The following is a 54,697-nucleotide window of genomic DNA, read 5'->3' as shown; positions in this document are numbered from 1 at the left end:
TTGGGGCTTTCCAGACCCTTTTGCACGTCGGCCACATTGATCTGGTGATAGTGCAGGGCGTGCAGGGTGGCGCCGGTGGGCGAGGGCACCCAGGCGGTGTTGGCACCGGCCTTGGGCTGGGCAATCTTCTGCTCCAGCATGGCCTTCATCAGGTCGGGCATGGCCCACATGCCCTTGCCGATCTGGGCGCGGCCGCGCAGGCCCATGTTCAGGCCGACCAGCACATTGTTCTTTTCATAGGCGGGCAGCCAGGCGCAGGTCTTCATGTCGGCCTTGCGGACCATGGGGCCGGCATACATGGCAGTGTGCATTTCATCGCCGGTGCGGTCCAGGAAGCCGGTGTTGATGAAGGCAACGCGTGCGGGTGCAGCAGCGATAGCGGCCTTCAGGTTGACAGAAGTGCGACGCTCTTCGTCCATGATGCCGAGCTTGACGGTGTTCTCGGGCAGGCCCAGAACCTTTTCAACGCGGCCGAACAGTTCGTTCGCGAAGGCGGCTTCGGCGGGGCCGTGCATCTTGGGCTTGACGATGTAGACGCTGCCTGTGCGGCTATTGCGGATGCCGTTGGCGCCGCCCTTCAGGTCGTGAATGGCGATGGCGGTAGTCACCAGCGCGTCCATGATGCCTTCGGGGATTTCCTTCTGCTCGGGGCCCCACAGCACGGCGGGGTTGGTCATCAGATGGCCCACGTTGCGCACGAACATCAGCGAGCGGCCGTGCAGCTTCACGGGCTTGCCGTCGGCGCCGGTGTATTCGCGGTCGGGGTTCAGACCACGGGTCACGATCTTGCCGCCCTTTTCAAAGGACTCGGTCAGCGTGCCCTTCAGAATGCCCAGCCAGTTGGCATAGCCGTTGACCTTGTCTTCGGCATCCACAGCGGCCACGGAGTCTTCCAGATCCAGAATGGTGGACAGAGCGGCCTCGACCACCACATCGGCCACGCCGGCGGCGTCAGTGCTGCCGATGGGGGTGGACTTGTTGATGATGATGTCGATGTGGATGCCGTTGTTCTTGAGCAGCACCGATTTGGGAGCCGCAGCATCGCCCTGGTAGCCGATGAACTTGGCTTCGTCCTTCAGGCTGGTCTTGCTGCCGTCCTTCAGGGACACGACCAGCTTGCCGCCTTCGACGGCGTAGCCGGTGGAGTCCTTGTGCGAGCCCGAGGCCAGGGGCACGGCCTGATCGAGGAAGTTGCGTGCGAATGCGATGACCTTGGCGCCGCGCACGGGGTTGTAGCCCTTGCCCTTCTCGGCGCCGCCTTCTTCGCTGATGGCGTCCGTGCCATACAGCGCGTCGTACAGCGAGCCCCAGCGGGCGTTGGCGGCGTTCAGCGCGTAGCGGGCGTTCAGAATGGGCACCACCAGCTGGGGGCCGGCCTGAATGGCCAGTTCGGCGTCGACGTTTTCGGTCGTGGCCTTGGCGTCCTTGGGAGACTCCACCAGATAGCCGATGCTGGTCAGAAACTGGCGGTAGGCCGCCATGTCGGCGATGGGGCCGGGGTTGGCCTTGTGCCAGGTATCGAGCTGCGTCTGCAGGCGATCGCGCTCGGCCAGCAGGGCTGCGTTCTTGGGCGCCAGATCGGCCACGATGGCGTCGAAGCCCTTCCAGTAGGTGTCCTGGTCCACGCCCGTGCCAGGCAGCACTTGCGTGTTCACAAAGTTGTACAGCTCGGTGGCGACTTGCAGGCCGTGGACTTGGGTGCGATCAGTCATTGGAAACCTCTGGTTGTGATGTCTCGGGATTCAGGAGTCGTTGCCCATCACGGGCAGCATGTGGGGAGACTGTATTTGAATTTTTTGAGTACATAAATAGCCTAAATAGTTCAGAACTCATGATGTTTTTATATGGAGTTCCTGGAATTTATGCGTTTTACGTACCAAAGGCGCCAGAGTTCGTCAGTTCTGACCGGTATGCGCGGCGGCTGCGGCGGTGACGGGCTCCGCAATGGATGGCAGAGCCTGAAGGAGGCGGCGCGAGGTTTCTCCCGAAGCAATAGCTTCAATCGCTTGCCAGGCCTGAGCTTGCGGCAGATTGGACGGTGTTTTCACGTGTCTAATCTTTGTTCCTGAAGTAAGTGCATGCAATCAAATGACAAGGCTTTGTCTGTCATAAGTCGATATCCGTGCTCAGAAATGATTTGTTAATCTTGAAACAAATTGAGCATCTTCCGATATCGATCAGCCAATCTTTACCAAGGAGCTCCTGATGGCGAATCTGAACGAAAGCCTGCAAGATCTGATGACCCTGGATGGCGCCATGTGCGCGGCAGTGGTGGATTACAACAGCGGCATGCTGTTGGGCAGCATAGGTTCCGGCGTGGACCTGGAGCTGGCTGCCGCCGGCAATACCGAAGTGGTGCGCGCCAAGATGAAGACCATGAAGTCCCTGGGTCTGAATGACAGCATCGAAGACATTCTGATCACCCTAGGTAAGCAGTATCACATCCTGCGCCCTGCCGAGAAGATCAACGGCATCTTCATCTACTACGTGCTGGACAACGGCCGTGCCAACCTGGCCCTGGCCAGGCGCAAGGTCTCGGATGTGGAGTCCAAGTTCGTCATGTGATTCAGCCGGTCTGAAGACGCGCAACGGGCCTGGAGGCCCGTTCTTGTTTTTCGCGCCGAATTGATCAGGCCGCGATCAAGGGGGCGCGGAACTGGTAGCCCACTTTCTGCTGGGACTGCAGCGGCACGGCCACGGGCGTCGCCTTTTCGATGCGGCGGCGCAGGCGGTAGATGGTGGCGTGCAGGTTGTTGTCGGACTCGGCTGCACTGGTATGGGTCAGCAGGCTGCGGATATGGTCGCGGCTGACGGTTTCGCCCTGGGCCTGCAAAAAGCACTCCATCAGCATCAGGTCGGTGGCGCCCAGCTCCACGCTCTGGCCATCGGGGGCGGTCAGCAGACTGCGGCGGCTGTCCAGCTTCCAGGCCGTGGCCGTCCGGGCCGTGGTCATGATGCGCCGGTGCACGGCGCGAACGGCCAGTTCCACCTGCTCGAAGGTCACGGGCTTGGTCAGATACATATCTGCACCGGCGTTGATGACTTCGGCAAACACTTCGGGCCCCAGGCGCCCCGAGACAATCAGCACGCCGGCCTGGCTGCGCTTGCGGATGATGCGCAGCAGCTCGGTGCCAGCCACCCCGGGCAGCATCAGGTCCAGCACATAGAAATCAAAGCGATAGGGTGCGTCGTCGGTCAGCAGGTCGCTGCTGTCGCTGTATGCCGTGACCTCCACGCCCTGGCCGCGCAGATGCTGGGCCAGAAATTCGCAGTACTCGGTGTCGTCGTCGACCAGGGCAAGAGTGGCAGGCAGCATGGGCGGCGGACCTCATTCGGCAAGACCTTGGGGAATGACCAGGCGCATGATCGTGCCATGCGGGCTGTGCGGCAGAGCTTGTACTGTACCTTGGTGCAACTGCAAGACCGAGCGCACGATGAACAGGCCCAGGCCGGCGCCCGGGCGGCCGTGGCTGTGGTTGCCGCGCGAGCCTTTTTCGAACAGACGCGGGAGCAGCTCCTCGGAAATGCCGGGGCCCTGGTCCACGACTTCCAGAATCAGTGCCAGCGGTTCGTCGGACTCGGAGATGCGCAGCTGCACCGGGGTATCTGCGGGCGCATAGGCCAGGGCGTTGTTGAGCAAATTGCGAAGCGTCAGCCGCATCAGCGCCGGATGCAGCTGTACGGTGCGTGCCGTGGTCAGCCATTGCACATCGATGCGCGGGCGCAGGTCGGCCGCAATATCGTGCAGCACCAGCTTGATCAAGGTCGGCAGATCGGTTTCGCTGGAGGCGCCGGCCTTGCCGCCCGCGGCCAAAATAGTGCCGGCGGTCAGGGTGTTGTCCAGTGTGCCTATCACCTGCTGCAGCACATGCTCGGCGCGCAGCAAGGCCCTGGCGGCGGGCGCGGCATCGGCCAGATGCAGATCTTCGATGGCCTTGAGCGTGGCCTGCATGGCAGCCGAGGCATTGTTCAGCGGCTGGCGGATCTCATGGGAGAGCAGCTGCAGCATCTCGTTGTGTTCGCTCAGCATGGCCGTGCGCCAGTCCAGCAGGGTACGCAACCTGCCGAGCTCGCCCGCGTCCTGGCGGCTGCTGCGCAGTTGCTCGTGCAAGGCCTGCAACTGCTCGCGCTGGCGTGCAATGACTTCGCCACACGCATATTCGCGTCCTATGTCGCTGAGCTGCATCAGCACCTCGTGCCGGCCCTGGGCATCGGCTGCGCCGGGCGTGAGCTGTATGCGGCGGTGGTGCTGCGAACCGGAGTCACCGGGCCGTATGTCGTCATATTCCTGGTGCAAGCCCCGGGCGGCGGCCGTAAAGCGCGGGCCGTGGACTTGCCAGATCTGGGCAGGCAGCAGACCCTGCAGCGGCTGGCCGATGGGGCTGGCGTCCTCGGGCACATCCAGCCATTGGCACCAGGCGGGAGTGGCCATGAGCAGCAGCCCTTCGGCATTCCAGAGTGCACAGCCCTGGCCGGAGCGGCCCAGCAGACCGACCAGATGGGCGGCAGAAACGGGTGAAAAGCTCATGACGGCGGGCGGCAGCGGATTTGTAAATGTGTTTTGCAAATCATAGGTTTAACGCCTGGCTCTGCCCAACAGCTCATGGCGCTGGCGAATAAGCGATATTCCTGCCTCAGGGAAAACGGTAAATTTTGATATAAACATATATAAACATCAAAGATTCACCGACAACTTGTGACTTCTAAGTAAGATATATCGCAATGAAGTCGCATGCGGGACAGGCATGCAGCGCTGATTGATGACTTTTATAGTGATAGCAGTCAGCGCTCTTGTTTAAAGAACTTTCGATAAAAACATTTGAGAAATCAAGACTGCTTGTGCGGTATGTGCTCTTGTATTAGTAGTGCACGCTACCGCAGCAGGAGACAACACGGACCAGACAGGAGCAGCGGTCATGGACAAACTCAAGGCATTTGAGTCTTTTGTATCGGTAGCGACCAGGGGCAGCTTGACGGCTGCAGCCAAGGCCGAAGGTGTGGCGCCCGCCATCATGGGGCGCCGTCTGGACGCTCTGGAAGAGCATCTGGGCGTCAAGCTCATGGTGCGCACCACGCGCCGCATCTCGCTGACCCACGAAGGCAGCGCTTTCCTGGAAGATTGCCAGCGCCTGCTCTCCGATGTGTGCAATGCCGAGGCCAGCGTGTCGGCCGGCGGTGTCAAGGCCACGGGCCATCTGCGCATCACGGCGCCTGCCGGTTTCGGGCGCCGCCATGTGGCGCCGCTGGTGCCACGTTTTCGCGACCTGCACCCCGATGTCACCATCTCGCTGAACCTCAGCGACCGCGTGGTCGATCTGGCGGGCGAGGGCTTCGATTGCGCGGTGCGCGTGGGAGATCTGCCGGACTCGGCCCTGGTCAGCGTGCGCATTGCCGACAACCGCCGCCTGTGCGTGGCCACGCCCGGCTATCTGGAGCGCCGTGGCACGCCCAAGCATCCCAGCGAACTGACCCAGCATGACTGTCTGACGCTGTCGTCCGACGCCTCGCAGACGCGGGGCTGGGCCTTCCGTATCCCGCATCCCGAAAGCGGCACCAGCGAGGTCGTGCACTTCAAGCCGGGCGGCCCGCTGGACTGCTCCGACGGTCAGGTGCTGCACGACTGGTGCCTGGGCGGCTGGGGCATTGCCTGGCGCAGCACCTGGGAGGTGGAGGCCGAGATCGCCGCCGGCCGCCTCGTGCCCGTGCTGGAAGAGTTTGCCGCGCCGCCCAACGGCATCTTCGTGGTCTTCCCCCAGCGCAAGCACATGCCGCTGCGCGTGCGCATGTGGATCGACTACCTCAAGCACCACTACAACCAGCCGGACTTCTTTCGTCTCGGCGTGGATATCTGAGCGGGCCTGAAACGGTAGACAATGGACCGGTCGCCGTGGCCTGATACAGGCCGCTGAACCCGTCCTTTTTTCTACTGTGAAGCCATGACCTTTGAAGCTGTTCTTGCCAGCGCCCATCTGCTGGCGATCCTGACCCTGGTGGTGTTTCTGACCAGCCAGGCCGCCCTGTGCCGTGTGGAATGGATGAATGCCGCCGTGGTGCAGCGCCTGGCCAGGCTGGACATGATCTACGGCATTGCCGCCATCGTCCTGCTGTTGACCGGCATCGCGCGCCTGGTCTGGGGCGTCAAGGGCATGGGGGCCTATACGGCCTCGCCGCTGTTCCACCTCAAGATGACGCTGTTCGTCATCGCCTTTTTGCTCTCGCTCAAGCCCACGCTGACCTTCCGCCGCTGGAAGAAGGCGCTGGATGCAAGCGGTCAGCTGCCGCCGCCCGAGGAAATCAAGCAGACCCGCAAATGGGTGATGTGGCAGGGCCATGTGGTGCCGGTGATCGCCGTAGTTGCCATCTTCTGGGCGCGCGGCATGTAATCTGCGCCAGACCCCGCAAAAGACAAAGGCCGCTGCAAAGCGGCCTTTTTCACGTCTGCGGCATTCAGAACGTGCCGCGCAGCGTCAGCATCACAGCCAGATCCTGGTGGTTGATGTCGCGCTCGCAGGTGTTGCGGTTGAAGGTGTAGCCGGCAAACAGGCTCCACCCGCGGCTGAGCTCGCCGCTGAACGTGGGCATGGCCTGCATTCGGGGTTCAAGCGAGAATGACTTCCATTTGCGCAATGACTGGGTGTGGCCGGCGAAACATGCGGATACCGCCCTGCAGCCTGTGAACCGGCCCAGGAACAAGGGTGTGGCGCCAGCGATTCGGCAGGACTTGAATCCGGCACGTAAAATCCCGCGATGCTCTCCGTCAAACAGGAATTGCTCGCAGCCCTGGCTGCTGAGCTCGAAACACTCTCGCCCGGCGCCGGCGCACGCGCTGCGTTTGAAAACCCCAAAGTGGCAGCCCATGGCGATTTCGCCTGCACGGCGGCCATGCAGCTGGCCAAGCCTCTGAAGGCCAACCCGCGCGCCCTGGGCGAGCAGCTCAAGACCGCGCTGGAGGCTACAGCCGCCTTCCAGCAGTGGGTGGATGCGATTGAAATCGCGGGTCCGGGCTTTCTCAACATCCGCCTCAAGCCTGCTGCCAAGCAGGAGGTGGTGCGCGAAGTGCTGGCGCAAGCCCAGAAGTTCGGCTACCAGGCCGATCGCGGTGAAAACATCCTCGTCGAGTTCGTCTCCGCCAACCCCACCGGTCCTCTGCATGTGGGCCATGGCCGCCAGGCTGCGATCGGCGACGCCATCAGCAACCTCTATTCCACCCAGGGCTGGAAGGTTCACCGCGAGTTCTATTACAACGACGCGGGCGTGCAGATCGACACCCTGACCAAGAGCACCCAGCTGCGCGCCAAGGGCTTCAAGCCCGGTGACGAATGCTGGCCCACCGACAGCGAAAACCCGCTGGCCAAGAATTTCTACAACGGCGACTACATTGCCGACATCGCCAAGGCTTTCCTGGCCAAGGAAACCATCAAGGCCGATGACCGCGAGTTCACCGCCAACGGCGATGTCGAGGATTACGACAACATCCGCCAGTTCGCCGTGGCGTATCTGCGCAACGAGCAGGACAAGGACCTGCAGGCCTTCAACCTCAAGTTCGACGAGTACTACCTCGAGTCCAGCCTCTATGAAAACGGTCATGTCGAAGCGACGGTCAACCGCCTGATCGCCAACGGCAAGACCTATGAGCAGGACGGCGCGCTGTGGCTCAGGTCCACCGACTACGGCGACGACAAAGACCGCGTGATGCGCAAGACTGACGGCGGCTACACCTACTTTGTGCCCGATGTGGCCTATCACATCCAGAAGTTCAAGCGTGGCTTCACCAAGGTGGTGAACATTCAGGGTACGGACCACCACGGCACCATTGCCCGCGTGCGTGCCGGCCTGCAGGCTGCCGATGTAGGCATCCCCGAGGGCTATCCCGACTACGTGCTGCACACCATGGTGCGCGTGGTGCGCAACGGCGAAGAGGTCAAGATCAGCAAGCGCGCCGGCTCCTACGTCACGCTGCGCGATCTGATCGAGTGGACCAGCAAGGATGCCGTGCGCTTCTTCCTGCTCTCGCGCAAGCCCGACACCGAGTACACCTTCGACGTGGATCTGGCCGTGGCCCAGAACAACGACAACCCCGTGTACTACGTGCAGTATGCCCATGCGCGCATCCAGTCCGTGCTGCGCGCCTGGCAGGAGGCCGGCGGTGCAGGTCTGGCGGCACTCAAGGATGTGGACCTATCCGCTCTGGAAGGCCCGCAGGCCCAGGCGCTGATGCTGCTGCTGGCCAAGTACCCCGAGATGCTGACTGCTGCTGCCGAAGGCAACGCACCGCACGACGTGACCTTCTACCTGCGCGATCTGGCCTCCAGCTATCACAGCTACTACGACGCAGAGCGCATCCTGGTGGACGACGAAAAGGTCAAGCTCGCACGTCTGGCCCTGGTCGCTGCCACGGCTCAGGTGTTGCACAATGGTCTGGCGGTGCTGGGTGTGAGTGCACCCGAGCGCATGTAATCCCAGTTTCCTGTCCATCGGTCGCCTTGCCAGCCTTGCCTGTCAGGGGTCGATGGATCTGAGAATGGAATAACTGAAGCAGAAAGCGTTAAGCGACTGATATGAAGAACCAGCAACGCGGTGGAACCATCCTGGGGCTTATCTTTGGCATGGTCATCGGTCTGGCTGCGGCCCTGGCCGTGGCCATCTATGTGACCAAGGTGCCGGTGCCCTTCCTCAACAAGGGTGGAAACAACACTCAGCGCGATGCGGCCGAGGCCGAGCGCAACAAGAACTGGGACCCCAACGCACCGCTGCAGAGCCGCCAGCCTGCACCGCCCCCGGTGACACCACCAGTTCCTCCAAGCGATGTGACAGTGTCGCCGCCCACACCTGCGGTACAACCTACTGCAACCGGCGGAGTCACCACGCCGCCGCCCTCTACGCCGGAGAAGCCTGCCAAGTCCGCATCGGGTGATCCGCTGGGTGATCTGGTCAAGGAGCGCTCCGCCGCCGCCGACAAGGCAGACAAGGCGCGTGCAGACAAGGAAAAGGCGGCCGCGCAGACGGCATCCTCTTCGGACTCTGCGTTCAACTACTTTGTGCAGGCCGGTGCTTTCCGCGGCCAGAGCGAAGCGGAAGCGCAGCGTGCCAAGCTGGCCATGCTGGGCTGGGAGTCGCGCATCAGCGAGCGTGAGCAGAACGGCATCACCGTTTTCCGCGTGCGCGTGGGGCCGTTCAGCAAGCGTGACGACGCCGAGCAGCTCAAGGGCAAGCTCGACGGTGCGGGCGTGGACTCGACTCTGGTGCGCGCGGCCAGATAACAAGACCCCTGAGGCGCTGCGCGCCGGGGGACTGCAGCTTAGCTGCGGGGCGGCCCTTGCTTGAGGCCTCTGGCTTGTGCCATTGGTAGTTTTGACAACGCTGAACTTTTTTGGGCCTGTTGGCTCTGATACTGCAGACCTGATACAGGAGTTTGTTTAGATGAAACGTCGCGAATTCTCTCTGGCTGCCTCGGCAGCTGCTGCCGGTGCCCTGACTCTGGGTGCCTCCTCCAGCTGGGCCCAGGGCGCTGCGCCCAAGGAAGGCAAGGACTACATCAAGCTCGGCAAGCCCGCCAGCGTGAGCGCGCCGGCCGGCAAGGTCGAGGTGGTCGAGTTCTTCTGGTACAGCTGCCCGCATTGCAATGCCTTCGAGCCCCAGTTCGAAGCCTGGGCAAAGAGCCAGCCTGCCGATGTGGTGGTGCGCCGCGTGCCCGTGGCTTTCAATGCCTCTTTCGTGCCACAGCAAAAGCTGTACTACGCCCTGGAGGGCATGAACCTGCTGCCCCAGCTGCATGCCAAGGTGTTCCGCACCATCCACGTGGATCGCAATCTGCTCAAGACCGATGACGCCATCTTTGACTGGGTCGGCAAGCAGGGCGTGGATCTGGCCAAGTTCAAGGAGGTCTACAACTCCTTCACCGTGGCCAATCAGGCGCGCAAGGCCGCTCAGCTGCAAAACGAATATGACGTGGAAGGCGTGCCCGCCATGGGTGTGGCCGGCCGCTACTACACGGACGGCACCAAGGCCGGCAATATGGAGAATGTGCTGCGCGTGGTCAATGCGCTGGTCGCCTCCAGCCGCAAGGCCTGAGATCAGGCAGCAGACGCCAGTGACGTTTGACGCCCAACAAGCCCGCCGCCGTGCGGGCTTTTTTGTGGGTGTTTTTTACGCAAGTTGCAAAAAGGGAATGACTACAATGGATGCAAGAAACGTGCCTTCCATGAAAAAAACACTCCTACCTCTTGCGCTGGCCTGCGCCCTGGCAGCAGCGACCGGCATTGTCCATGCCGAAAAAGCCGACAGCGCCAAGCCCATGAATATCGAGGCGGATGCGTTGCGTCATGACGAGCTGCAGCAGACCAGTGTCTTTACTGGCAATGTGGTGATGACCAAGGGCTCCATCGTGCTGCGCGGTGCTCAGCTCGATGTGCGGCAGGACGCCGAGGGCTATCAGTACGGTGTGATCAAGGCCGAGGCCGGCAAGCGAGCGTTCTTCCGCCAGAAGCGCGATACCGTGGCCGGTCAGCCCGAGGAGTTCATCGAGGGCGAAGGCGAAGTCATCGAGTACGACGGCAAGGCCGATATCGTCAAGTTCATCCGTCGTGGCGAGATGCGCCGCTACCGTGGCGGTCAGCTCAGCGATCAGGTCACGGGCTCCATCATCGTCTACAACAACATCACCGACGTCTATACCGTCGATGGCCAGAAGACCAGCGGCGGCCTGCCGAGCTCCTCCGTGGGACAGGGCGGCCGTGTGCGCGCCATCATGGCGCCCAAGGACGGAACGCCGGGGGCACAGCCCAAGCCTGCAACACCTGCCACGCAGCTGCGCCAGAGCATGACGCTGGGCGGCGAGAAAGCCGACGAGAAGAAATGAGCGAGCCGACTTTCTCCAGCAGCCGCAGCGGCGAGTCCGACAGCCGCCTGGAGGCCAAACATCTGGCCAGGTCCTACGGCAGCCGCAAGGTGGTCAAGGATGTGTCCCTGTCCGTGCAAAAAGGCGAGGTCGTCGGTCTGCTCGGCCCTAATGGAGCGGGCAAGACCACATCGTTCTACATGATCGTGGGCCTGGTGCGCAGCGACGGCGGCGAGATCTTCATCGACGGCCAGCCGGTGGGCGGCATGCCGATTCACCAGCGTTCGCGCCTGGGCCTGTCCTATCTGCCCCAGGAAGCCTCCATCTTTCGCAAGCTCAGCGTGGAAGACAATGTGCGCGCCGTGCTGGAGCTGCAAAAGGACGAGCAGGGCAAGGCGCTGACGCGCGACGAGATCGAAAAGCGCCTCACGGGCCTGCTGCAGGAGCTGCGCGTCGAGCATCTGCGCCAGTCGCCGGCGCTGGCGCTGTCAGGCGGTGAGCGCCGTCGCGTGGAAATTGCCCGCGCCCTGGCCACGCAACCGCGCTTCATTTTGCTTGACGAGCCTTTTGCCGGCATCGACCCGATCGCGGTGATCGAGATCCAGCGCATCATCGGCTTCCTCAAGGAGCGCGGCATCGGCGTGCTGATCACCGACCACAACGTGCGCGAGACGCTGGGCATCTGCGACCACGCCTTCATCATCAGCGACGGCCATGTGCTGGCCGAAGGCACGCCCGAGGAGATCGTGGAGAACGCCGATGTGCGCCGCGTCTATCTGGGCGAACATTTCAGGATGTGATGACCCCCACGCTCCCTCACTTTGTGCGGTCGCTGCCCCCAGAAGGGGCCCTGACCGGCTGCGCCGAGGTTTGCCTTGAGGTGGCCCGGCGGCAAACCCGTAGCACTGCGCGCGTTTGCAATGATTGTCTGGGGGCCGCGCCTCGATGAAGCCAGGTCTCTCGCTACGCGTTTCGCAGCATTTATCGCTTACGCCGCAGCTGCAGCAATCCATTCAGCTGCTGCAGCTTTCCACCCTGGAGCTGGCGCAGGAAGTCGAGCAGATGCTGGTCGACAACCCTTTTCTGGAACGTGCGGGCGATGAGGCCGAAACTGCGGGAGATGCTCCTGTAGATGTAGCTAATAGCGCCAGTGAATACAGTACTTCAGATGGTATTCATGCTGAAAGAGATGCATCGCAAGCGCAACAAGCTACTGAAACGGTAGCGGAGGCATCAAACCCCGAAACCCCTGAAACGCTGAACTGGGAGGCCGAGGGCCTGGACGGCCAGGACGGGGAATGGGGTGGCGAATCCAGCAGCGAGTGGGATACGCCCTCGGCCAGCAGCTCCACGCGCAACCGCGATGGCGATGACGAAACCGATGCCATCGATCTGGCGCGCGAGCACCAGAGCCTGACCGACTTTCTCCATCGTCAGGCGCTGAGCCTGCATCTGGGCGCGGCGGACATGGCGGCGCTGCGCTTTCTCATCGAGTCGCTCAGCGACGACGGCTATATCGAGGATTCCCTGCAGGAGCTGGCGCAGAGCCTGGCCGGCGACGACCTGGAAGAACGCGAGGAACTGGAGCAGCACTTTGTCATTGCTCTGAAGCTGCTTCAAAGCCTGGAGCCCGTGGGCGTGGGAGCGCGTGATCTGGCCGAGTGCCTGCAGCTGCAGCTGCGCGACCTGATCCGCACCGCCGAGGACGAGGGCACGACCGAGGCGCATATGAACCGGCTGCTGCTGGCGCAGGCCATCTGCGCGCAGCCCATGGACCTGCTGGCGCGGCGCGATCTGCGCAAGCTCACCAGCCTGTGCGGCGCGCGAGAGGAACAGCTGCGCGAGGCCATGGCCCTGATCGCCAGGCTGGAGCCGCGTCCGGGGCGCCGCTTTGTCGACGTGGAACGCCATATCGTGGTGCCCGATGTCATCGTGCGCCCGCTGCGGTCCGGCTCGGGCCGGGTGGACTTCTCCGTGCAGCTCAACCCCGAGGTCATGCCGCGTCTGCGCGTGCACGACATCTATGCCAGCGTGCTGCGCCGCCACAAGAACAGCGACGGCCATGCGGCGCTGCAGCAGCAGTTGCAGGAGGCGCGCTGGTTCATCAAGAACATCCAGCAGCGTTTCGACACCATCTTGCGGGTCTCCGAAGCCATTGTGGAGCGGCAGAAGAACTTCTTTGTGCATGGCGAACTGGCCATGCGCCCGCTGGTGCTGCGCGATATCGCCGACACCCTGGGTCTGCACGAGTCCACCATCAGCCGCGTGACCACGGCCAAGTACATGGCCACGCCCCAGGGCACCTTCGAGCTCAAGTATTTCTTCGGCTCGGGCCTGGGCACGGAAACCGGCGGCAGTGCTTCCAGCACGGCCGTGCGTGCGCTGATCAAGCAGTTTGTCGATGCCGAAGATGCCAAGAAGCCGCTGTCGGACGCCAAGCTGGCCGATATGCTCAAAGAGCAGGGCATCGAGTGCGCGCGCCGCACCGTCGCCAAATACCGCGAGCAGCTCAAGATACCGACGACCACGCTGCGCAAGGCGCTGTAGGGCACCGCAGAAACAAGAAAGCCGCTGATGCATCACACAGCGGCTTTCTTGTTCTGTATTTAGGGCGGGAGCCTTGATAAGGCATTCCTCAAGCAAGGGGCAGCGAGCAAGAGCCGCCCTTGCGGCGATGCTGCCGTCCCCCTTGGGGGCGCCCGGCCAGGGGAAGGCGCGTAGCGCCTCAGGGGGTTATCAAGAAACCAACCACCAGATAAACCAGACCAGCACGCCAATCATCAGGCCGAACTTGAGGATCTTGTAGAAGGTCGGATTCCAGTCGCGGAAGGCGCGGCGGTACTTGCCCGCATAGAACGAGATCTTGAACAGCTTGCTGATCATGCCGCGCGGATCGCCCTCGTTGTTGGGCGAGCTGGCGGCGGCCACCACGTTCTTGCCCAGCCAGTGATTGAGCCACTGGGCAAAGCCATTGGTCATGGGGCGCTCCACATCGCAGAACAGCACGATGCGGTTGCCTTCCGAGCGGTTCTCGGCCCAGTGCATAAAGGTCTCGTCGAAGATCACGCCTTCGCCTTCACGCCAGCTATAGGGCTGGCCGTCGACCTCGATCATGCAGCGGTCGTCGTTGGGGGCCAGCACGGCCAGGTGATAGCGCAGCGAGCCTGCATAGGGGTCGCGGTGCAGATTGAGCTTGGCGCCGGGCGGCAGCTCGGCAAACATGGCGGCCTTGACGCTGGGAATCGATTTCACCAGGGCCGTGGTCTTGGGGCACAGCTCCATGGCCGAAGGGTGGGCATCGCCGTACCACTTGAGGTAGAAGCGCTTCCAGCCGGTCTTGAAGAAGGAGTTGAAGCCTGCGTCGTCGTTGTTGGCGGCGGCCTTGATCTGCATGTTCTTTTGCAGATTGACGGCTTCCTCGCGGATCTCGCGCCAGTTGGCCTGCAGCGGCGCAAGCTCGGGGAAGGTGCTGGTGGGCAGATAGGGCGTGCGCGGCACCTTGCTGAACATCAGCATGAAGACGTTGAACGGCGCCGTGAACGTGGAGTGGTCAAACAATTGCTTGACCACCTTGTGGCGCACCTTGCCGCGCAGATGCATGTACAGCCCGCAGCCAAAGAAAAGCAGCACCAGTGCCAGAACGATTATTTTTGCCATAAGGGCCAATTTTACCGGGGGCACCCCGGCGGCCACCATGGGGGCAGGTCAAACAGAACCGGGGTAGGGGAATATCAAAAGCAATAGCTGCCGGCGCTTGACGGCCAAGCGCAGCAGCCCGCTTGTTAGATGTTCAAGGCAGAGCCAGCACGGCGCAGTTGCACAGATCCGCGCTCTCGAACGCAGTTGTGTCGCCCGCTTTGAGCCCCGGCACGGGGAATAGCCGCACCGTCAGCGGCTTGTTGAGGCGAAAAGCCATGGTGCCCGTATCGCGCATGACGGCGGCGATCTGCTCGGCGCTGCTGTCGCCCGGCACCGGCACGGTATCGAGGCCGATGCCGCAGACGCTGCTGTAGGTCAGCAGGGCGCGGATATCGAATTCGTCATTCAGACTGGCCTGGGCCAGGCCTTGGTCCTCGGTCACGGCCAGCATCAGGCCACTGAAGCCGATCTGTGTCACGCCGTTGACCGATTTGAAGACGCGGGTCAGCAGGGCCGACGCCTCCACCGTGCCGCTGGCGCCGAAACAGGGCACGCCCAGCAGTTGGTAGACATCGACCATGGAGGCGCAGGACTTGGACGGCGCGGCCGAGGTGTCCATGCCCGCGATATGCCAGCCCTCGGCCAGTTTCACGCCGTCGGCGCAGCGCTGGATGGCAGTGGCATGCTCGTTCAGGGTCTGGCTCAGGCGCTCGAATGCGAGCCTGAACCACGCCGCGTGATCGAGCTGCAGGCGCTGCTGCTGCAGCTCCTGCAGTTCAGCCACCATGAGGTCTGGCGTTTCCAGGCCCAGCACCAGGGCGCCGTGGTGCTGGCCGCGGTGGTAGCTGGCCGGGAAATAGGGAATGCCGGGCGCGCAGTTGAAGTTGACCGTGAAGTTGAAGTTGCCTTCGCCGCGCGGCGTGGTGCGCGCGATTTGCTGAATCGCCTGCACGCTATGGGCCAGCAAGCCGGTCTGCAGAAAGCCATGTTCATCCAGATCGATGTTTACGCAGGCGTTGCACAGGTCGCCATAGGCGGCAATCAGCTGCGGCAGCAGGGCCACTTCCTGCGCATTGCGCGCCTCGCCCACGGCAAAGCGGATGCGGCGTTTGCCGGTGTTGATGGCCTTGAGCGTTTCGGCAATGCGCTGCAGGCCGGCTTGGGCGCTGTCTGCGCTGGAGACATCCAGATATTCGCCAAACGGGTTGCTCACGATGCGGATGGACTGCACCTGATAGCCCCGGGCCTCGATGGCATCGGCCACGGCATCGCATTGCTGCTTGGCCTGGGTCAGGTCGGCCTGCCACTGTGCCTCATCGGCGCTCAGGTTGACAAAGGCGGTGACGGTGCGCACGCGCACCAGCGGGTTGAAGCTGATATTCATAGCAGTATCCGTAGGCGGGAGAATGGCTGGCGGCCATTTTGCCTCTGAACACGCCGATTACAGCAGGCGCGTGCCCAGCGGCACCTCCTTGTCGGGCACGCACAGGGCCACGGCTCCCGTGGCATCGTGAAAACCGGTCACAAGACATTCGCTCATCAAGGGCCCAATCTGCTTCTTCGGAAAGTTGATCACGGCCACCACCAGCCGTCCTATCAGCTCCTCGGGTTGGTAATGCTCGGTGATCTGCGCGCTGGACTTGCGCTGGCCCAGCTCGGGACCCAGGTCCACCAGCAGCTTGTAGGCGGGCTTGCGGGCCTCGGCAAATACCTCGGCCTGCAGCACGCGGCCCACGCGCAGCTCCACCTTCATAAAGTCGTTCCAGCTGATTTCTTCCATGTCGTCATTGCTCCTTGGCCTGGCATCATGCCTGGTGCCCGGCATGCATCTGTAGAGCAACGCTTGTCGTGCGCGGGCACCGGAAAAGGCCTAGCGCGTATGCTTATGCCCTGTAAAGCGCACAACAGGCTCCCGTGAGCGTCCGGCGTCTGCGCCGTTGCTGGCGCGCACTGATTTCTATGAACCAACTGCATTTGTTTCTGCCCTGCGCCGCCGGCGTCGAGGGCTTTCTGGCCGACGAGGTCCACGCCATCACCGGCGCCTGCGGGCAGGATCTGCTCGTGGGCCGGGGTGGCGTCATGCTGCGCGGCATGTGGCGCGATGCCATGCTGCTCAATCTGCACAGCCGTCTGGCCCAGCGCGTGCTGATCGAGCTGTCGCACACCATGTACCGCAGCGAGAACGATCTGTACCGCGCCGCCAGCGAGGTGGCCTGGGAGATCTGGTTCACGCCCAAGGAAACCTTCAAGATCGAAGTCACGGCCCAGCACAGCCCGCTGACCAGCCTGAACTTCGCGGCGCTCAAGGTCAAGGATGCGATCGCCGACCGTTTTCGCGCCAAGCGCAACGGCGTGCGCCCCAGCGTCGAGACCCATCACCCCGATGTGCGCGTGCACCTGCACCTGACGACCGACGGCGCCACCATCTATATCGACACCTCGGGCGAGGCGCTGTTCAAGCGCGGCTGGCGCGAAGACAAGGGCGATGCCCCGCTCAAGGAAACCCTGGCTGCGGCCATGATTGCTGCCTCGGGCTGGAACCCGCATGGCGACAATCCCCAGCCGCTGTACGACCCCTGCTGCGGCAGCGGTACCCTGGTGATCGAGGCCGCGCAGATCGCGCGCAAGATTCCAGCCGGCATTCTGCGTCGCTTTGCGTTCGAGAAGCTCGTGCCCTTTCAGCGTCATGTCTGGGAAGCCATGCTGGATGAGGCAGAGAGCCAGATCCTACCCGAATCGCCGGTGGGCATTTACGGCTCTGACATCGCCTTCCGCATGGTGGACTTTGCCCAGCGCAATGCCGAGCGCGCGGGTGTGTCCGATACCGTCAGCCTGCGCGGCGGCGATGCCTTGCAGCGCATGCCGCCCAGCGAGCAGCCCGGCATGATGCTGCTGAACCCGCCCTATGGCGAGCGTATCGCGGCTGCCGGCAGCGCAGGCCGCAATGCGGCCGAGCGCATGGGCCAGGTCGAGCGCGCAGGCCGTGAAACCGCGCAGACCGAGGACGGCGGCGAATTCTTCAACCAGCTGGCCAGCCACTGGAAGAAGAACTACAGCGGCTGGAGTGCCTGGATGCTGACGCCCGACCTCAAGCTGCCCAGCAAGATGCGCCTCAAGGAGTCGCGCCGCACGCCCATGTGGAACGGCCCTATCGAGTGCCGTCTGTTCCGCTTCGACATGGTCAAGGGCGCGGTCAAGCCACGCAAGCCCGCAGACGATGCTGCTCAGAGCGGCAAGCCGGAAGGCCGGCCTCAATGAAGATCGCTCCCCTGCGCTGGCCGGCCTGCAACGCCGGCTACGACGGCCCTTTGCCGCGTCCCATGATTCTGGACACCAATGTGGTGCTGGACATGCTGATTTTTGACGATCCGGATATTCCTGCCATCCGCGAGCTGGTTGCCCGTGGCGAGGTGCGCTGGATTGCCGACGAGGCCCAGCGCATCGAGCTGGGTCGCGTGCTGCACTACAGCCAGATTGCGCCGCGCGTCAGCTACTACGGCAAGACGCCCGAAGGCGTGATGGCCGCTTTTGATGCAGCCGTCGAATATGTGTCCGCCGCACCCAAGATTCGCTTCACCTGCACCGATCCCGACGACCAGCATTTCCTCGATCTGGCCAGCCAGCACAAGGCCTTGCTGGTTAGCAAGGACAGGGCCGTGCTCAAGCAGCGCAAGCGCGTGGCAACGCACTATGGCGCGACGGTGGGCAATGTGGTGGTGATGGAAGAGGAGCGGCTGGCCGCCTAGTGTGACGTAGCAAGGCGTGCACCCCGGTATCGACTGGCAGCGCTACTTGGAGCTGCTGTGTCAAACAGGCTCTTGCACCTGTTTTTGCCTGAGTATTGCCTCCGTTGCCTGCTCGTTGGCTCAGTCGAAAAACCGCATGTCCGCATAAGGCCGCAAGCGGCATTGCGCCAGGCGGCTTTCCAGCGAACCGACATGGGCTTCGAGCTGGTGGCCGTCCGGGTCCAGAAAGTAGAAGGAATCGCCTTCGCTGTGGTTGCTCTTCCACTCCCGGGCCCCGCATGACCTGGCATGCTCCGCAAAGTGCGCGAAGTCCTGCTGAGCAATGGTGAATGCGTAGTGGGTGTAGCCAGAGGTGCGGACCTGACTTCGCTGTTCGTCTGACGACAGGCACAGCCACAGATCGCCGAGCCCCAGATAGGCACCCGTATCCCACTGCGCGCGTAGACGAAACCCCAGCACGCGCACGTAGAAGTCCACGCTGCGCTGCAGGTGCGTGACGGCAAGCGTGAGGTGATTCAATCCGGTAAGCATGGTGGCGATGGGCATGAACAGCACAAGGCGTGGAGTGTGCCATTGCCATGCATCACTTCGTTCTGGGCAGCCACGGCACGCCGTTGATATGGCTGCCGCCATCGACAAACAGCGTATTGCCCGTGACATAGCGGCAGTCTTCGCTGGCCAGGAATAGGGCCGCGCCGCCAATGTCCTGCTCGGGATCGCCCATATGGCCCATGGGGTTCAGGCGCAGCATGTCGGCTGCGTTCTCGGGCTGGCTCGCCGCAAATCTTTGATAGGCTTCGGTGGCCGCGCCGGGACACAGGGCGTTGCAGCAGATGCCAAAGGCCGCCCATTCGCGCGCGGCAGAGCGGGTGAGCGTGCGCAGCGCTTCCTTGGCCATGTTGTAGTCCGCCGAATAGGGGTGGGCGTTGACGCCGTTGAGCGAGCACATATTGATGACCCGGCCCCAGCGTCGCTCCTTCATGCTGGGGAAGACTGCCTGCATGGCCCAGAGCGCCGATTGCGCACCTATGCGCCAGGCCCAGTCGGAATCGAGATCGCCGAGCGTTTCGACCCTGGCAAAGCCGGGCTGGCTGCCGGGGCGCCGACCCCAGGCATTGTTGACGAGGATGTCGATGTGGCCGAACTGCGCCAGGGCGGCATCGACCATGCTCTGCACGGCGACATGCTCGCTCACATCGGCCACGGCATGTCCCACCTGAACGCCAAATTCGGCGCGGATTTCTGCGGCGGCCCTGGCACAGGTTTCGGCATTGATATCGGCCAGCCACAGGCTGGCGCCTTCCGCCGCAAAGCGGCGTGCCACGCCTTTGCCAATGCCGGCACCTGCGCCCGTGATCAGGGCTACGTGGTCTTGCAGTCGGTTCATTGTTCAGCTCTTCCTCGTTCCATGGACGAGTCACTGTGCAGTGCCGCCGGCGCTGCGACATCGTCGAATCGGACGAGAAATCGGCCCAAGATTGTGGCGGCCGAACCACCCATGGCTGGCCCGGATTTGCCCATGCGGATTAGGATTCATGCCGCAGGGACGACCTTGCCAGGCCATGCGATGCATGGCCTGTATTCCTGCCGGGACGGCCTGGCCATTTGATCTTCAAAGAGGTTTTCTATGGCTTGGGTTTATCTGCTGGTGGCCGGCGTTCTGGAAGTGGTCTGGGCCTTCACCATGAAGCAGTCCCATGGTTTCACCAACCTCAAATACAGCGCCATCACCATCGTGGCCATGATTGCCAGCTTTGGCCTGCTGTCGGTGGCCATGCGCACGCTGCCCCTGGGCACGGCGTATACGATCTGGACCGGTATCGGCGCCGTGGGTGCATTCCTGGTGGGCGTCACGGTGCTGGGCGAGCAGCTCAGCGCCATGCGCGTGGGAGCGGCTGTCCTGATCGTCAGCGGTCTGGTGCTGATGAAGCTGTCGGCGGAATGAATGCCCGGGCTTCGTCCCGGCCAGCGCTGCAGTCCCATGTGGAGGTTGCGCCCGATCTCCTGGCGTGAATGGCGACGGGGGACGAACGCGTGGGGTGAAGCGCATGGCGCGACAATAGCGGGATGACATCCTCCACGACGCCCCTGCATCCCAGCGCAGCTTCGGCCCGCAAGGCCCAGCCCAAACTGACCACGCTGGACAAGACCCGCATTGACGACACACGTATCAAGATCGTGCGCCCGCTGCTGACCCCGGCACTGCTGGAAGAGTGGTTGCCCGTGACCGAAGAGGCGCAGCAGCTGGTCGAATCCAGCCGAGCCGCCATCTCGCGCGTGCTGCATGGCCAGGATGACCGGCTGGTGGTGGTGGTCGGGCCTTGCTCCATTCACGATCACGATCAGGCCATGGATTACGCGCGCCAGCTCAAGGTCCAGGCCGATGCGCTCAAGGACGATCTGCTGATCGTGATGCGGGTCTACTTCGAGAAGCCGCGCACTACAGTGGGCTGGAAGGGCTATATCAATGACCCGTACCGCGACGGCAGCTTTGCCGTCAACGAAGGGCTGGAGCTGGCGCGCCGCCTGCTGCTCGATGTGCTGGCGCTGGGCCTGCCCGCGGGCACGGAATTCCTGGATCTGCTGTCGCCGCAGTTCATCAGCGACCTGGTCAGCTGGGGCGCGATTGGTGCGCGCACCACGGAGAGCCAGAGCCATCGCCAGCTGGCCAGCGGTCTGAGCTGCCCTGTGGGCTTCAAGAACGGCACCGATGGCGGCGTGAAGGTGGCCAGCGATGCCATTTTGGCAGCCCAGTCCTCGCATGCGTTCATGGGCATGACCAAGATGGGCCAGAGTGCGATCTTCGAGACACGCGGCAATCAGGACTGCCACATCATCCTGCGCGGCGGCAAGGCTCCCAACTACGACGCGGCCCATGTTCAGGCCGCGTGCGAAGTGCTGGAAAAAGCGGGCCTGCACCCGCAGGTGATGATCGACTTCTCGCATGCCAACAGCAGCAAGCAACATCGTCGCCAGATCGATGTATCAGCGGATGTGGCCCAGCAGATTGCGGGGGGCGACACACGCATCACCGGCGTGATGATCGAAAGCCATATTCACGAAGGCCGCCAGGACATTGTCGAAGGGCAGGAGCTGCAATACGGTGTCTCGCTCACCGATGCCTGCATCAGCATGGAGCAGACGACGCCGGTGCTGGAGCAACTGGCAGCCGCCGTGCGCGCACGTCGCCTCAAGGCGGCCTGAGGTAGCCGGACGAGGCTGGATGAGCAAGAGGCGCTGCGGCGCCTCTTGTTCTTTGTGCTTTGTGCGTTGTGCTTTTCAGGCACCCTGCCTTGTAGATCTTGGGGCGGCCGCTAGTGCTTTCAGAGATCCAGCGTCAGCTTGAGCATGTCTTTGTGCTGCACGCCGCGCTCCCACAGCGGGGTGGTGTAGTTCTGCAAAAAGAAGTCGCGCTCGATGTCGGTGACGCGAAACCCCAGGCGTTGATAGAACAGCAACTGGTCGCCAAAGCTGCCAGTTCCCACTTCCAGCTGTTGTACGCCGCGTTCGCGCATCTCACGGATGGCGCGCTGCAGCAGGGCCGAACCTATGCCCTTGCTCTGCCAGGCCGTGGACACGGCCATATTCATCAGCTCCCATCGGTGAAGGCCGTCGCCCTCGGGGACCAGCACGCATACGCCGATCAGGGCACCGAGGCCGCTGGGCGTGAACTGGGTCGTCTGGCGCGCTCCAAAACAGGTGGAGCCGGGCAGATAGCGCTTGACGCGCTCGCGCGAGGGGTCGGCCAGCAGCAGCAGATGCCAGGGGGCTTCTGCGGGGTTCATGGTGGTGATATGCCAGGAGTCGGTCGTGCCCGGGCCGGTCAGCGTGGAGCTCATGCGCGCACTCCCTTGCGGCGGAAGGCGGGCGCTGCATATCGGCCGGGCTGGATGTCGGCATTCACTCGATGGGACGCAAGCCCGTCCATCTGCTGCAAACCACAATCTCGCGCCATTTCCACTTTCCACCTGCGGGAGTTGTGAGCCCGCCACAAATATTGTCAACAGGCCATAGCGTAGCAGTCGGAGGGCAAATTCGGTGACCTACTGGTGAAAAGTACAGCATTCTGCGGCAATTTTGATGCAGGAATCTCGCAAATATTGACCTGCACAGGCCTTGCAACTGCGTGAGCAAGTACTTCGAGTCAGTGCGCTGACGAGTCTGACGTCCTTTGCGCAGGACGGGCTTTGCAAAAACGAAGATAGTGGTTTATACTTAGCCACAAGGGTTAACCCTTAAGGCTTAACCCGCGAATGACAGTACATGAGATGCGTGCTGTCCATCGCTTGAAGTGCATCTCTTGATTTCATAGAAAGCTCATCATGCGCCAAGCTATCAACTCCCTGATCGAATTCATCCAAGAAGCTCGCGAGTTCCATCTGGACCTGGCCAACCAGTAATCACGCACTGGTTCGAGAAACAGCCGCCGCTCAAGGCGGCTTTTTTTCGTCCCGAAAGAGATGATCAGGCCGCCAGCAGGCCCTGTTTTTCTATGAAGGTCACCACCTCGTCCAGACCTTCCAGTGTCTTGAGATTGGTCATCACAAAAGGCTTGAGCCCCTTGGGCGTGGTGCGCTGCTTGATGGTGTCGCTGCGCATGATGTCCAGATTGGCGCCCACATGGGGGGCCAGGTCGGTCTTGTTGATGACGAAGAGATCGCTCTTGGTGATGCCGGGGCCGCCCTTGCGCGGAATCTTCTCGCCTGCTGCCACGTCGATCACGTAGATGGTCAGATCCGACAGCTCGGGGCTGAAGGTGGCCGCCAGGTTGTCGCCGCCCGATTCGATGAAGACGATGTCGGCATCGGGGAAGTCCTTGAGCATGCGGTCGATGGCTTCCAGGTTGATGGAGGCGTCCTCGCGAATCGCCGTGTGCGGGCAGCCGCCGGTTTCCACCCCCATGATGCGCTCGGCGGGCAGGGCACCACTGATGGTCAGCAGGCGCTGATCCTCCTTGGTGTAGATGTCGTTGGTGATGGCAACCAGGTCCCATTTGCCGCGCATGGCCTTGCAGAGCATCTCCAGAATCGTGGTCTTGCCCGAGCCCACGGGCCCGCCTATGCCCACGCGCAGCGGCGGCAGCTTCTTGGTGCGGTTGGGGATATGGTGCAGTGCGGTCGACATGGTGAGTTCTTTCGGGGGTGAGAGGGTTGCGATCAGCGGGCCTTGCCGTAGGCACGCTCCACCTTGGCAATGCGCAGCTCGAAATGCTGGTACCAGGCGGTGTGACCTTTTTCCTGGGCGATCTGGTGCTCGGCGTTGTGCTTCCATTGACGGATGGCTTCCTCGCTTTCCCAGTAAGACACGGTGATGCCGAAGCCCTGGGCATCGCGGGTGCTTTCAGCGCCCAGATAGCCTGCTTGCTGGCCGGCCAGCTCCACCATGCGGTCGGCCATCTCGCCATAGCCCCGGTCCTCCTGGGTGCGCTGGGAGGTGAAGATGGCGGCGTAGTACGGTGGCTGGGGTGTGGCGGCAAACAGTGCAGACATGGCGGACGAAGGTTCAGCTACGGAAAAGTCGAGAATACTGGTGTTCATGCTGGGCCGAGAGAATGGCCAGCATGGGCGAAAAAGCCTGTCTTGCGTTGTCCGGCAATGCCAGCGCGTATTCGACGGCGGCAGGAATCTCGGAAGTCAGTCGCGCCAGGATGCGCTGGCCGGCGCTCTGGCCCAGGGGCACGGTCTTGATGGCGGCCTGAACCATGTTCTCGGCCCAGCCAAAGGCATAGGCCAGCAGCGCATCGCGCGGCGTGGCTCCGGTGCATTGGGCCGCCAGCGAGAAGGCGATGGGGTAGCTGGCATCCTGCGCGGCCAGCCAGTGGACGCAGGCCAGAGGGACTGCTTCATCGGCGTAGCGGTTTTTCAGCCACTCGGTCAGCGAGCGGCCCATCTGCTCGGTCTGCAGGCGCAGCTCGCTGGTTTCGCGCGTGACTCTTACCCACTGGTTGAGGCTGGCGATGCGCGCCAGATCGGCGCCTTTCCAGGCCGGCATGGCCTGCGCAATCAAGGCCATGTCCCCGCGCGACTGGGTCAGATGCAGCTGCTGCACCAGCCAGCCGGCGGCCTCTGCTTCCGTTGCGACCAGCGCCGCATTGATGGCTGCTTCAAGCCCTTCCGAGTAGGAAAAGCCGCCGATGGGCAGGGCCGGCGAGGCCAGCCACATCAGCTGCAGAAAGCTCTGCGCGCCAAGAGCCAGCAGTGGCTCAGTGGGCGTGGTCATGCGAGTGTCCATGGCCGTGATGATGGTGGCTGTGGCCGTCATTGGTCACATGGCCGCCATAGGCGCCTCCTTCGGGCTCGAACGGCAGATCGGCTTCGACCACCGTCATATGCATGCTGCGCAGCATATCGGCCAGCACATGGTCGGGTTCGATCTTCAGGTGGTCGGGCTGCAGCTCGATCGGCACATGGCGGTTGCCCAGATGGTAGGCCGCGCGCATCAGGTCAAACGGCGTGCCATGCTCGGCGCAGGCCGTGATATGCAGCACTTTTTGCGGCGCGGCCAGCACGCGGATCAGGCTGCCGTCTTCGGCCACCAGTACATCGCCGCCGCGCACAGCCTGGCCGCGTGGCAAGAAGACGGCCAGCTCGCGACCCTGGCTGTCGGTGGCGGCGAAGCGGCTCTTCTGACGTACGTCCCAGTCCAGTTCCACGGACGCGGCGCGTTTGAGGATGACGGCGGAAAGGCCCTGGCCCTGGAGCAGCAGTTTGTTGGCAGTCAGCATGGTGAACTCACAATGAAATAAAAGGCCCGGACCAGATTGGCGCGCATGTTGCATGCGCTGCGCATATCAGTGATTTTGATGGACAACTCTTTTGGAAACTTCGACAGAAATGGCCGCCCCGACCTCTTTGCATGATGCGCCTGCCGACTGGCAGGGCTGTGGCGCAGCCTATGTGGCGGTGTATGGCACTTTGCGTGCCGGTGGCATCAACGATATTGCAAGGCTCCAGCCGGGCGTCGCCTGTGTCGGCAGGACCCAGCTGACCGGCATTTTGCATGACCTCGGCTGGTACCCGGGCCTGAGGCTGCAAGGCTCGCAGACCGTGCTGGCCGAGGTCTACCCCATGGACGCAGCGCTGGAGCGGGCCATGGATCGCATCGAAGGCCTGTGGCCCGAAGACCTGGGCGAATACGTCAAGCGCATTCTGACCCTGCCCGTGATGCTGACCCAGGGCGGTCAGCAGTCCATCACTGTGCTGGTGTACGAGGCCTTGCCCGCCACCGTGAGCGCTGCGCCGGAGCTTGCCGTCAGTGACTGGCTGGCCTGGTTTGAGGGCAAGGGCATGCAGCATCCGGATTCGGAGTTTCAGCTCAACACCGCTCAGAACAGAAAATAGCGCTGTGCCATGGGCAGGCTGACCGCGGGCTCGCAGGTCAGCAGATCGCCATTGGCGCGCACGGCATAGGTCTGGGCATCCACCTCCATATGTGGCGCCAGATCGTTGTGGATCATGTGCTGCTTCTTCACATTGCGTATGCCCTTCACCGCCGACAAGGTCTTTTGCAGGCCGAAGCGCTGGCCGATGCCGGCGGCAAGTCCGGCCTGGGAGACAAAGGTCAGCGAGGTCCTGGCAAGCGCTCCGCCAAAGCTCGCGAACATGGGGCGGTAATGCACGGGCTGAGGCGTGGGAATGGAGGCGTTCGGATCGCCCATGGCCGCCATGGCGATGCTGCCGCCCTTGAGTATGCAAAACGGCTTGACACCAAAGAAGGCCGGCTTCCAGATCACGATATCGGCCCACTTGCCCACCTCGATGCTGCCCACCTCGTGGCTGATGCCATGGGCAATCGCGGGATTGATGGTGTATTTGGCGATGTAGCGCTTGATGCGGAAGTTGTCGTTGCGCGCGCCGTCACCACTCAGGGCGCCGCGCTGCAGCTTCATCTTGTGCGCCGTCTGCCAGGTGCGCAGTATGACCTCGCCCACGCGGCCCATGGCCTGGCTGTCGGAGCTGAACATGCTGATCGCGCCGATGTCGTGCAGGATGTCCTCGGCAGCAATCGTTTCCTTGCGGATGCGGCTTTCGGCAAAGGCCAGGTCTTCGGCAATGCCGGCGTCCAGGTGGTGGCAGACCATGAGCATGTCCACATGCTCGTCCAGCGTGTTGATGGTGTAGGGGCGCGTGGGGTTGGTGGAGCTGGGTAGCACATTGGCCTCGCCCACCACCTTGAGGATGTCGGGCGCATGGCCGCCACCCGCGCCTTCGGTGTGGAAGGTGTGAATGGTGCGGCCCTTGAAGGCGGCCACGGTGTCCTCCACAAAGCCGGACTCGTTGAGCGTGTCGGTGTGGATGGCGACCTGGGTGTCGGTGTCTTCGGCCACATCGAGGCAGTTGCTGATCGCTGCCGGCGTGCTGCCCCAGTCCTCGTGCAGCTTGAGGCCGATGGCGCCGGCATTGATCTGCTCGTGCAGGCCGCCGGGCAGGCTGGCATTGCCCTTGCCCAGAAAACCCAGATTCATGGGGAAGGCGTCGGCGGCCTGCAGCATGCGTTCCATATGCCAGGGGCCTGGCGTGCAGGTGGTGGCGAAGGTGCCGGTGGCCGGGCCGGTGCCGCCGCCGATCATGGTGGTCACGCCGCTGGTCAGTGCTTCTTCGATCTGCTGCGGGGCAATGAAATGGATATGGGTGTCGATGCCGCCTGCGGTGACGATATTGCCTTCGCAGGAGATGATCTCCGTGCCCGGGCCGATGATGATGCTCACGCCCGGCTGAGTGTCGGGGTTGCCGGCCTTGCCTATGGCCACGATGCGGCCGTCCTTGAGGCCGATGTCGGCCTTGACGATGCCCCAGTGGTCCAGGATCAGTGCGTTGGTCAGCACGGTGTCGACCGAGCCGCCGCGAGAGGGCCCTGTTCCCGTCCCGTCGCGTGTGCGCTGGCTTTGCGCCATGCCGTCGCGGATGGTCTTGCCGCCGCCGAACTTCACTTCCTCACCATAGCCGCCAGCGGCCAGGGTGTAGTCTTTTTCGACTTCGACGATGAGCTCGGTGTCGGCCAGGCGCAATCGGTCACCCACGGTGGGACCAAAGGTTTCTGCGTAGGCTCGTCGGTCCATGGTGGCCATTGAGGAATCTCCGATTCAGGTGTTCAGCGCAGGGACTGCTGCTGGGCTGCCGGTGGCAGGGCGGCGGGGCTTGTGCTGAGCAGGTCGCGCAATGTGCCCAGTGCCAGGGCCAGCAGCAGGGCAGCGCAGCAGCGGTAGGTAAAACGGCTCCAGTGCGCGGCAGGGCGGCGGAAAAGCCGGTCCACCAAGGCAGCGCAGACAAAGCACCAGAGCAGGGACGAAGTCATGAATCCCGCGAAGAAGACCCCGTAATCGCTGGCACCGGGCTGGGCCACGCCCACCGCCCCGAGGGCGCTGCCCATGGCGGCCCAGTAGGCCAGGTTCTGCGGGTTGGTCAGCGACAGGGCCATGCCGCGGCGCAGGGCCTGCTTCTGCGTGGCGGCGGCGGTGTTTGAAGCATCGAGCCGGTGTTCGGTACGCGCGGCCTGCCAGCTGTCCCAGGACAGCCAGAGCAGGTAGGCAGCGCCCGCCAGGCCAATCGGCCAGCGCAAGGCGTCGATCTGCATGACCAGACCAATGCCGGCCAGGCCCAGCAAGGCCCAGCTCGCATCGCCCACCAGGGAGCCCAGCTGCACGGCCAGCGCCGGACGATAGCCGCCGCGCACACCTTGGCGCACGGTCTCTGCAAACACTGCTCCGGGCGCTGCGTTGAACACCAGGCCCAGCACAAAAGCAGAAGCAAACAGCATCAGCATGGCAGGTCAGTCCCTGGAATCTGCGGGCAGTGGGCCCTGGACCAGACCGCGAAAGCCATAGATCTGGCGGTCGCCGCCGATCTCGACCAGCTCCACCGTGCGTTGCTGGCCCGGCTCGAAGCGCACGGCCATGCCGCTGGCAATATTCAGGCGCATGCCGTGGGCGGCGGTGCGGTCGAAATCCAGGCCCGCATTGGTTTCGGCGAAGTGGTAGTGCGAGCCGACCTGAATCGGCCGGTCGCTGGCATTGTTCACCACCAGCGTGAGCGTGCTGCGGCCGGGGTTGAGTGCATGGCTGCCCTCGTCAAGAATCAATTCGCCGGGAATCATCTTTCGTTTCCTTGCGCAAAGGCATTGTGCTGCGCTGTGCCGAGGTGTGTCATATCAGACCAGTTTCGTCAGCATGAAAGCGCCGAGTGCGGCAGTGGCAGCACCGCCGAACCTGGCCAGCCACTGGTGGCGCTGCATGACGGCATGACCGAGCACCATGCCGGCGATATGCAGTGTGGCCGAGCCCAGAGCAATGCCCAGCAGTGCACCGAAGGCAGCCAGGCCGCTGTCTCCAGCCAGCTCAAAGCCGTGCGCAGCGCCGTGGAAGAAGGCAAACACCGCAGCCAGGGCGGCGGCTGCGCCCCAGGGCATTTTTTGCTGAACCAGCACCAGCAGGCCCAGCACCAGCACGGATGCGGCAATCATGGGCTCTACGCCCGGCACCCACAGGCCGGCAAAGCCGGCCACGGCACCCGCCACCAGCAGGGCCACAAAGGCCGCAGGTGCACGCCAGGCCGTGCGCAGGCTGGGCATGGTCAGTGCGCTCCAGGCGCCCACAGCCAGCATGGCGGCCAGATGGTCGGCGCCGGTAAACGGGTGGGCAAAAGCATGACCCAGACTGTCGAGAAAGTGGTGATGGCTGCCTGCATCGGAGCCCATATGTGCGAGAGCGGACAGGGGCAGTGCAGTCGCCGCGGCGGCTGTGGTGACAAGGAGCTTATTGAGTTTCATAGCTATCTGCGCTTGATGGGTAAGGGTTTGATGGCTGAAAGGCTCGAAGTCTCTGGACGCTGCTTCAGGCGATGGGCTCATGCACGGTGACCAGCTTGGTGCCATCGGGGAAGGTGGCTTCGATCTGGATGTCGGGAATCATCTCGGGGATGCCCTCCATCACATCGGCGCGGGTCAGCACGCTGCGGCCTTCGCTCATGAGCTGGGCCACGGTCCTGCCATCGCGTGCACCCTCCATCACAAAGGCACTGATCAGCGCCACGGCCTCGGGGTAGTTGAGCTTGAGGCCACGAGCCATGCGCCGCTCGGCCAGCAGGGCCGCAGTGAAGATCAACAGCTTGTCTTTTTCGCGTGGTGTCAGTTCCATCTTCTTCAATCCCTCAGTCGGCACGCGCATCCGGCAGGGCTGAATGAACGCGAGGAGTCAGTTTCATGCCCTTTTATGTAGCAAGTGCCATGCCAAAGGCCAGTCTTTATTGCCAGCATGCAGGCAAGTCGCCGCAGATGTTTTGCACCTTGTTGGTGCTGTCGGCACGCGGTTATGCACCACGGCGTATCGGCGAGGCAGCGATGGTGCTTTGTGGTGCATTGTCGAGCCGTAGCGGTGCATTGCATGGCACGAACTTTGCTGTTCTGGTGCATGTACAAAAGACCATTGAATAAGGGCGTCGCTCAGGGCCTGGGTACCAGGGCAAGACTCGGAGTGCTGGTCTTGGGCGGTACGCTGTGGATGGCTTCGGCCGTACAAGCGCAAACAGCCGAGGAAGGCGACAAGGTATTGCCCGAGGTGAGGGTGAATGCCCTGGTCAAAGGCCAGGCGCTGGATGAGTCACAACGCGCGTTTTCCGTCACCGAGTTCAGGCGCGACGAAATTCGCGAGCAACCCAGACAGGAGGTGGAATCGTTGTGGAGCCAGGTACCCGGCATGCATGTCAATCACTACCAGCTCAGCGGTGTGGCCAACGGGCTGGTGCTGCGCGGCTTTGGCGGAGGTGGCCACGGCGGTGATGTGGCGGCCACACTGGATGGCATCCCGCTCAACGAAGCCATGTCGCATGCGGATGGCTATTTCGATCTCAATGTGGTGGTGCCGCTGGAGCTGGACAAGGTCAATGTCTATCGCGGTCCCGTGTCGGTGCTGCAGGGCAATTACAACCGCGCAGGGTTGCTGGAGCTGCGCACGCGGCGCAATGGCAGCTATGCGGAGTTCGATGTCAGCGCTGGCTCGCATGGCATGTTCGATGCACAGGCAGCTCTCGGGCGCGAGCTGGAAGGCGGCGATCAGCTCAACCTGGCGACTCAGCATGCACGCGGTGATGGAGCGCGGCCCGCCTCGCGCCATGAGCGCAGCACCATCAGCGGCACCTGGAAGCACCATGTGCATGAAAAGCTCGATATCTCGCTGTCCGGTCGCTGGCACGAGGCGCGTGGCGACTCGCCCGGCTATCTGACCGAAGCGCAGTGGCGGCAGGACCCACAGGGCAAGGACAGCCGCGTGGTGGGTGATGGTGCCAACAAGCACTTTGGCACGCTGCGCCTGGATGCGCAGTACGCACTGGATGCAGATACCCGGCTGCTGGGTTTTGTCTACGGCACGCAGCAGGATTTTGTGCGCTGGTTCACGCGCCCGCGCAGCGCCACCTGGATGCAGCGCGAGGAGCGCTACGACCGCAGCGTGCTGGGAGCAGGGCTGAATCTCAGCGGCAAGTCGCTTCTGGCGGCGCGCGAGCTGAACTGGATGCTGGGCCTGGAGCAGGTGCGCGAGTCCACGGACTATGGCTACTGGGATGGATTGCTGGATCGCCGGCGTACCGGCCCTGCATTGAATGATCGCAATACACGGCTCGACAACACGGCGATCTACGGCCAGGCTGGCTGGCAGCCAACGGCCTGGTTGCAGACCACGGCGGCCTTGCGCTGGGACCACTTTGACGGCAGTTGCAGTCTGCTGGGGGCAGAGGCCAGTGGCGATGAATGCAGGAGCATGCAGGGGCGCAGCCATGCCAGCCCCAAGCTGGGAGCCCTGGCGCAGCTCAATGCCCGGACGGCCGTGCGGGCCAACTGGTCGCAAGGCTTTGCGTTGCCCAGCGACTTTGCCAAATACGCGCTGCGCAACAGCGACCTGCATGCCAATATCTTTCGCCAGAGCGAGCTGGGCGTGGAGTGGAAGCCATCGGCCCATTGGCTGATCGATGCCTCGCTCTACCGCATCAGCTCCAGCCATGAAATACGCAATACGGCACCTGGTGAGTATGAAAACCTGGGCGCGACCGTGCGCAAGGGTGCAGAGCTGCAGCTGCACTGGCTGCCCAGTCGCAACTGGCATGTGGAATGGACTTATGGCCACAATCGCTCCGAAGTCACGCAGAACGCGGATGCCGCACTGCTGGGCCGGCGCGTGGTGGCCGTGCCTGAGTACACCAGCACCTTGCATGCGCGCTGGATGCCGCGTGGCGATGTCACCTTGCATGGCGTGTTGCGCCATGTGGGGCGTGCGCCCATCAACGCCAGCAATACCGAATGGGCCGGCAGCTATCGCTGGCTGGACCTGGGTCTGCAATACCGATTGCCCGCAAGCCTGGCGCGCAATGCCAGCCTGAGTCTGTGGCTGCGCAACGCCGCCAACACCCGCTATGCCAGTACCACCACCATGATTGCCGGCCAGCGTCTGGTCGCCCCCGGCGCGCCGCGCAGCGTGCAGCTGGGCCTGCAGTTTTCCTTATGATTTCCGGAGCTCCCATGTCTGTTTGCAGCACACGTAAAAACATCATCGCGCGCATTCTGTGCACCACGGCCGCTGCCTGGCTGCTATGCGCCAATCCGGTCTCTGCCCATAACGTCTGGCTGGAGCCAGATGCGCAGGGTGGCTATGTCATGCAGTTTGGCGGTCATGAAGGCAGGACAGAAGCCTTCGATCCGGCCAAGCTGCAGCGTGTGCATGCTTATGACCTGCGCGGCCGTGAAGTGCCCGCCGCCGTACAGAATGTGCAGGGTGGCATCCGTATCAAGCCCGATGCCAGTGCTGCGCTGATCGCAGTGGAACTCGATAACGGCTATTTCAGCAGTGCCAGGGCTGAGGGCGCAATGCTGCCTCTGCCCATGGATCAGAACCCCGGTGCGGTGCGCGGCGTGCATGCGCGCAAGTTCCACAAGACCGTGGTGCGCTGGGGCGCCGTCATGCAAAAGCCGCTTGGGCAGATGTTCGAGGTGGTGCCGCTTCAGGGGCAGTCTCCCCATGCCGGTCAGCCGCTCAGGCTGCAGGTGTTGCTGCATGGCAAGCCGCAGTCTGGCGTGAGGCTGTCCTGGGGGGAGAACGGCTCTCCCACGATGACGGACGCGCAGGGTCTGGCGATCATGACGCCTGCTGTCGGCAGCAATACGCTGCAGGCCATACTGCGTCAGCCTGTGCAGGGCGACCCCAGGACAACCGAGAACAGCTACGAGTATCTGCTGCGCTTTGCCGTGCATTGATGAAGCTGCGTTCCGTCGGCTTTCGCACCGGAGCGCAGATTCTGCAAGGCATCCGCGAGGCGGCGATTTGCCGTGCAGATGAGCAAGCTGCATGTCTATGCAGTGCAGGACGGCAAGGCCAGCAAACAACTCGATCTGCTTTGCTGCAGACCAAGGCCGCTCTCGATCCGTGGACTGGCAAGCTGCGCAGCGCGGCCTTGCCGGCATGCCTGCAGCCGCTCTGAGGCGACAGGCTGTCGTGCACTTCAATAGTGCTGGCTGGTTTGCGCGGTCTGCATCTGGTGCATGCGGCACTGCAATGGTGCCTGCATGTGGCCGATGCTGATCGCACAAAGTTGCATTCGGCCTGTGCTCGGCAAAAAAGCGGCAGCAGCGCCGCCGTATGCAGTGAGCAAGCCATGGCGGGTGGTGCTGGCACGGTAATTGCACCTAAGTTTTTGCGGTCAATGTGACCGAACAAAACCTCCTGGGAGTGCTGAAATGAATCGTCGCGGAACCCTCACAACACTGGCTGCATCCATGGCTCTGGGCCTGGGCTTGACTTCTCAGGTGCTGGCTGCAGACACCATCAAGGTGGGCGTGCTGCACAGTCTCTCGGGAACCATGGCCATCTCCGAGACCGTGCTCAAGGACACGGTGCTGATGGCCATCGACGACATCAATGCCAAGGGCGGCGTGCTCGGCAAAAAGCTCGAGCCCGTGGTGGTGGACCCCGCCTCCAACTGGCCGCTGTTTGCCGAAAAGGCCAAGCAGCTGATCACCCAGGACAAGGTGGCCGTGGTCTTCGGTTGCTGGACCAGCGTGTCGCGCAAGTCCGTGCTGCCGGTGTTCGAGCAGAACAACGGCCTGCTGTTCTACCCCGTGCAGTACGAGGGTGAGGAACTCTCCAAGAACGTCTTCTACACCGGCGCCGCACCCAACCAGCAGGCGATACCCGCTGTCGAGTACCTGATGAGCAAGGAAGGCGGCGGAGCCAAGCGCTTTGTGCTGCTGGGCACGGACTATGTGTATCCGCGCACCACCAACAAGATTCTGCGTGCCTTCCTCAAGTCCAAGGGCGTCAAGGATTCCGACATCATGGAAACCTACACCCCCTTCGGCCACAGCGACTACCAGACCATCGTGGCCGATGTGAAGAAGTTCTCCACGGGCGGCAAGACCGCCGTGATCTCCACCATCAACGGCGACTCCAACGTGCCCTTCTACAAGGAGCTGGGCAATGCCGGCCTCAAGGCCAAGGATGTGCCGGTCGTGGCCTTCAGTGTGGGTGAGGAAGAGCTGCGCGGCGTGGACACCAAGCCTCTGGTCGGTCACCTGGCGGCATGGAACTACTTCATGAGCGTGAAGAACCCGACCAACACGGCCTTCATCAAGCAGTGGAGCGATTACGCCAAGGCCAAGAACATCGCGGGCCACAAGGACAAGCCTCTGACCAATGACCCGATGGAAGCCACCTGGGTCGGCATCCACATGTGGAAGCAGGCCGTGGAGAAAGCCAAGAGCACGGATACCGACAAGGTGATCGCGGCCATGGCGGGCCAGACCTTTGCCGCACCCAGCGGCTTCACGCTGAAGATGGACGAGAAGAATCACCATCTGCACAAGCCCGTGATGGTCGGCGAGATCAAGGCCGACGGCCAGTTCAGCGTGGTCTGGAAGACCAAGGGCCCGGTCAAGGCCCAGCCCTGGAGCCCGTATATCGAAGGCAACGACAAGAAGAAGGACGAGCCCAACGGCAAGAGCTCCTGATTCGCTCCCTCGGACTGGAGAGGTCTGGTGGGCTCTCCAGTCCTGAAGAGATAGCTGCTTGCGCTTTATTGACAAGGGCCGCAGCGCTAGAAACCTGAAATTCCTATGAACATACTGCGCAAGTCATTGAGGCTGGCATTGGCCGCCGGGCTGGGCTCTTTGCTGAGCTTTGCCAGTCACGCACTGACGACCGAGCAGGCTTATGCCATGGCGGCGGCAGACGATTCCGAGCAGCGCGTGCTGGCGATCAATCAGGCCGTGCTGGCGCCGGATGCACAGACCGACGGCGGTCGCCTGTCGGCCTATCTGGGCGCGCTCGCCAACGATGAAGTGCGCGTGTCCCAGGGCCGGGCCTATGTGGTCAGCGGCGATGCGGTCAGCGATGCGGCGACCGGCGCAGCCGTCAAGCTCCCGCCCGATGCCGAGGAGGTCGTCAGCAACAATTACCTGCGCTCGGTCATCGACACGGCGCAGGCCGCGCTGGCGTTGGGCAGCAGCGATGTGCAGGCACGCCGCAAGGCTGCCGAGCAACTGGCCTCCGAGCCTGATGCTGGGCGGCTTCCCCTGATCGAAAAAGCGCTGGCCGCTGAACAGGACGGGCAGGTCCGAGCCCTGCTGGAGCGCAGCCTGGCTGCCAGCCTGCTGGGCAGCGACGATGTGCAGCAGCGTCTGAAGGCGGTGCAGCAGCTGTCGCATCAGCAGACCCCGGAGACGCAGTTGCTGTTGAACCAGCGCCTGTCCGAAGAGACCGACCCCGGCGTGCAAAAAGCCATCAAGGCCGCGCTGGCCGGCATTGCCGAAGGCCTGGCCTGGGGCGACAGGCTGGGGGCGATCTTCAGCGGCATCAGCCTGGGCTCGGTGCTGTTGCTCGCGGCTCTGGGTCTGGCGATCACCTACGGCCTGATGGGCGTCATCAATATGGCGCACGGCGAGCTGATCATGATCGGTGCCTATGCCACCTATCTGGTGCAGGTCGCATTCCAGCGCTGGCTGCCCGAGGCCTGGTTTGGCTGGTATCTGGTAGTGGCGATTCCTGTGGCCTTTCTGGCCTCGGCGCTGGTTGGCGCGGTGCTGGAGCGCGGCGTGATCCGCTTTCTCTACGGCCGTCCGCTGGAGACCCTGCTGGCCACCTTCGGCATCAGCCTGGTGCTGCAGCAGACCGTGCGCAGCATTTTCGGAGCGCAGAACGTGGGCGTGGAAAACCCCGTCTGGATGAGTGGCGGGATTGCGCTGCTGCCCAATCTGACGCTGCCCTACAACCGCATCGCCATCATCGTTTTTGCCTTTGCCGTGCTGGCGGGCGTGGCCTTCATGATCGCCAGAACGCGCCTGGGCCTGTTCGTGCGCGGCGTGACACAGAACCGCGCCATGGCTTCCTGTGTGGGCGTCAACACGGCACGCACCGACACCTATGCGTTTGCACTGGGCTCCGGTATCGCCGGTCTTGCCGGCTGCGCCTTGAGCCAGATCGGCAATGTGGGTCCGGATCTGGGGCAGAACTACATCGTGGACAGTTTCCTTGTGGTGGTGCTGGGCGGTGTGGGGCAGCTGGCGGGCACCGTCTATGCGGCTCTGGGCCTGGGCGTGCTCAGCAAGCTGCTGGAAGGCTGGACCGGGGCTGTGCTGGCCAAGATCGCCGTGCTGCTGTTCATCGTGGTCTTCATTCAAAAGCGTCCACAAGGCATCTTTGCCTTGAAGGGCCGCAGTGCGGAAACATGAAACACCCCCTGAGTCGCTTCGCGCCTTCCCCCGCTCTCGCATTGCTGCGCGCTGCGGGCAGGGGACGACACCCTCGCTGCGGGGCGGCCCTTGCTCGGTGTCTCGTACCTGGGCCGCGCCAGTTGCGCAGGCCATGTGCCTTGCTCGACATGAGGGAAAACTGACATGACAACCCAATCCATATCCATCGAACTGCCCAAGCCCGCGCCGCTGCTATCCGCCAAGGGCTGGACGGCATTTCTGCTGGCCCTGACCATGGTCTGCGCCGTGGCTCCCGCACTCAATCTGTGGGTGCCCGAGGACAGTGCGCTGCACTTGTCCGACTACATGCTCGGCCTGCTGGGCAAGTTCATGTGCTATGCCATCTGCGCGCTGGCGATTGACCTGATCTGGGGCTATACCGGCATCCTGAGCCTGGGGCACGGTCTGTTCTTCGCACTGGGCGGCTATGTGATGGGCATGTACCTGATGCGCGAGGGCGCAGGCCCCGATGCATTGCCCGCCTTCATGGGTTTTCTGGACTGGAAGGAACTGCCCTGGCATTGGGCGCTGTCGGGCAGCTTTGCCGCCACCGTGCTGCTGGTGTTTCTGGTGCCGGGCCTGATCGGCGGGCTGTTCGGCTACTTCGCCTTTCGCTCGCGCATCAAGGGCGTGTATTTCTCCATCATCACCCAGGCCCTGACCTACGCCGCCATGCTGCTGTTCTTCCGCAACGAGACCGGTTTCGGCGGCAACAACGGCTTCACGGGCTTCAAGACCCTGCTGGGTTTTTCCGTCAACTCGCAAGCCATGCATGTGCTGCTGTTCGCGCTGTCGGGGCTGGCATTGCTGGGCTGCTTTCTGTTCTCGCGCTGGCTGATACGAAGCAAGTACGGTCGTGTGCTGCAGGCCGTGCGCGACGCCGAATCGCGCACCATGTTCTGCGGCTACAACCCGCTGCCCTACAAGCTGTCGATCTGGGTCATCTCGGCCATGATGTGCGGCCTGGCGGGTGCGCTCTATGTGCCCCAGGTGGGCATCATCAACCCCAGCGAGATGAGCGTGGGCAATTCCATCGAAATGGCGGTGTGGACGGCCGTGGGCGGACGTGCCTCGCTGGTCGGCCCCATCATCGGCGCGTTTGCCGTCAATGGCGGCAAGAGCTGGCTTACCGTGGCCGCCCCCGAATACTGGCTGTACGTGCTGGGTGCGTTGTTCATCGTCGTGACGCTGTTCATGCCGGGAGGACTGATTCGCCTGCCGCAGCAGCTTCGCCAGTGGCGTGAGAAGCGCAAGGCCCAGGTCAAGGCACCGTTGAACCAGACTGCAGCCGCAGCTGCCAAAACCGCTGCCGAACCGGCTTCTGCCGATGCCATCGAAGGAGTGCGCGCATGACCCCCGATCTGATGCAGGACGGCGAGCAGCGCCTGGCTTCCTACCAGCAGCGCGAAGCCGCGCTGCGCACCGAATCCGGTGGTCGCAACGCCAGTCTGGCGCGCCCCGTGGTGGCCGGCGAAGTGGATGTGACCCATGGCCGCATCCTCTATCTCGAAGACGTGCATGTGAGCTTCGACGGCTTCAAGGCCATCAACGGTCTGAGTCTCGATATCGCGCCCGGCGAGCTGCGCTGCATCATCGGTCCCAATGGCGCTGGCAAGACAACGATGATGGACATCATCACCGGCAAGACCCGGCCCGACAGCGGCACGGTGTTCTTCGGCTCCACCATCGATCTGCTGCGCTACAAGGAGCCCGAGATAGCGGCCATGGGCATTGGCCGCAAGTTCCAGAAGCCCACAGTGTTCGAGCAGCTCAGCGTGTTCGAGAACCTGGAGCTGGCGCTCAAGACCCACAAGGGCATTGCCTCCTCCATGCTGTTCAAGCTCAGCGGCGCGCAGAAGGACCGCATTGCCGAGGTGCTGCACACCATTCACCTGGCAGGCAGCGTAACGCGCCAAGCCGGGCTGCTCAGTCACGGACAGAAGCAGTGGCTGGAGATCGGCATGCTGCTGGTGCAGGAGCCCAAGCTGCTGCTGCTCGACGAGCCTGTGGCCGGCATGACCGACGAGGAAACCGTGCGCACGGCCGAGCTGTTTCTGACGCTCAAGGGCAAGCATTCGCTGATGGTGGTGGAGCACGACATGAGCTTTATCGACACCATCAGCGAGAAGGTCACGGTGCTTTGCGATGGCTCGGTACTGGCCGAGGGAACGCTGGCCGAGGTGCAGGCTGACGAGCGCGTGATCGAGGTGTACCTTGGGAGGTAACCCCCTGAGACGCTTCGCCTGGGCGGCCCCGCGCCTTCCCCCTCTCTCTACGCGCTTCGCGCTAAGGGAGGGGGGCGACAGCTTCGGTGCTCGGCGGCGCTTCCTCGCTGTCTCTTTGATTGGGCAGCGCCAGTTTCAAGCGTCATGCGCTCCGCAGATAGTCAAATTAGATAGCTGCTTGCGCTTGCTGTGTAAGCGCTAGAGGTCGAAAATGCTTAAAGTTCAGAACCTGCATCAGTATTACGGCGGCTCGCACATCCTGCGGGACGTGAATTTCACGGCCGAGATCGGCAAGGTAACGGTGCTGCTGGGCCGCAACGGCGTGGGCAAGACCACCTTGCTCAAAAGCCTGATGGGGCTGGTTCCCATCAGAAGCGGCGGCATTGAATGGCAGGGCCGCGATATCGCGCGCAGGACGCCCTATGAGCGCGCGCGCAGCGGCATCGGCTATGTGCCCCAGGGGCGCGAAATCTTCTCGCGCCTGTCGGTGGAAGACAATCTGCGCATGGGTCTGTCCTATTGTTCGGCAGGCACCCGGATTCCGGGCGAGCTGTACGAGCTGTTCCCAGTGCTGGGGCAGATGCTGCACCGCCGTGGCGGCGATCTCTCGGGCGGTCAGCAGCAGCAGCTGGCCATTGCGCGCGCGCTGGCGCCGCAGCCCAAGATCCTGATCCTGGATGAGCCCACCGAGGGCATACAGCCCAGCATCATCAAGGACATCGGCCGCGTGATCCGCATGCTGGCCAATCGCGGCGACATGGCCATCCTGCTGTGCGAGCAGTACTACGACTTTGCCGAGGAGCTGGCCGATCACTATGTGGTGATGGAGCGCGGCGAGGTGATCGCGTCGGGCCCGGGCAGCGAGATGCAGCAGAAGAATGTGCGCTCGCTGGTGGCGATTTGAATATCGGGCGAAGAAAAAAAGGTGCCGCAAGCGGCACCTCAAAGCCTCAGGCCATGCCCGGAGGACAACTCATTTCGTCAATACGCTGCGCCGTGCGCGGCCAGCACCGGATTGCCCTGTATGGCAGTGCTGGCGCGGCCGTCCGCGCCCTGGGGGACTTCGCCCACCAGCGTGGTGCGGTAGAGCTGGCGATCGAACTCCAGCGCAAAGATATCCTGTGGTGCCACATGGGCCGTGGAGCGGTTGTCCCAGAAGGCCAGCGAGCCGGGTTCCCACTTGAAGCGCACGGTGAACTCGCTGCTCACGGCATGCTCCCAGAGCAGCTCCAGCAGCACGCGCGATTCGCGAGTATTGAGTTCCACGATGGACTTGAGAAAGCCGGGGCTGATGTAGAGCACCTTCTCGCCGGTCTCGGGATGAATGGTGACCAGCGGGTGTTCGCTGATCAGGGTGTTGTCGCGCACCAGATCCAGATATTCCTGCGATGCCGTGGCTCCCTGTGGGGCGCTGAAGCGGTGCTCGCCACGCAGGCCCTGCAAAAAGGCCTGCAGCGGTCTGGAGAGCGCTTCGTAGGCAGCTGCCAGATTGGTCCATTGCGTGTCGCCGCCATAGGGCGGAATCGTCACGCCGCGCAGAATCGATGCGGCAGGCGGGTTGTGGGCTGCCGTCACATCGGCATGCCAGCCGGTCCAGGGGCGATGTTCGGCCTGGCCGCTATGGCGGTTGGCCTTGCGGTGCTTGGCAATCGAATACAGCTCGGGAAAGCCTTCGACATGACCGAAGACGGGGTGGCCGGGCGTGAGCTCGCCAAACTGGCGCGAAAAAGCGATCTGCTGCTCGTGGCTGAGGTGCTGGTCGCGAAAGAAGACCACCTTCCAGCGCAGCAATGCCGAGCGGATGGTGTGCACCTCGGCGGCACTCAAGGCCTGCTTCAGATTGACGCCGCTGATCAGAGCGCCGATATGCGCCGACTGCGGCGTGATGCGGATGTGTGGAGTGATGTGGTTGGCAGAGCTCAGACGCTGGTCCAGATGCTGCAGCGGAGCGTGGGGCAGGGGCATGTTCATGGGATTTTTCCTGATGAAAGCGGGGCTTCAACGCGCCTGGGCAATACGGGAGGCGCTGGGCGGCAGCAGGCCGAGTTCGTTCAGCAGAGCATGGCTGCGTTCGACCTGGGCATGCAGTGCGCGAGCCGTGTCCTGCGGGCCGAGGAAGATGGGCTCCCACTGGTTCAGCGCCACAAACTCCTTCCATTCCCGGGTTTCGGAAACCTTGCGCAGCGCATTCACCCAATACGCCTGTTGCGCGGTGCTGGCACCGGGTGCCGTCATCACGCCCTGAAACGAATCGCTGACATAGTCGATGCCCTGCTCCTTCCAGGTGGGCGACTGAGCGAACACGCCTTCAAGCCGCTTGTCGGCGGCAATCGCCAGCACGCGCACGCGGCCCGACTGCAGATAGGGCAGCAGGTTCGGCGTGGTGGCCGAAACCACATCGAGATGGCCGCCTGCCAGCGCCACCATGGATTCGGCGGAGGATTTGTAGGGGACGATGCGCAGCTTCTGGATATTCACGCCGCCCTGCTGCAAGGGCTGGGCCACGCCCAGATGGATGTGATTGCCCAGTGTGGTGGCAATGCCTATGGAGTATTTCTCGGGGTCCTTGCGCAGCTGGGCGATCAGGTCCTGGGCATTGCGCAGCGGCGAATCCGCACGCACGACCACGGTGGTGAACTCGCGCAGCAAGGTCACCAGCGGCGTGCCTTTCTGAAGGTGTGCGGGCAGGGCATTCTGCGCCAGGCTGTTGCCGTAGCTGGTGCTCAGCGTCATCAGCGTATGGGCGTCGCCAGGGTGGCGGTGCAGGCTTTCCAGCGCGGCGATCGCATGCGCGCCGGACTTGTTGCTGACCACGAACTGCGGTGCATGGCCATCGCGTGCCAGCAGCTCGGTGAGCTTGCGGGCCGCCTGATCCAGCGCCGCGCCGGCTCCGCTGGGGACAATGAATTCCGTGGACTTGCTGGGCTTCCAGGCCTGTGCCGCTGCGCCGCCGGCTTGCGCGGCAGCAGGGCCAGTTGCCAGCGTGCAGCACAGCACTGCCATCGATGTCAGCCACGGGGCCAGAGTGCGATGCAGGCGTGAATGCGTTACGGTAGCGACCGACATGAAAGCTCCTGAAATCAATCGCCATATGCTTGACAAGCTGGCGTGCGAGAGACTGTAGAAGCGCTGCTGCGATACAACAACGAATGAATTTTCATGAGTTAGTAAGCAAAAGAGCTGAGCTATCCCGGCCTGAACGGCAGGCCTGCTTGAAGAGGCGAGAAAGACAATGACCTGGCATGCGCAACTGGCGCTGAACTATTTCCTGCAGGCTGGCAAGACCTCGGTGCAATTCACGCACGATGGTCCGCTGCGCATCCTCAAAAGCCTGTATCCCGAGGGGCCTGCCATCTGTCACAACGTGCTGGTGCATCCGCCTGGCGGGCTGGTGGGTGGGGATGTACTGGACATTGATGTCCATGTCGCAGAAGGTGCGCATGCGCTGGTCACCACGCCCGGTGCCACGCGCTTTTACAAAAGCAACGGGAAGCAGGCCATGCAGCGCACCCGGCTGCGTCTGGACCCCGGTGCGAGGCTGGAGTGGCTGCCGCTGGAGGCGATTGCCTACAACGCCTGCGATGCCGTCAACCAGCTGGAGTTCGACCTCGCCGAAGACGCGCAACTGCTGACCTGGGATGTGACGGCACTGGGTCTGCCGTTGGCCGCCCAGCCCTATGAGTCCGGCAGGTTCGAACAGCACATCGAATGGCCGGGCCGTTTCCTGGAGCGCGGCGTGATCGATGCACAGGACGAGCTGCTGCTCAACGGCGATCTGGGGCTGGCTAGGCATCGCTGCCTGGGCAGTCTGATCTTTGCCAGCGGCTCAGCCATGGCGCGCCATCAGCGCGAAGCCTTGCTGGAAGGCACGCAGGAGCTGCTTGCCAAGGCCGCTCCGGCGGTGTTGAGCGGTGTCACCGCTCCCAATGAAAACATGCTGGTTCTGCGCTGTGCATCACCTGTGGTGGAGCCTGTGATGATGTTGTGGAAAACCGTGTGGAGTTTTTGGAGAAAAGAACTCTGGGGCTTGCAGGGCGGCACGCCGAGAATCTGGTCCATGTGATCGCTGTTGCACGGGCCCAGGCCCCGTTTCAACGCACCAGCTGTTTTCTGCATCGGGCCAGCTCGGCCTGGGTCCAGTTCAGGCGTTCGCGCAGCTGGGGGCAGGCGGCACCGGCGTTTTGCGGCTCGCGTTCCGTGCAGTGCTCCTCGACCATGGATATCAGGGTGCGCGTGTGGCGGTTCTGCTCCAGGCTGCAGGCGCGCGTACCTGCTTCGGCTCGCGTTCCGCCTTGCGAGCGTGTGCCGGGCGGCACGGCCGTCCAGCCCCGGTTGTGCCAGGGCGAGAAGGAGGCTGACGGCGTGATCTCTATGCCGCTCACGCGTCCTTCCAGGCCGGGAAATGTGGACAGCATGGCGGCTGCAACCAGGGCCGGGTCGCTCATGCGTCCCAGGGCGGTATCGCAGTCCATGACATCGGGATTCAGGCCCGGCGGCAGCAGCCTCAGCACGCCGTAGATGCGGGTGGCATCGGTTTCCAGTTCCTTGACGCTGCGCCCGTTGCTGCCCGGCACCAGTCCCATGCCGACCAGTTGGTACTGCGTGTCGCGCAGGGCGGTATCGGGGCCGGTGTGGATCTCGACCTCGCCCGAGGCCCGGCCCGCGAACATGAGCAGTCTGAAGGCATCCGTGGAGAACAGCGCCTGCACCTCCAGGTGGCAACGGGCAGGGGCGGCGGGACGCAGCACACTTGACCAGTCCTTGGCAGCGTCGCGGTGGACCAGCATGGCCGTGCGCGGCAGCATCTCCACGGCTATCCGTGCCTTGTCCAGGTTTACGGTGGCCGCCACGCTGGCGTCGATGGAGTCGACCGTGGAAAATTGCGCCAGTGCCTTGAAGCCGGGCTGCATCACGGACAGTCTGTCGTTGCCGACCACGCCGCCTGTGGCGATCTCCAGGCGCCCGTCCGCAAAGCGGTAGTAGCTGGGCACTTCGTCGGTCTCGGTATAGCTGCCGTGGCGCGTGGAGACGCGGTAGCGGATCTCGCGTCCGCCCATCTCCATGAAGGGGCGCAGCGTCTCCAGCAGGGCCTGGCGTGTGACGGCATCGTCCTGGCGCAGTGTGATCTCTACGCGTGTCGAGCCATAGCCCAGCAGCTTGTCGAACGCATGGCGAATGACGGCCTGATTCGGAAAAGTGATGACTGCCCCCACCATGCCCGCCAGGGCCGCGACGCCGCCCAGCACCAGCGGCCAGGTCGAACGCTCGTCAGCGCGAGTGCCAGTCATGGCGCTCCAGATGGCTTGCGCGCCATGGCTCAGCCAGGTGGTGGCCATGAAGGCGATGAGCGCTGCAGTCGGCGCCCACACAAGAATCAGCAGTATTTGCAACAGGCCCATATGGGCAGTGATTCTAGGCAGAAGCCATGCATGGCCTGGCTGCAGCCGCCCGCCTGGGGCTACCCGCCCGGGGCTGCTCGCCGGGGACGCTACAGCGCCAGAACGATTCTGGACTCCTGCGTCCTGGCGCGCGAGCAGCAGCTCATCATCTTGGTGCAGGCCGTGCGCTCGGCACGGGTCAGCACCATGTCGCGATGATCGATATCGCCTTCCAGCACCGGCACCTCGCAGGAGCCACACAGGCCTTCGCGGCAGTCGCTCTCGATATCGATATTGGCGCTGCGCAGTGTATCGAGCAGGGTCTCGTCATTGCGCACCTGCAGCGTGATGCCGGATTCGCGCAGCTCGACTTCAAAGCCGTGCTCCTTGTCCGGGTCGAGGGCCCCCAGGGTGCTGGAGAAATGCTCCACGCGCAGGCTGTCCTCGGGCCAGTGGCGACTGGCCTCGGCCAGCCCGTCGAGCATGCGCTGCGGACCGCAGGCATAGATCTGTGCGCCGGGCCTGACCTCGGCCAGCAGTGACGCGTAATCGGCGCGCCGGCCTTCCGCGCCCACATAGATCTGCAGACGCTCGCCATGCATTGCCTGCAAGGCATCCAGGAGCGCCATGCGCTCGCGCTGGCTGCAGCTGTAGTGGATTTCATAGGGGATGCCCAAGGCCTGGGCGCGAGCCGCCATGGCCGCAACCGGCGTGATACCTATGCCGCCTGCGACGAGAATCAGCTGCTGCGCGCCTTCGTCGAGCCTGAAGTGGTTGCGCGGGCCGCGCATCTGCACCTTCATGCCGGCCTGCAGTGCCCCATGTATCCAGGCCGAACCGCCACGGCTGTGCTCCTCGCGCAGCACGGCGATCTCGTAGGTATCGGCTTGCTGCGGATCACCGCATAGCGAGTACTGGCGCGAGATGCCGGTGTCGCCGCAGTGCAGGTCGATATGCGAGCCCGGGGTCCAGCGTGGCAGCTCGCGTCCGTCGGGCGCCTTGAGGCGCACGCGCAGCACGTCCTGCGCAATCAGCTCGGTGTTGTCCACCAGCATGCTGCGGCTGACGCCGCCCTGCGAGGATTCGCCGATGCGCACCGGCTGTTGTTCGGCCAGCACGGCGGGGTTGGCACGCTCGGGGTTGCGGCTCACATCCCATTGCACCCACAGATGTTCGGGGCCGCGGAACGAGGTGTTGGGCACATAGGTGAAGCGTTGCTCGGCCAGCTGCATATGAGGCAGGCGGCGCGTGAACTCTTCAAGGAAGATCTGCATTTCCATGCGGGCCAGATTCTTGCCCATGCACTGGTGGGAGCCGTAGCCGAAGGTCAGGTGATCGCTGGCATTGTCGCGGTGGATGTCGAACAGGTCGGCATCGACAAAATGCTGCTCGTCGTGGTTGGCCGAAGAGGTGACGATGAGCAGCTTGCTGCCGACCGGAATGGCCTGGCCGCCGATCACCACATCCTTGGTGGCCAGGCGCCGCCAGGCGGCTACCGAGCCGTTGTGGCGCAGGCATTCCTCCACGGCATTGGGGATCAGCGAGGGATCGGCGCAGATCTCCTGCCAGACCTTGGGGTGCTGCAGCAGCAGCTTGACGGCATTGGCCGTGGCGTTGGCCGTGGTCTCGTGCGCGGCGACGAGGCCGGCCATCATCATGGAGTGCAGATAGGAGTCGGTGACAACATCGGGCAGTTCCTTCTGCTTGCGAATGCCGTATTGCATCCAGCCTTCGGCATCGGGGTCGGCGCGCATCTTGTCGAGAATCCGGCCCGCGTGCTGCCAGAAATTGCCCACGGCATGGGCCACGGCCACCTGCTCCTCGGCCCGGGGGCGTCCCCAGGTGTTGACGGTGTGGGCAATGCTGTACTGGCGCAGTGTGTCCATATCGTCTGCGGGCACGCCCAGGAAATGCATGGCCACCGTCAGCGGCACTTCCCACAACATCTGGTCGACGAGATCGGCGCGGCCGTCGTCGATGAAACGGTCCACATATTCGCGGGCCAGCCGGCGCACCATGGGCTCGTGGTGCTTGAGCTCTTCGGGCGTGAAGGGCTGCATCAGCGCGCGGCGGCGCGGCATGTGGGCGGGCTCGTCCTCGTTGACCAGGGTGCGGTTCAGCGCAAAGCCATAGCTGGCGAGCACGGCATTGGCTTCATCGCCTGTCGGCGTGATCTTCTCCAGCGCGATCGAGGGGCTGAAGGTCAGGTTGTCGCGGAAGATGGCCTTTATGTCGTCGAAGCGCGTGACCACCCAGTAGCCCAGCTGCGGGCTGTAGAACACCGGCTCCTGTTCGCGTGCCCAGCGCACATACTCGGGCGGGTCCTGCTGGTAGCCGTCGGCAAAGGGATCGAAGCCGGCGGCCCCGTGGCTGATGGGGCAGCCCGTAGGGCCGCTCTGGCCGGTGGGCTTGCCGAACTGGCTGTGATCGATGGGGCAACGGCTGGGGGTGGAAACGGTCATGGCTCGCTCGCAAACGCAAAGAGGCAGGAGATGGCTTGCGCCATCGGACGAGAGTGCAGAGGCGGCCTGCCGCCAGCCTCTGCGGCATGGATCAGCGGGGCAATCAGTCCAGCGTGATGTTCAGATCCTTGATCAGCTTCTGCCAGCGTGTGCTTTCGCTGTGGATCAGCGCCTGGAACTGCTCGGGCGTGTTGCCCACGGGCTCCACGCCAAAGTCGATGAGCTTTTGCTTGACGGCAGGCTCGTTGATGGCGGTGACCACCTGCTTGTTCAGCGCCGTGACGACAGTGGCCGGCGTCTTGGCCGGGGCCACCATGCCGACCAGGGCCGCAGCCTGCACGCCGGGCAGGCCCAGCTCGGCAAAGGTGGGCACATCGGGCAACTGGGGCAGGCGCGTTGCATTGGCCACGGCCAGGGGGCGCACCTTGCCGCCCTTGATGAAGCCGGCGCCGGCGGCCAAGTCCACCATCATCACGGGAATCTGACCGCCCGCCACATCGGCCAGCGCCGGAGCCGCACCGCGATAGGGCGCATGGGCGAGCTTGAGGCCGGCCTCGGACTTCAGCAGTTCCATGGCCAGGTGATGGGGGCTGCCCGCACCGGCGGAGCCGTAGTTCACGCCCTCGGCACTGGCCTTGGCGGCGGCAATGAACTCCTTGGCGGTCTTGGCCTTCTCGGCGGGGCCGGCCACCAGAATCATGGGAAAGCGGCCCATGAGCGTGACGGGAGTGAGGTCCTTGCCGGGGTTGTAGCTCAGGCTCTTGTAGAGCACGGGGTTGAAGATCAGCGTGCCGTTGTCGGCCGACAGCACGGTATAGCCGTCGGCCGGTGCGCGCGCGGTCTCCGATGCGCCTATGGCTGTGTTGCCGCCCGGGCGGTTGTCCACGACGATGGGCTGATGGGCGTGGGCGCCCCAGGCCTGGCCTATGGTGCGGGCCAGGAAGTCCGAGCCACCGCCGGCGGCGTAGGGAACGATCCAGCGCACGCTCTTGCTCGGGTACTTGTCCTGGGCCACGGCGGTGCCAGGGGCTGCGGCCAGCCAGAGCATGCTGGTGGCCAGAACCGAGGCGGTGAATAGGCGTTTTTTCATTGAGGGTGTCTCCTGGGCTGTGGTGTTGTTTGCCTGCGGGTTAACCAAGCTTCACTCCGCCTGCGATTCCGCTTTAATACGGAAATAGTTTTGCGTAATTTTTATACGCATAGCGTAAATATGCTTCAAGGGATTACCCGAGAGCCAGCACGAGACATGCGTGAAAATGTCTTCAACGGCTTACGAGACAGGCGCAACCAGCTATGAAAATCGAGAAGAAGACTTTGGCGATGGCGAAGCGGCAAGCAGCCAGCCCCGCAGCAAGAGTGGCGTCGCAGAATGCCCGGCAAGAGCCGGATCAACGTCGCCAGCGTGTGCAGGCAGCAGAGACCTGTCTGGCCGTGCTCAAGGCACTGGCCGGGCTGGGCGGGCGCGCCAGTCTCACGGCCATCGGCGCTGCCGTCGATGAAAGTCCGGCCAAGGTGCATCGCTATCTGGCCAGCCTCATGGCCGAGGGCCTGGTGGAGCAGGATCGTGGTGGCACCCAGTACGCGCTCGGACGCGAGGCCATCCATATCGGCCTGGCTGCGATGCGCCAGAACGATCCTGTGCGCATGTCCGAGCCGGCCCTGCAGCATCTGCGCGAGTCCTTGCAGGTCACGAGTTTTGTCGCGGTCATGGGCAATATGGGCCCCACCATCGTGCGCTTTGAAGAGCCCAGCCTGCCCATTACCGTCAATGTGCGTGTGGGTTCGGTCATGTCCATGCTGTGGTCGGCCACGGGGCGGGCATTCTTTGCCTTCATGGAGCCGCAGCCCGAGGTCGAGGCGCTGCTGGCGCGCGAGCTGGAGGCAGCCAGCCCCGAGCATCGCCGTCTGCTGCATGCGAGCAAGCCTCTGGAGCAACTGCGCAGCGAGATTCGCGCAGTCGGCTGTGCGGCGATCCGGGACCTGAATCTGCCTGGCATCAGCGCCGTTGCGGCGCCCTTGCTCGACTACAACGGTCATGTGGTGGCCGTGCTCTGCGCGCTCGGGGCCAGCGGCGGCTTCGACCCCGATCCGCAGGGCCGCATTGCCCAGGCTGTATGCGAAGAGGCGCGCAGTATCAGCGCTTCGCTGGGCTACCGGGCCTAGGTCTCAGGCCCCGGTCAGCACAGCCGGGGCTCCGAGGCGCAGGGATAGCTGACGGGCCTGGGCCTGCAGTTTCTGGGCCGGCAGACCAGCGGGGTCCAGCGTCAGCGTGACCGAAGGGCCGATGGCGGCAATCGCCAGCACCAGTTGGCCGAAGCCGTCGAACACCGGCACCGCCAGCGCGCTTACGCCCGACAGCAACTGGTTTTCGACCACGCTCAGGTGGTTGCGGCGAATGGCGTCCAGTTCCTTGGCAAACGCCGGTTCGTCCAGGCTGTGGCCTTCGGCCTGCAGCAGCGGTGCGATACGGGCCGGGTCGCCGAAAGCCGCAAAAATCTTGCCCGTGGCTGTATGGCGCAAGGAGGCCGGCGTGCCGTGGCGCATGGCCACATAGACATGGGTCGGGCCTTCCTCGACGCGGATGATGGTCGGCCCCTGGCCGCTCCACATGGAAACCGACACGGTGTAGCCCACCTCTTGCGCCAGGGCGGGCAGCTCGGCAATCGCCATGCGCACGGGATCTGCCTGCTGCAGGCTGATGAGTCCCATCTGAATGGCCAGCGGCCCCAGGCCGTAGTGGCCGCTGGCGCGATCCTGCTCCATCAGGCCCAGCTTGCAAAAACTCACCAGATAGGGGTGGGCCTTGGCTGCCGTCATCTCCGCCTCGCGTGCCAGATCCTTGAGCGCCATGCGCCGGCCCGTGCGCGCCAGCACCTTGAGCAACTGGCCGCCGACTTCCACGCTCTGTATGCCGCGCGGTGCGCGCGCGGGTTCGTCGTCACTGGATTCAAGCATCAAACGGGCGTCGGTCGAAGAAGAGTTGGCATGAGGCATGACGGCATTGTGACGGTGGAAAAGCGGCTGGAAAGTCTCAAGGGTTTTTCACTATGACAAATCGATTGTGCAATGTTGAATTTATATCTAGCATTCAGAAATTCGATAAAGCTGAATGCATTTGTTTAAAACGAAGAGATTGCAACGATGAGCACCAAGACCTTTGCCTCCGCCGCCGACCTTGAAGTCAAGAAGGTGAGCTTCGACAAGCTCTCCGAACATGCTTATGCCTACACGGCCGAAGGCGACCCCAACACCGGCATCATCATTGGCGACGACGCCGTGATGGTCATCGACACCCAGGCCACGCCCGTCATGGCCGAGGACGTGATCCGCCGCATTCGCGAGGTCACGGACAAGCCCATCAAATACGTCACGCTGTCGCATTACCACGCGGTGCGCGTGCTGGGTGCCTCGGCCTATGGCGCCGAGCACATCATTGCCAGCCAGGACACCTACGACCTCATCGTCGAGCGTGGCGAGCAGGACAAGGCCAGCGAGATCGGCCGCTTTCCGCGCCTGTTCCAGAACGTCGAGAGCGTGCCCGATGGCATGACCTGGCCGACCATGACCTTCACCGGCAAGATGACGCTGTGGCTGGGCAAGCTCGAGGTTCAGATCCTGCAGCTGGGCCGCGGCCACACCAAGGGCGATACCGTGGTCTGGCTGCCACAGGAGAAGGTGCTGTTCAGCGGCGACCTGGTCGAGTTCGATGCCACGCCCTATGCCGGCGACGCCTATTTCCAGGACTGGCCGCAGACGCTGGATGCGATTGCCGCCCTCAAGCCCGAAAAGCTGGTGCCCGGCCGCGGTGCGGCGCTGCAGAACGCGGCCGAAGTGCAGGCCGGCCTGGCGGGCACGCGCAATTTCATCAGCGACCTGTGGGCCGAGGTCAAGGCCGGCGCCGATGCGCGTCAGGACTTGCGCAAGGTCTACGAGGCAGCCTTTGCCAAGCTGCAGCCCAAATACGGCCATTGGGTGATCTTCAACCACTGCATGCCGTTTGACGTGACACGTGCCTATGACGAGGCATCGGGCCACGCCGACCCGCGCATCTGGACTGCCGAGCGCGACCGCGAGATGTGGCTGGCGCTGGAAGGCTGATCGCCTCCTGGGCCGCCCAGCCGGCAGTCTCTTGCGCAGGCGCGGCGGTCTACTGCAAAGCTATCTAAAACAGGAGCTGCTTGCGCTTGATTTGTAATGAATCCAAATAGAAAAAACATTGAATTCAATGCCTGGTGAGCGGTAGCAGCTATTAAAAAAAACAGAGTTTGAATCCGGTCGCAAAGAGCCGGAGGGGCGGCTTTTGCCCCAAGAAACAGATCCACGCTTTTCAAGGTTTGCGCACCGATGAACGCCATGTCCACCACCGCCATTTCTCTTGACGCCCTGCGCGGCAGCGCCGCCGACATCCAGTCCATCCAGATTCCTTATCGGCGTCATGCGGACCAGGATGCCGATGCGCCGGCTCGCCACCCCGTGGTGGTGGTCGGCGCCGGGCCCGTGGGCCTGTCTCTGGCCATCGATCTGGCCCAGCGCGGCCAGCCGGTGGTGGTGCTCGACAACGACTGCAAGCTGTCCACGGGCTCGCGCGCCATCTGCTTTTCCAAGCGCACGCTGGAGATCTGGGACCGCCTGGGCGTGGGTCAGCCCATGGTGGACAAGGGCGTCTCCTGGAATCTGGGCAAGGTGTTTGCCAGGGATCAGTCGCTCTACCAGTTCGATCTGCTGCCCGAAGCCGGTCACGAGCGCCCGGCCTTCATCAATCTGCAGCAGTACTACGCCGAAGCCTATCTGGTCGAGCGCGCCCTGCAGTTGCCGCTGATCGACCTGCGCTGGCACAACAAGGTCACGGCGCTGGCGCCGCGCGCCGATGGTGCGCTGCTGACAGTGGAAACGCCCGAGGGCGAGTACCGGATCGATGCCCAGTGGGTGCTGGCCTGCGACGGCTCGCGCTCGCCCTTGCGCGGCCTGCTGGGCCAGGAAAGCCATGGCCGCATCTTCCGCGACCGTTTTCTGATTGCCGATGTGAAGATGCATGCGGATTTCCCGACCGAGCGCTGGTTCTGGTTCGATCCGCCGTTCCATCCGGGCCAGAGCGTGCTGCTGCACCGCCAGCCTGACGATGTCTGGCGCATCGACTTCCAGCTGGGCTGGGAGGCCGATCCCGAGGAGGAGAAAAAGCCCGAGAACATCCTGCCGCGCATCCGCGCATTGCTGGGCAAGGACGCGCACTTCGAGCTCGAATGGGCCAGCGTCTACACCTTTGCCTGCCTGCGCATGGACCGCTTCGTCCACGGCCGCGTGGTCTTCGCGGGCGACAGCGCGCATGGCGTCTCGCCCTTCGGCGCACGCGGCGCCAACAGCGGCGTGCAGGATGCCGAGAACCTGGCCTGGAAGCTCGACCGCGTGCTGCGCGGTCAGGCCGATTCTGCGCTGATCGCGAGCTACGGCGCCGAGCGCGAATACGCGGCCGACGAGAACATCCGCAACTCCACGCGCGCCACCGACTTCATCACGCCCAAGAGCGAGATCAGCCGCCTGTTTCGCGATGCGGCGCTGGAGCTGGCGCGCGAGCATGAGTTTGCGCGTCGCATCGTCAACAGCGGGCGTCTGTCGGTGCCGGCCACGCTGCATCACTCGCCGCTCAACACGCCGGACAGCGAGGTCTTCGCAGGCTTGCAACTGCCCGGCGCCGTGCTCAGCGATGCGCCCATGCGCCGTCCCGGCGACAGCCAGACCACCTGGCTGCTGCGCGCCCTGGGCCCGGACTTCACGCTGCTGCATTTCGGCCCCACGCCGGCCTGGGCGCGCGAGCTGACCGGTGTGCTCAATCTCTCGATAGCCGCCGAGGGCGATGCCGGGGCCGCGCAAGCCGATCTGCTGGATGCCCAGGGTCTGGCCGCGCAGCGCCTGGATGCGCGCCCCGGCACCAGTTACCTGCTGCGCCCCGATCAGCATGTCTGCGCGCGCTGGCGCCGTCCCGACGAGGCTGCCGTGCGTGCCGCGCTGCAGCGCGCCGGCGGTTGAAATGAAGGCTCCCCCTGAGGCGTCCTCTCTTGCTACGCGGGAGGGGGCATGCGGGCAACCGACGACAGCTTCGCTGCGGGGCGGTGCGGTCGGCCTAGGCCCTTGCTTGCTGTCCCTGGTGGAGTTCAACACCCTCTGAGGATTCCCCCCTTTTTTAGGAGACTGCCATGCTGCTGTCCACTCACCCGAATCTGCAGGCCTGCGACGATTTCTATGAAGCCCTGATCGCCACGCATCAGGGCCTGGAAACCGCGCAAAGCCACGCCCTCAATGCCCGCCTGGTGCTGCTGCTGGCCAATCACATCGGCCATCAAGAGACCTTGCTGCATGCGCTCGAACTGGCCCGCGCCAGCGCAGGATTCGCTCCTGCCGGTGCGGACCCGGCCGAGCGCGGTGCCGTGACACCGGTTGCCCCGGTACACGCTGCCGCTTGAGATGCAGCAAGCCGCCGGCCTGGCGGCAGCTGCGCCATCCCCTAAAGGCCCCGTCACCAAAATCTATTCAAGGGGCCATGAATCAAGGAGACAAGGATGATGCAACGCAAAAAATTTCTGGCCGCACTGGTCTGCTCGACGCTGGCATGGGCTGCAGGGCCGGCCGCCATGGCGCAGGAAAAGCCCCTGGAATGGGTCATAGGCTACGCCGCAGGCGGGGGCTCCGACGTGGTGGCCCGCGTGATTGCCGAAGCCATGGGCCGCAATCTGGAGCGCCCCATCGTCATCAACAACAAGCCCGGTGCGGGAACCAATATCGCGGCCGAGTACAGCGCGCGCTCGCATGACTACGGCAACCTGATGTTCACGGCCGACTTCGCCACGCTGGCTGCCAATCCGTTTCTGTTCCGCAAGCTCAACTACAACGCCGAAAAGGACTTCAAGCCCGTGGGCATGCTGGTGCGCTTCCCCATGTTGCTGGTGGTCAACAACGATGTGCCGGTCAGCAATTTGACCGAGTTTGTCGCCTGGGCCAAGCAGCAGAAGACCGGCGTGAGCTGGGGCTCGGCCGGCCTGGGCAGCCCTCATCATCTGGTTGGCGAGCTGTTCCGCGAAGAAGCCGGTCTGGGCAATATGACCCATGTTCCTTATCGCGGTGCTGCGCCCGCAGTGCAGGATGTGATCGGCGGCCAGATACCTGCCATGTGGGCCGATAGCGCCACCATTATTCCCTTCCTCGGCGAGAAAAAGCTCAAGGCCATAGGCGTGGCCAGCCCGGCCCGCATCGATGTGCTGCCCAAGGTCGCCACCTTGCAGGAGCAGGGCCTCAAGGGCTTCGAAGGCTATGCCTGGCAGGGCATCGTCGTGCCCAAGGGCAGCTCGGCCGAGGTGGTCAAGAAGTTCAGCCAGTCGCTGCAGTTTGCGTTGGCCGACACGCGCACCAAGGCCCGTCTGGCAGCCATGGGGGTCGAGCCCATGCCCGGCAGCTCCGAGCAGATGGAGAAATTCGTCAGCAACGAGCGCAGCAAATGGGGGCGTGTGATCACGGCCAACAACATCAAGCTCGATTGAGAGCCGGACTCAGTGGGTCGCAGCCTGGGTGACGGACAGGCACGGGCGCTGCGGGATATGCGTTTTTGCAGATGCAGCGCCGTGCCAGCCGTGGCAGACTGCGGGCCATGTCCGAGCCCACTCTTCTCGTTGCCGACGATCACCCGCTGTTTCGCGCAGCGTTGATCCAGGTGCTGCACGACCGCTTTCCGCAATTTCGCATTGTGGAGGCGGCCAGCGCCCAGACCTTGGGCGCAGCGATGCAGGAGAATCCTGAAATCGAGCTGGTGCTGCTGGACCTGGCCATGCCCGGCGCGCGCGGCTTCTCGTCCCTGCTGCATCTGCGCGGCGAATATGCGCAGGTGCCGGTGATCATCATCTCGTCCAATGACGACCCTCGCATCATCCGCCGCGCCCAGCAGTTCGGGGCGGCAGGCTTTATCTCCAAGTCTGCGGCGGCAGACGATATGAGTGCCGCCATTGACGATGTGCTGAGCGGGGATATCAGCTTTCCCTCCATGGTGGCCGAGCGCTCGGAGGCCGATGCGGCCCTGGCCGCTCGTCTGGCCCAGCTCACGCCTCAGCAGTTTCGCGTGCTGCTGTGCATTGCCGACGGATTGCTCAACAAGCAGATCGCGCACGAACTGGGCCTGGCCGAGAACACCGTCAAGGTCCATGTGACGGCGATTCTCAAGAAGCTCGAATGCTATTCACGCACCCAGGCGGCAGTGCTGGTCAAGAGCCTGGAAAACGATCACGAGGTTTGATTGCCCTGGTGCCTCAAGAGCTCTCTGTTTCGATAGCTTGCTGCGCTTTGTTGGTCATGGATTGAGGCCTTTCTGACCTCATTTCTGCGCAGCTTGCCGCTGCAAGTCGTCATCGCAGTTCGATGGCTACAAGTGAGCGAAAAACTCCGGCGTCGCGTCCCAGCGATCGTGCATGCCATCGACATACGTGACGGGAATTCGCGAAAGCTCCTCTTCCGACAGATCTTCCAGGCAGCCGATATTGATGCCGTACATCTGGCCTATCGGCGTGTCGTGGCCCACGCCAAAGACGCGGATGCCGCAGCGCCTGCAGAAGAAATGCTGGTTCTTTTGCGAGCCAAACACATAGAGGGTGAGTTCCTTCTCGCCCGTAATAAGGCGGAAATTTTCGGGGCTGGCGATGGCGGGCCA

55 protein-coding genes and 1 pseudogene (2 of these 56 only partly in view) are annotated in these 54,697 nt (G+C 63.4%); 29 read left to right on the top strand and 27 right to left on the bottom strand.

Annotation, left to right across the window (positions count from 1 at the left end; all coding sequences use genetic code 11):
- On the bottom strand, nucleotides 1–1,712 hold the 5' portion of the coding sequence (locus Cth01_RS07575; RefSeq protein WP_034355254.1) for a malate synthase G. It extends 478 nt beyond the left edge of the window; 1,712 of the gene's 2,190 nt are visible here — the first part of the coding sequence; its start codon is at nucleotides 1,710–1,712; its stop codon lies beyond the left edge, outside the window.
- 183 nt (nucleotides 1,713–1,895) lie between these two features.
- A complete protein-coding gene (locus Cth01_RS07570; protein ID WP_156160270.1) occupies nucleotides 1,896–2,048 on the bottom strand; it encodes a hypothetical protein in 153 nt (50 codons plus the stop codon).
- A 157-nt stretch (nucleotides 2,049–2,205) separates the two neighbouring features.
- Between Cth01_RS07570 and Cth01_RS07565 the strand changes: the two genes are divergently transcribed.
- The gene (locus tag Cth01_RS07565) at nucleotides 2,206–2,565 is read left to right on the top strand and encodes a hypothetical protein (RefSeq protein WP_003068180.1); all 360 of its coding nucleotides are present in this window, start codon (nucleotides 2,206–2,208) and stop codon (nucleotides 2,563–2,565) included.
- 64 nt (nucleotides 2,566–2,629) lie between these two features.
- On the opposite strand, the gene Cth01_RS07560 is transcribed toward Cth01_RS07565, so the two are convergent.
- Together Cth01_RS07560 and Cth01_RS07555 are read right to left on the bottom strand one after the other, a co-directional pair.
- Nucleotides 2,630–3,316 carry a response regulator transcription factor gene (locus tag Cth01_RS07560; protein ID WP_045838848.1) on the bottom strand — a complete coding sequence of 229 codons (687 nt, stop codon included), beginning with the start codon at nucleotides 3,314–3,316 and terminating at the stop codon, nucleotides 2,630–2,632.
- Nucleotides 3,317–3,328: 12 nt separating this feature from the next.
- Nucleotides 3,329–4,528 (bottom strand): sensor histidine kinase, encoded by a 1,200-nt coding sequence (locus Cth01_RS07555; protein WP_045838847.1) that lies wholly within the window; start codon nucleotides 4,526–4,528, stop codon nucleotides 3,329–3,331.
- A gap of 388 nt (nucleotides 4,529–4,916) precedes the next feature.
- On the opposite strand from Cth01_RS07555, the gene Cth01_RS07550 reads away from it, so the two are divergent.
- Both Cth01_RS07550 and Cth01_RS07545 read left to right on the top strand, forming a co-directional pair.
- Nucleotides 4,917–5,852: a LysR family transcriptional regulator gene (locus Cth01_RS07550; RefSeq protein WP_034355246.1), complete on the top strand. Its 936-nt coding sequence runs from the start codon at nucleotides 4,917–4,919 to the stop codon at nucleotides 5,850–5,852.
- 84 nt (nucleotides 5,853–5,936) lie between these two features.
- Complete coding sequence (locus Cth01_RS07545; RefSeq protein ID WP_045838846.1) at nucleotides 5,937–6,383, top strand: DUF2214 family protein; 447 nt, start codon at nucleotides 5,937–5,939, stop codon at nucleotides 6,381–6,383.
- A 64-nt stretch (nucleotides 6,384–6,447) separates the two neighbouring features.
- Here the strand turns inward: Cth01_RS07545 and Cth01_RS24435 are convergent, their stop codons facing one another.
- Nucleotides 6,448–6,582 (bottom strand): hypothetical protein, encoded by a 135-nt coding sequence (locus Cth01_RS24435; protein WP_267884604.1) that lies wholly within the window; start codon nucleotides 6,580–6,582, stop codon nucleotides 6,448–6,450.
- 165 nt (nucleotides 6,583–6,747) lie between these two features.
- Between Cth01_RS24435 and argS the strand changes: the two genes are divergently transcribed.
- The 6 genes from argS to Cth01_RS07515 all read left to right on the top strand — a co-directional run bounded on the left by argS (nucleotide 6,748) and on the right by Cth01_RS07515 (nucleotide 13,384).
- Nucleotides 6,748–8,457 carry an arginine--tRNA ligase gene (argS, locus tag Cth01_RS07540; protein ID WP_003068188.1) on the top strand — a complete coding sequence of 570 codons (1,710 nt, stop codon included), beginning with the start codon at nucleotides 6,748–6,750 and terminating at the stop codon, nucleotides 8,455–8,457.
- Between the two features lie 101 nt (nucleotides 8,458–8,558).
- Complete coding sequence (locus Cth01_RS07535) at nucleotides 8,559–9,260, top strand: SPOR domain-containing protein (protein ID WP_045838845.1); 702 nt, start codon at nucleotides 8,559–8,561, stop codon at nucleotides 9,258–9,260.
- A gap of 160 nt (nucleotides 9,261–9,420) precedes the next feature.
- Nucleotides 9,421–10,071, top strand: a complete 651-nt coding sequence (locus Cth01_RS07530; RefSeq protein WP_034396722.1) for a thiol:disulfide interchange protein DsbA/DsbL — start codon at nucleotides 9,421–9,423, stop codon at nucleotides 10,069–10,071.
- Nucleotides 10,072–10,201: 130 nt separating this feature from the next.
- Complete coding sequence (lptA, locus tag Cth01_RS07525; RefSeq protein WP_003068194.1) at nucleotides 10,202–10,858, top strand: lipopolysaccharide transport periplasmic protein LptA; 657 nt, start codon at nucleotides 10,202–10,204, stop codon at nucleotides 10,856–10,858.
- Complete coding sequence (gene lptB, locus Cth01_RS07520; protein WP_045838844.1) at nucleotides 10,855–11,637, top strand: LPS export ABC transporter ATP-binding protein; 783 nt, start codon at nucleotides 10,855–10,857, stop codon at nucleotides 11,635–11,637. The genes lptA and lptB overlap by 4 nt, the downstream gene beginning before the upstream one ends.
- A gap of 145 nt (nucleotides 11,638–11,782) precedes the next feature.
- Nucleotides 11,783–13,384, top strand: coding sequence for an RNA polymerase factor sigma-54 (locus Cth01_RS07515; RefSeq protein WP_045838843.1), 1,602 nt, complete (start codon nucleotides 11,783–11,785; stop codon nucleotides 13,382–13,384).
- Between the two features lie 189 nt (nucleotides 13,385–13,573).
- Here Cth01_RS07515 and Cth01_RS07510 read toward each other — a convergent pair whose 3' ends face one another.
- The 3 genes from Cth01_RS07510 to Cth01_RS07500 form a co-directional block, all read right to left on the bottom strand.
- Entirely contained in the window at nucleotides 13,574–14,494 is a 921-nt protein-coding gene (locus Cth01_RS07510; protein ID WP_080746150.1) for an aspartyl/asparaginyl beta-hydroxylase domain-containing protein, read from the bottom strand.
- 133 nt (nucleotides 14,495–14,627) lie between these two features.
- The gene (locus tag Cth01_RS07505; protein WP_034355228.1) at nucleotides 14,628–15,860 is read right to left on the bottom strand and encodes a DUF711 family protein; all 1,233 of its coding nucleotides are present in this window, start codon (nucleotides 15,858–15,860) and stop codon (nucleotides 14,628–14,630) included.
- A gap of 57 nt (nucleotides 15,861–15,917) precedes the next feature.
- Nucleotides 15,918–16,256 carry a tRNA-binding protein gene (locus Cth01_RS07500; protein ID WP_003068205.1) on the bottom strand — a complete coding sequence of 113 codons (339 nt, stop codon included), beginning with the start codon at nucleotides 16,254–16,256 and terminating at the stop codon, nucleotides 15,918–15,920.
- A gap of 179 nt (nucleotides 16,257–16,435) precedes the next feature.
- On the opposite strand from Cth01_RS07500, the gene Cth01_RS07495 reads away from it, so the two are divergent.
- On the top strand, nucleotides 16,436–17,734 hold the full coding sequence (locus tag Cth01_RS07495; protein WP_045838842.1) for a THUMP domain-containing class I SAM-dependent RNA methyltransferase: 1,299 nt from the start codon (nucleotides 16,436–16,438) through the stop codon (nucleotides 17,732–17,734).
- Nucleotides 17,731–18,222, top strand: a complete 492-nt coding sequence (locus Cth01_RS07490) for a PIN domain-containing protein (RefSeq protein ID WP_003068209.1) — start codon at nucleotides 17,731–17,733, stop codon at nucleotides 18,220–18,222. Before Cth01_RS07495 ends, Cth01_RS07490 begins: the two co-directional genes overlap by 4 nt.
- Before the next feature lie 120 nt (nucleotides 18,223–18,342).
- Here the strand turns inward: Cth01_RS07490 and fos are convergent, their stop codons facing one another.
- On the bottom strand, nucleotides 18,343–18,753 hold the full coding sequence (gene fos / locus Cth01_RS07485) for a fosfomycin resistance glutathione transferase (RefSeq protein ID WP_045838869.1): 411 nt from the start codon (nucleotides 18,751–18,753) through the stop codon (nucleotides 18,343–18,345).
- 52 nt (nucleotides 18,754–18,805) lie between these two features.
- Nucleotides 18,806–19,609, bottom strand: coding sequence for an SDR family NAD(P)-dependent oxidoreductase (locus tag Cth01_RS07480; RefSeq protein ID WP_045838841.1), 804 nt, complete (start codon nucleotides 19,607–19,609; stop codon nucleotides 18,806–18,808).
- A gap of 240 nt (nucleotides 19,610–19,849) precedes the next feature.
- Here Cth01_RS07480 and Cth01_RS07475 point away from each other — a divergent pair, with 240 nt between their 5' ends.
- Together Cth01_RS07475 and Cth01_RS07470 are read left to right on the top strand one after the other, a co-directional pair.
- On the top strand, nucleotides 19,850–20,167 hold the full coding sequence (locus Cth01_RS07475; protein WP_003068215.1) for a DMT family transporter: 318 nt from the start codon (nucleotides 19,850–19,852) through the stop codon (nucleotides 20,165–20,167).
- 122 nt (nucleotides 20,168–20,289) lie between these two features.
- On the top strand, nucleotides 20,290–21,426 hold the full coding sequence (locus Cth01_RS07470) for a 3-deoxy-7-phosphoheptulonate synthase (protein ID WP_034355209.1): 1,137 nt from the start codon (nucleotides 20,290–20,292) through the stop codon (nucleotides 21,424–21,426).
- A gap of 119 nt (nucleotides 21,427–21,545) precedes the next feature.
- Here the strand turns inward: Cth01_RS07470 and Cth01_RS07465 are convergent, their stop codons facing one another.
- From Cth01_RS07465 to ureE, 5 genes and pseudogenes are all read right to left on the bottom strand, one after another.
- Nucleotides 21,546–22,061, bottom strand: coding sequence for a GNAT family N-acetyltransferase (locus Cth01_RS07465; RefSeq protein ID WP_034395953.1), 516 nt, complete (start codon nucleotides 22,059–22,061; stop codon nucleotides 21,546–21,548).
- A 625-nt stretch (nucleotides 22,062–22,686) separates the two neighbouring features.
- Complete coding sequence (ureG, locus tag Cth01_RS07460) at nucleotides 22,687–23,346, bottom strand: urease accessory protein UreG (protein ID WP_034377387.1); 660 nt, start codon at nucleotides 23,344–23,346, stop codon at nucleotides 22,687–22,689.
- 32 nt (nucleotides 23,347–23,378) lie between these two features.
- Nucleotides 23,379–23,711, bottom strand: a complete 333-nt coding sequence (locus Cth01_RS07455) for an antibiotic biosynthesis monooxygenase family protein (RefSeq protein ID WP_034355202.1) — start codon at nucleotides 23,709–23,711, stop codon at nucleotides 23,379–23,381.
- A gap of 13 nt (nucleotides 23,712–23,724) precedes the next feature.
- On the bottom strand, nucleotides 23,725–24,441 hold the full coding sequence (locus Cth01_RS07450; protein WP_045838868.1) for an urease accessory protein UreF: 717 nt from the start codon (nucleotides 24,439–24,441) through the stop codon (nucleotides 23,725–23,727).
- Nucleotides 24,428–24,946, bottom strand: a pseudogene (gene ureE, locus Cth01_RS07445) (urease accessory protein UreE); the annotation flags it as partial. The pseudogene ureE and the gene Cth01_RS07450, both read right to left, overlap by 14 nt.
- A 109-nt stretch (nucleotides 24,947–25,055) precedes the next feature.
- Between ureE and Cth01_RS07440 the strand changes: the two are divergent.
- The gene (locus Cth01_RS07440) at nucleotides 25,056–25,562 is read left to right on the top strand and encodes a gamma-glutamylcyclotransferase family protein (RefSeq protein WP_045838840.1); all 507 of its coding nucleotides are present in this window, start codon (nucleotides 25,056–25,058) and stop codon (nucleotides 25,560–25,562) included.
- Here the strand turns inward: Cth01_RS07440 and ureC are convergent.
- The 5 genes from ureC to Cth01_RS07415 form a co-directional block, all read right to left on the bottom strand.
- Complete coding sequence (gene ureC, locus Cth01_RS07435) at nucleotides 25,547–27,289, bottom strand: urease subunit alpha (RefSeq protein ID WP_034377384.1); 1,743 nt, start codon at nucleotides 27,287–27,289, stop codon at nucleotides 25,547–25,549. The two genes, Cth01_RS07440 and ureC, sit on opposite strands and share 16 nt — an antisense overlap.
- Before the next feature lie 23 nt (nucleotides 27,290–27,312).
- Nucleotides 27,313–27,984, bottom strand: coding sequence for a LysE family transporter (locus Cth01_RS07430; protein WP_034377383.1), 672 nt, complete (start codon nucleotides 27,982–27,984; stop codon nucleotides 27,313–27,315).
- Between the two features lie 6 nt (nucleotides 27,985–27,990).
- Nucleotides 27,991–28,314: an urease subunit beta gene (locus Cth01_RS07425; RefSeq protein ID WP_034355186.1), complete on the bottom strand. Its 324-nt coding sequence runs from the start codon at nucleotides 28,312–28,314 to the stop codon at nucleotides 27,991–27,993.
- Between the two features lie 54 nt (nucleotides 28,315–28,368).
- A complete protein-coding gene (locus Cth01_RS07420; protein WP_034377382.1) occupies nucleotides 28,369–28,986 on the bottom strand; it encodes a HupE/UreJ family protein in 618 nt (205 codons plus the stop codon).
- Nucleotides 28,987–29,050: 64 nt separating this feature from the next.
- Entirely contained in the window at nucleotides 29,051–29,353 is a 303-nt protein-coding gene (locus Cth01_RS07415; protein ID WP_003068240.1) for an urease subunit gamma, read from the bottom strand.
- A gap of 65 nt (nucleotides 29,354–29,418) precedes the next feature.
- Between Cth01_RS07415 and Cth01_RS07410 the strand changes: the two genes are divergently transcribed.
- The 8 genes from Cth01_RS07410 (at nucleotide 29,419) to urtE (ending at nucleotide 39,075) form a co-directional block, all read left to right on the top strand.
- Entirely contained in the window at nucleotides 29,419–29,649 is a 231-nt protein-coding gene (locus Cth01_RS07410) for a hypothetical protein (protein ID WP_034355180.1), read from the top strand.
- Nucleotides 29,642–31,711, top strand: coding sequence for a TonB-dependent receptor (locus Cth01_RS07405; RefSeq protein ID WP_233425124.1), 2,070 nt, complete (start codon nucleotides 29,642–29,644; stop codon nucleotides 31,709–31,711). Before Cth01_RS07410 ends, Cth01_RS07405 begins: the two co-directional genes overlap by 8 nt.
- A gap of 14 nt (nucleotides 31,712–31,725) precedes the next feature.
- Nucleotides 31,726–32,457, top strand: a complete 732-nt coding sequence (locus Cth01_RS07400) for a DUF4198 domain-containing protein (RefSeq protein ID WP_034377432.1) — start codon at nucleotides 31,726–31,728, stop codon at nucleotides 32,455–32,457.
- 480 nt (nucleotides 32,458–32,937) lie between these two features.
- On the top strand, nucleotides 32,938–34,206 hold the full coding sequence (gene urtA, locus Cth01_RS07395; RefSeq protein ID WP_034377381.1) for an urea ABC transporter substrate-binding protein: 1,269 nt from the start codon (nucleotides 32,938–32,940) through the stop codon (nucleotides 34,204–34,206).
- Between the two features lie 105 nt (nucleotides 34,207–34,311).
- Entirely contained in the window at nucleotides 34,312–35,925 is a 1,614-nt protein-coding gene (gene urtB / locus Cth01_RS07390; RefSeq protein ID WP_045838838.1) for an urea ABC transporter permease subunit UrtB, read from the top strand.
- 165 nt (nucleotides 35,926–36,090) lie between these two features.
- Complete coding sequence (gene urtC, locus Cth01_RS07385; RefSeq protein ID WP_034377380.1) at nucleotides 36,091–37,299, top strand: urea ABC transporter permease subunit UrtC; 1,209 nt, start codon at nucleotides 36,091–36,093, stop codon at nucleotides 37,297–37,299.
- Entirely contained in the window at nucleotides 37,296–38,171 is an 876-nt protein-coding gene (urtD, locus tag Cth01_RS07380; protein ID WP_034377379.1) for an urea ABC transporter ATP-binding protein UrtD, read from the top strand. The genes urtC and urtD overlap by 4 nt, the downstream gene beginning before the upstream one ends.
- 211 nt (nucleotides 38,172–38,382) lie before the next feature.
- Entirely contained in the window at nucleotides 38,383–39,075 is a 693-nt protein-coding gene (gene urtE, locus Cth01_RS07375; protein WP_034377378.1) for an urea ABC transporter ATP-binding subunit UrtE, read from the top strand.
- Between the two features lie 77 nt (nucleotides 39,076–39,152).
- Here urtE and Cth01_RS07370 read toward each other — a convergent pair whose 3' ends face one another.
- Together Cth01_RS07370 and Cth01_RS07365 are read right to left on the bottom strand one after the other, a co-directional pair.
- On the bottom strand, nucleotides 39,153–40,142 hold the full coding sequence (locus Cth01_RS07370) for a TauD/TfdA dioxygenase family protein (RefSeq protein ID WP_080747054.1): 990 nt from the start codon (nucleotides 40,140–40,142) through the stop codon (nucleotides 39,153–39,155).
- Between the two features lie 27 nt (nucleotides 40,143–40,169).
- Nucleotides 40,170–41,237 carry a tripartite tricarboxylate transporter substrate binding protein gene (locus tag Cth01_RS07365; protein WP_229227759.1) on the bottom strand — a complete coding sequence of 356 codons (1,068 nt, stop codon included), beginning with the start codon at nucleotides 41,235–41,237 and terminating at the stop codon, nucleotides 40,170–40,172.
- 166 nt (nucleotides 41,238–41,403) lie between these two features.
- On the opposite strand from Cth01_RS07365, the gene Cth01_RS07360 reads away from it, so the two are divergent.
- A complete protein-coding gene (locus tag Cth01_RS07360; RefSeq protein ID WP_034377376.1) occupies nucleotides 41,404–42,234 on the top strand; it encodes an urease accessory protein UreD in 831 nt (276 codons plus the stop codon).
- 28 nt (nucleotides 42,235–42,262) lie between these two features.
- On the opposite strand, the gene Cth01_RS07355 is transcribed toward Cth01_RS07360, so the two are convergent.
- The 3 genes from Cth01_RS07355 to Cth01_RS07345 all read right to left on the bottom strand — a co-directional run bounded on the left by Cth01_RS07355 (nucleotide 42,263) and on the right by Cth01_RS07345 (nucleotide 47,101).
- Nucleotides 42,263–43,570, bottom strand: a complete 1,308-nt coding sequence (locus Cth01_RS07355) for a hypothetical protein (protein ID WP_045838837.1) — start codon at nucleotides 43,568–43,570, stop codon at nucleotides 42,263–42,265.
- 89 nt (nucleotides 43,571–43,659) lie between these two features.
- Complete coding sequence (locus Cth01_RS07350) at nucleotides 43,660–46,011, bottom strand: cytochrome P450/oxidoreductase (RefSeq protein WP_045838836.1); 2,352 nt, start codon at nucleotides 46,009–46,011, stop codon at nucleotides 43,660–43,662.
- A 103-nt stretch (nucleotides 46,012–46,114) separates the two neighbouring features.
- Nucleotides 46,115–47,101: a Bug family tripartite tricarboxylate transporter substrate binding protein gene (locus tag Cth01_RS07345; RefSeq protein WP_034395931.1), complete on the bottom strand. Its 987-nt coding sequence runs from the start codon at nucleotides 47,099–47,101 to the stop codon at nucleotides 46,115–46,117.
- A 230-nt stretch (nucleotides 47,102–47,331) separates the two neighbouring features.
- On the opposite strand from Cth01_RS07345, the gene Cth01_RS07340 reads away from it, so the two are divergent.
- Nucleotides 47,332–48,174: an IclR family transcriptional regulator gene (locus tag Cth01_RS07340; RefSeq protein WP_233425123.1), complete on the top strand. Its 843-nt coding sequence runs from the start codon at nucleotides 47,332–47,334 to the stop codon at nucleotides 48,172–48,174.
- A gap of 3 nt (nucleotides 48,175–48,177) precedes the next feature.
- Here the strand turns inward: Cth01_RS07340 and Cth01_RS07335 are convergent, their stop codons facing one another.
- Complete coding sequence (locus tag Cth01_RS07335) at nucleotides 48,178–49,005, bottom strand: IclR family transcriptional regulator (RefSeq protein ID WP_034377373.1); 828 nt, start codon at nucleotides 49,003–49,005, stop codon at nucleotides 48,178–48,180.
- Nucleotides 49,006–49,152: 147 nt separating this feature from the next.
- Between Cth01_RS07335 and Cth01_RS07330 the strand changes: the two genes are divergently transcribed.
- The 5 genes from Cth01_RS07330 to Cth01_RS07310 all read left to right on the top strand — a co-directional run bounded on the left by Cth01_RS07330 (nucleotide 49,153) and on the right by Cth01_RS07310 (nucleotide 54,286).
- A complete protein-coding gene (locus Cth01_RS07330; RefSeq protein WP_003068272.1) occupies nucleotides 49,153–50,109 on the top strand; it encodes an MBL fold metallo-hydrolase in 957 nt (318 codons plus the stop codon).
- Between the two features lie 255 nt (nucleotides 50,110–50,364).
- Complete coding sequence (locus tag Cth01_RS07325) at nucleotides 50,365–52,035, top strand: FAD-dependent oxidoreductase (protein WP_034377428.1); 1,671 nt, start codon at nucleotides 50,365–50,367, stop codon at nucleotides 52,033–52,035.
- 167 nt (nucleotides 52,036–52,202) lie between these two features.
- The gene (locus Cth01_RS07320) at nucleotides 52,203–52,469 is read left to right on the top strand and encodes a DUF2783 domain-containing protein (RefSeq protein WP_003068276.1); all 267 of its coding nucleotides are present in this window, start codon (nucleotides 52,203–52,205) and stop codon (nucleotides 52,467–52,469) included.
- Between the two features lie 96 nt (nucleotides 52,470–52,565).
- On the top strand, nucleotides 52,566–53,540 hold the full coding sequence (locus Cth01_RS07315) for a Bug family tripartite tricarboxylate transporter substrate binding protein (protein WP_174447036.1): 975 nt from the start codon (nucleotides 52,566–52,568) through the stop codon (nucleotides 53,538–53,540).
- A gap of 107 nt (nucleotides 53,541–53,647) precedes the next feature.
- Nucleotides 53,648–54,286 carry a response regulator gene (locus Cth01_RS07310; RefSeq protein WP_003068280.1) on the top strand — a complete coding sequence of 213 codons (639 nt, stop codon included), beginning with the start codon at nucleotides 53,648–53,650 and terminating at the stop codon, nucleotides 54,284–54,286.
- Between the two features lie 126 nt (nucleotides 54,287–54,412).
- On the opposite strand, the gene Cth01_RS07305 is transcribed toward Cth01_RS07310, so the two are convergent.
- Nucleotides 54,413–54,697, bottom strand: partial view of a GFA family protein gene (locus tag Cth01_RS07305; RefSeq protein WP_034377426.1) — the 3' portion only. Its footprint extends 117 nt past the window's final position; 285 of the gene's 402 nt are visible here — the last part of the coding sequence; its start codon lies off the right edge, out of view — the gene reads right to left on this strand; its stop codon occupies nucleotides 54,413–54,415.

This window comes from Comamonas thiooxydans (assembly GCF_000964545.1).
Taxonomy (GTDB): domain Bacteria; phylum Pseudomonadota; class Gammaproteobacteria; order Burkholderiales; family Burkholderiaceae_C; genus Comamonas; species Comamonas thiooxydans.
This window is presented reverse-complemented; position numbering and strand designations above follow the sequence as displayed.

Coding starts and splice junctions, on each gene's coding strand:
- Cth01_RS07370 (WP_080747054.1), bottom strand. CDS start 40,142: ATGAACATGCCCCTGCCCCACGCTCCGCTGCAGCATCTGGACCAGCGT.
- Cth01_RS07515 (WP_045838843.1), top strand. CDS start 11,783: ATGAAGCCAGGTCTCTCGCTACGCGTTTCGCAGCATTTATCGCTTACG.
- urtE (WP_034377378.1), top strand. CDS start 38,383: ATGCTTAAAGTTCAGAACCTGCATCAGTATTACGGCGGCTCGCACATC.
- Cth01_RS07345 (WP_034395931.1), bottom strand. CDS start 47,101: ATGAAAAAACGCCTATTCACCGCCTCGGTTCTGGCCACCAGCATGCTC.
- Cth01_RS07455 (WP_034355202.1), bottom strand. CDS start 23,711: ATGTCTGCACTGTTTGCCGCCACACCCCAGCCACCGTACTACGCCGCC.
- Cth01_RS07465 (WP_034395953.1), bottom strand. CDS start 22,061: ATGAGCTCCACGCTGACCGGCCCGGGCACGACCGACTCCTGGCATATC.
- Cth01_RS07510 (WP_080746150.1), bottom strand. CDS start 14,494: ATGGCAAAAATAATCGTTCTGGCACTGGTGCTGCTTTTCTTTGGCTGC.
- Cth01_RS07360 (WP_034377376.1), top strand. CDS start 41,404: ATGACCTGGCATGCGCAACTGGCGCTGAACTATTTCCTGCAGGCTGGC.
- fos (WP_045838869.1), bottom strand. CDS start 18,753: ATGCTTACCGGATTGAATCACCTCACGCTTGCCGTCACGCACCTGCAG.
- Cth01_RS07470 (WP_034355209.1), top strand. CDS start 20,290: ATGACATCCTCCACGACGCCCCTGCATCCCAGCGCAGCTTCGGCCCGC.
- Cth01_RS07415 (WP_003068240.1), bottom strand. CDS start 29,353: ATGGAACTGACACCACGCGAAAAAGACAAGCTGTTGATCTTCACTGCG.
- argS (WP_003068188.1), top strand. CDS start 6,748: ATGCTCTCCGTCAAACAGGAATTGCTCGCAGCCCTGGCTGCTGAGCTC.
- Cth01_RS07400 (WP_034377432.1), top strand. CDS start 31,726: ATGTCTGTTTGCAGCACACGTAAAAACATCATCGCGCGCATTCTGTGC.
- Cth01_RS07500 (WP_003068205.1), bottom strand. CDS start 16,256: ATGGAAGAAATCAGCTGGAACGACTTTATGAAGGTGGAGCTGCGCGTG.
- Cth01_RS07530 (WP_034396722.1), top strand. CDS start 9,421: ATGAAACGTCGCGAATTCTCTCTGGCTGCCTCGGCAGCTGCTGCCGGT.
- Cth01_RS07365 (WP_229227759.1), bottom strand. CDS start 41,237: ATGTCGGTCGCTACCGTAACGCATTCACGCCTGCATCGCACTCTGGCC.
- Cth01_RS07320 (WP_003068276.1), top strand. CDS start 52,203: ATGCTGCTGTCCACTCACCCGAATCTGCAGGCCTGCGACGATTTCTAT.
- Cth01_RS07480 (WP_045838841.1), bottom strand. CDS start 19,609: ATGAACCGACTGCAAGACCACGTAGCCCTGATCACGGGCGCAGGTGCC.
- Cth01_RS07475 (WP_003068215.1), top strand. CDS start 19,850: ATGGCTTGGGTTTATCTGCTGGTGGCCGGCGTTCTGGAAGTGGTCTGG.
- Cth01_RS07505 (WP_034355228.1), bottom strand. CDS start 15,860: ATGAATATCAGCTTCAACCCGCTGGTGCGCGTGCGCACCGTCACCGCC.
- Cth01_RS07550 (WP_034355246.1), top strand. CDS start 4,917: ATGGACAAACTCAAGGCATTTGAGTCTTTTGTATCGGTAGCGACCAGG.
- Cth01_RS07410 (WP_034355180.1), top strand. CDS start 29,419: ATGCCCTTTTATGTAGCAAGTGCCATGCCAAAGGCCAGTCTTTATTGC.
- Cth01_RS07535 (WP_045838845.1), top strand. CDS start 8,559: ATGAAGAACCAGCAACGCGGTGGAACCATCCTGGGGCTTATCTTTGGC.
- Cth01_RS07420 (WP_034377382.1), bottom strand. CDS start 28,986: ATGAAACTCAATAAGCTCCTTGTCACCACAGCCGCCGCGGCGACTGCA.
- Cth01_RS07350 (WP_045838836.1), bottom strand. CDS start 46,011: ATGACCGTTTCCACCCCCAGCCGTTGCCCCATCGATCACAGCCAGTTC.
- Cth01_RS24435 (WP_267884604.1), bottom strand. CDS start 6,582: ATGCCCACGTTCAGCGGCGAGCTCAGCCGCGGGTGGAGCCTGTTTGCC.
- Cth01_RS07450 (WP_045838868.1), bottom strand. CDS start 24,441: ATGACCACGCCCACTGAGCCACTGCTGGCTCTTGGCGCGCAGAGCTTT.
- Cth01_RS07335 (WP_034377373.1), bottom strand. CDS start 49,005: ATGCCTCATGCCAACTCTTCTTCGACCGACGCCCGTTTGATGCTTGAA.
- Cth01_RS07310 (WP_003068280.1), top strand. CDS start 53,648: ATGTCCGAGCCCACTCTTCTCGTTGCCGACGATCACCCGCTGTTTCGC.
- Cth01_RS07425 (WP_034355186.1), bottom strand. CDS start 28,314: ATGATTCCCGGCGAATTGATTCTTGACGAGGGCAGCCATGCACTCAAC.
- Cth01_RS07560 (WP_045838848.1), bottom strand. CDS start 3,316: ATGCTGCCTGCCACTCTTGCCCTGGTCGACGACGACACCGAGTACTGC.
- urtB (WP_045838838.1), top strand. CDS start 34,312: ATGAACATACTGCGCAAGTCATTGAGGCTGGCATTGGCCGCCGGGCTG.
- Cth01_RS07555 (WP_045838847.1), bottom strand. CDS start 4,528: ATGAGCTTTTCACCCGTTTCTGCCGCCCATCTGGTCGGTCTGCTGGGC.
- urtC (WP_034377380.1), top strand. CDS start 36,091: ATGACAACCCAATCCATATCCATCGAACTGCCCAAGCCCGCGCCGCTG.
- Cth01_RS07330 (WP_003068272.1), top strand. CDS start 49,153: ATGAGCACCAAGACCTTTGCCTCCGCCGCCGACCTTGAAGTCAAGAAG.
- Cth01_RS07495 (WP_045838842.1), top strand. CDS start 16,436: ATGAACCAACTGCATTTGTTTCTGCCCTGCGCCGCCGGCGTCGAGGGC.
- Cth01_RS07490 (WP_003068209.1), top strand. CDS start 17,731: ATGAAGATCGCTCCCCTGCGCTGGCCGGCCTGCAACGCCGGCTACGAC.
- Cth01_RS07325 (WP_034377428.1), top strand. CDS start 50,365: ATGTCCACCACCGCCATTTCTCTTGACGCCCTGCGCGGCAGCGCCGCC.
- Cth01_RS07315 (WP_174447036.1), top strand. CDS start 52,566: ATGATGCAACGCAAAAAATTTCTGGCCGCACTGGTCTGCTCGACGCTG.
- Cth01_RS07440 (WP_045838840.1), top strand. CDS start 25,056: ATGGCCGCCCCGACCTCTTTGCATGATGCGCCTGCCGACTGGCAGGGC.
- urtD (WP_034377379.1), top strand. CDS start 37,296: ATGACCCCCGATCTGATGCAGGACGGCGAGCAGCGCCTGGCTTCCTAC.
- Cth01_RS07355 (WP_045838837.1), bottom strand. CDS start 43,570: ATGGGCCTGTTGCAAATACTGCTGATTCTTGTGTGGGCGCCGACTGCA.
- Cth01_RS07565 (WP_003068180.1), top strand. CDS start 2,206: ATGGCGAATCTGAACGAAAGCCTGCAAGATCTGATGACCCTGGATGGC.
- ureC (WP_034377384.1), bottom strand. CDS start 27,289: ATGGCCACCATGGACCGACGAGCCTACGCAGAAACCTTTGGTCCCACC.
- urtA (WP_034377381.1), top strand. CDS start 32,938: ATGAATCGTCGCGGAACCCTCACAACACTGGCTGCATCCATGGCTCTG.
- Cth01_RS07545 (WP_045838846.1), top strand. CDS start 5,937: ATGACCTTTGAAGCTGTTCTTGCCAGCGCCCATCTGCTGGCGATCCTG.
- lptA (WP_003068194.1), top strand. CDS start 10,202: ATGAAAAAAACACTCCTACCTCTTGCGCTGGCCTGCGCCCTGGCAGCA.
- Cth01_RS07430 (WP_034377383.1), bottom strand. CDS start 27,984: ATGCTGATGCTGTTTGCTTCTGCTTTTGTGCTGGGCCTGGTGTTCAAC.
- lptB (WP_045838844.1), top strand. CDS start 10,855: ATGAGCGAGCCGACTTTCTCCAGCAGCCGCAGCGGCGAGTCCGACAGC.
- ureG (WP_034377387.1), bottom strand. CDS start 23,346: ATGTCGACCGCACTGCACCATATCCCCAACCGCACCAAGAAGCTGCCG.
- Cth01_RS07340 (WP_233425123.1), top strand. CDS start 47,332: ATGGCGAAGCGGCAAGCAGCCAGCCCCGCAGCAAGAGTGGCGTCGCAG.